Origin of the sequence: Leisingera sp. JC11, assembly GCF_040704725.1 — a bacterium.
GTDB lineage: Bacteria > Pseudomonadota > Alphaproteobacteria > Rhodobacterales > Rhodobacteraceae > Leisingera.
Genome location: NZ_JBFCVS010000007.1, coordinates 109,217 through 162,926, shown reverse-complemented (window position 1 = coordinate 162,926; position 53,710 = coordinate 109,217). Strand labels below are relative to the sequence as shown.

59 protein-coding genes and 1 pseudogene (2 of these 60 cut by a window edge) are annotated in these 53,710 nt (G+C 66.4%); 27 read left to right on the top strand and 33 right to left on the bottom strand.

Translation table 11 applies throughout. The features are described 5' to 3' along the window. The 3 genes from lpdA to AB1A62_RS10145 all read left to right on the top strand — a co-directional run. Positions 1 to 358: the 3' end of a dihydrolipoyl dehydrogenase gene (lpdA, locus tag AB1A62_RS10155; RefSeq protein WP_366661374.1), read on the top strand. The gene continues 1,034 nt to the left of window position 1, outside the view; 358 of the gene's 1,392 nt are visible here — the last part of the coding sequence; its start codon lies beyond the left edge, outside the window; the stop codon is at positions 356 to 358. A 232-nt stretch (positions 359 to 590) separates the two neighbouring features. Further along, the gene (locus AB1A62_RS10150; protein ID WP_366661373.1) at positions 591 to 1,049 is read left to right on the top strand and encodes a hypothetical protein; all 459 of its coding nucleotides are present in this window, start codon (positions 591 to 593) and stop codon (positions 1,047 to 1,049) included. A gap of 341 nt (positions 1,050 to 1,390) precedes the next feature. After that, positions 1,391 to 1,699, top strand: coding sequence for an EthD family reductase (locus AB1A62_RS10145; protein WP_366661372.1), 309 nt, complete (start codon positions 1,391 to 1,393; stop codon positions 1,697 to 1,699). A gap of 176 nt (positions 1,700 to 1,875) precedes the next feature. Here AB1A62_RS10145 and AB1A62_RS10140 read toward each other — a convergent pair whose 3' ends face one another. Genes AB1A62_RS10140 through AB1A62_RS10130 form a run of 3 tightly spaced genes read right to left on the bottom strand, consistent with a single transcriptional unit; the run spans position 1,876 to position 4,195 of the window. Further along, complete coding sequence (locus AB1A62_RS10140) at positions 1,876 to 2,625, bottom strand: lysophospholipid acyltransferase family protein (protein WP_366661371.1); 750 nt, start codon at positions 2,623 to 2,625, stop codon at positions 1,876 to 1,878. Next, complete coding sequence (locus tag AB1A62_RS10135; protein ID WP_366661370.1) at positions 2,622 to 3,521, bottom strand: cell division protein FtsX; 900 nt, start codon at positions 3,519 to 3,521, stop codon at positions 2,622 to 2,624. Before AB1A62_RS10135 ends, AB1A62_RS10140 begins: the two co-directional genes overlap by 4 nt. Next, positions 3,518 to 4,195: an ATP-binding cassette domain-containing protein gene (locus AB1A62_RS10130; RefSeq protein WP_174146131.1), complete on the bottom strand. Its 678-nt coding sequence runs from the start codon at positions 4,193 to 4,195 to the stop codon at positions 3,518 to 3,520. The genes AB1A62_RS10135 and AB1A62_RS10130 overlap by 4 nt, the downstream gene beginning before the upstream one ends. A 204-nt stretch (positions 4,196 to 4,399) precedes the next feature. Between AB1A62_RS10130 and AB1A62_RS10125 the strand changes: the two genes are divergently transcribed. Then, a complete protein-coding gene (locus tag AB1A62_RS10125; protein ID WP_366661369.1) occupies positions 4,400 to 5,383 on the top strand; it encodes a zinc-ribbon domain-containing protein in 984 nt (327 codons plus the stop codon). 61 nt (positions 5,384 to 5,444) lie between these two features. Here AB1A62_RS10125 and AB1A62_RS10120 read toward each other — a convergent pair whose 3' ends face one another. The 5 genes from AB1A62_RS10120 to argH form a co-directional block, all read right to left on the bottom strand. Further along, complete coding sequence (locus tag AB1A62_RS10120) at positions 5,445 to 8,072, bottom strand: TIGR02302 family protein (RefSeq protein ID WP_366661368.1); 2,628 nt, start codon at positions 8,070 to 8,072, stop codon at positions 5,445 to 5,447. 48 nt (positions 8,073 to 8,120) lie between these two features. Continuing rightward, positions 8,121 to 9,386, bottom strand: a complete 1,266-nt coding sequence (gene lysA, locus AB1A62_RS10115; RefSeq protein WP_366661367.1) for a diaminopimelate decarboxylase — start codon at positions 9,384 to 9,386, stop codon at positions 8,121 to 8,123. Between the two features lie 542 nt (positions 9,387 to 9,928). Then, positions 9,929 to 10,081, bottom strand: coding sequence for a hypothetical protein (locus AB1A62_RS10110; protein WP_366661366.1), 153 nt, complete (start codon positions 10,079 to 10,081; stop codon positions 9,929 to 9,931). A gap of 92 nt (positions 10,082 to 10,173) precedes the next feature. After that, positions 10,174 to 10,350: a hypothetical protein gene (locus AB1A62_RS10105; RefSeq protein ID WP_366661365.1), complete on the bottom strand. Its 177-nt coding sequence runs from the start codon at positions 10,348 to 10,350 to the stop codon at positions 10,174 to 10,176. A gap of 63 nt (positions 10,351 to 10,413) precedes the next feature. After that, positions 10,414 to 11,808 (bottom strand): argininosuccinate lyase, encoded by a 1,395-nt coding sequence (gene argH / locus AB1A62_RS10100; protein ID WP_366661364.1) that lies wholly within the window; start codon positions 11,806 to 11,808, stop codon positions 10,414 to 10,416. A 20-nt stretch (positions 11,809 to 11,828) separates the two neighbouring features. Here argH and AB1A62_RS10095 point away from each other — a divergent pair, with 20 nt between their 5' ends. The 8 genes from AB1A62_RS10095 to phbB all read left to right on the top strand — a co-directional run bounded on the left by AB1A62_RS10095 (position 11,829) and on the right by phbB (position 18,243). Further along, a complete protein-coding gene (locus AB1A62_RS10095) occupies positions 11,829 to 12,416 on the top strand; it encodes a TlpA disulfide reductase family protein (RefSeq protein ID WP_366661363.1) in 588 nt (195 codons plus the stop codon). Between the two features lie 64 nt (positions 12,417 to 12,480). Further along, entirely contained in the window at positions 12,481 to 12,837 is a 357-nt protein-coding gene (locus AB1A62_RS10090) for a hypothetical protein (RefSeq protein ID WP_366661362.1), read from the top strand. A 94-nt stretch (positions 12,838 to 12,931) separates the two neighbouring features. Further along, positions 12,932 to 13,276 (top strand): hypothetical protein, encoded by a 345-nt coding sequence (locus tag AB1A62_RS10085; protein WP_366661361.1) that lies wholly within the window; start codon positions 12,932 to 12,934, stop codon positions 13,274 to 13,276. Positions 13,277 to 13,364: 88 nt separating this feature from the next. After that, entirely contained in the window at positions 13,365 to 13,763 is a 399-nt protein-coding gene (locus AB1A62_RS10080) for a hypothetical protein (protein WP_366661360.1), read from the top strand. After that, the gene (locus AB1A62_RS10075; protein ID WP_366661359.1) at positions 13,760 to 14,692 is read left to right on the top strand and encodes a sterol desaturase family protein; all 933 of its coding nucleotides are present in this window, start codon (positions 13,760 to 13,762) and stop codon (positions 14,690 to 14,692) included. Before AB1A62_RS10080 ends, AB1A62_RS10075 begins: the two co-directional genes overlap by 4 nt. A 126-nt stretch (positions 14,693 to 14,818) precedes the next feature. Beyond that, positions 14,819 to 15,655: an EAL domain-containing protein gene (locus tag AB1A62_RS10070; RefSeq protein ID WP_366661358.1), complete on the top strand. Its 837-nt coding sequence runs from the start codon at positions 14,819 to 14,821 to the stop codon at positions 15,653 to 15,655. Positions 15,656 to 16,134: 479 nt separating this feature from the next. Further along, positions 16,135 to 17,310 carry an acetyl-CoA C-acetyltransferase gene (locus tag AB1A62_RS10065; RefSeq protein WP_366661357.1) on the top strand — a complete coding sequence of 392 codons (1,176 nt, stop codon included), beginning with the start codon at positions 16,135 to 16,137 and terminating at the stop codon, positions 17,308 to 17,310. 210 nt (positions 17,311 to 17,520) lie between these two features. Next, the gene (phbB, locus tag AB1A62_RS10060) at positions 17,521 to 18,243 is read left to right on the top strand and encodes an acetoacetyl-CoA reductase (RefSeq protein WP_366661356.1); all 723 of its coding nucleotides are present in this window, start codon (positions 17,521 to 17,523) and stop codon (positions 18,241 to 18,243) included. A 93-nt stretch (positions 18,244 to 18,336) separates the two neighbouring features. On the opposite strand, the gene AB1A62_RS10055 is transcribed toward phbB, so the two are convergent. Next, a complete protein-coding gene (locus AB1A62_RS10055) occupies positions 18,337 to 18,486 on the bottom strand; it encodes a hypothetical protein (RefSeq protein ID WP_366661355.1) in 150 nt (49 codons plus the stop codon). A 112-nt stretch (positions 18,487 to 18,598) separates the two neighbouring features. On the opposite strand from AB1A62_RS10055, the gene AB1A62_RS10050 reads away from it, so the two are divergent. Both AB1A62_RS10050 and AB1A62_RS10045 read left to right on the top strand, forming a co-directional pair. Next, entirely contained in the window at positions 18,599 to 19,546 is a 948-nt protein-coding gene (locus AB1A62_RS10050) for a transcriptional regulator GcvA (RefSeq protein ID WP_366661354.1), read from the top strand. Then, complete coding sequence (locus AB1A62_RS10045; RefSeq protein ID WP_366661353.1) at positions 19,543 to 20,406, top strand: EamA family transporter; 864 nt, start codon at positions 19,543 to 19,545, stop codon at positions 20,404 to 20,406. The genes AB1A62_RS10050 and AB1A62_RS10045 overlap by 4 nt, the downstream gene beginning before the upstream one ends. Before the next feature lie 92 nt (positions 20,407 to 20,498). Here the strand turns inward: AB1A62_RS10045 and AB1A62_RS10040 are convergent, their stop codons facing one another. The 3 genes from AB1A62_RS10040 to AB1A62_RS10030 all read right to left on the bottom strand — a co-directional run bounded on the left by AB1A62_RS10040 (position 20,499) and on the right by AB1A62_RS10030 (position 21,886). Further along, positions 20,499 to 20,672, bottom strand: coding sequence for a DUF465 domain-containing protein (locus tag AB1A62_RS10040; RefSeq protein ID WP_366661352.1), 174 nt, complete (start codon positions 20,670 to 20,672; stop codon positions 20,499 to 20,501). Positions 20,673 to 20,906: 234 nt separating this feature from the next. After that, complete coding sequence (locus tag AB1A62_RS10035) at positions 20,907 to 21,674, bottom strand: methyltransferase (protein WP_366661351.1); 768 nt, start codon at positions 21,672 to 21,674, stop codon at positions 20,907 to 20,909. Next, positions 21,671 to 21,886, bottom strand: coding sequence for a DUF2007 domain-containing protein (locus AB1A62_RS10030; protein WP_366661350.1), 216 nt, complete (start codon positions 21,884 to 21,886; stop codon positions 21,671 to 21,673). The genes AB1A62_RS10035 and AB1A62_RS10030 overlap by 4 nt, the downstream gene beginning before the upstream one ends. A 57-nt stretch (positions 21,887 to 21,943) precedes the next feature. Between AB1A62_RS10030 and AB1A62_RS10025 the strand changes: the two genes are divergently transcribed. Further along, entirely contained in the window at positions 21,944 to 22,942 is a 999-nt protein-coding gene (locus AB1A62_RS10025; protein WP_366661349.1) for a polyprenyl synthetase family protein, read from the top strand. A 179-nt stretch (positions 22,943 to 23,121) separates the two neighbouring features. Here AB1A62_RS10025 and AB1A62_RS10020 read toward each other — a convergent pair whose 3' ends face one another. From AB1A62_RS10020 to soxR, 4 genes are all read right to left on the bottom strand, one after another. Continuing rightward, positions 23,122 to 23,943: a 4-(cytidine 5'-diphospho)-2-C-methyl-D-erythritol kinase gene (locus AB1A62_RS10020; protein WP_366661348.1), complete on the bottom strand. Its 822-nt coding sequence runs from the start codon at positions 23,941 to 23,943 to the stop codon at positions 23,122 to 23,124. Next, positions 23,933 to 25,648, bottom strand: coding sequence for a tetratricopeptide repeat protein (locus tag AB1A62_RS10015; RefSeq protein ID WP_366661347.1), 1,716 nt, complete (start codon positions 25,646 to 25,648; stop codon positions 23,933 to 23,935). The genes AB1A62_RS10020 and AB1A62_RS10015 overlap by 11 nt, the downstream gene beginning before the upstream one ends. Positions 25,649 to 25,784: 136 nt before the next feature. Further along, a complete protein-coding gene (locus AB1A62_RS10010; protein WP_366661346.1) occupies positions 25,785 to 27,434 on the bottom strand; it encodes an electron transfer flavoprotein-ubiquinone oxidoreductase in 1,650 nt (549 codons plus the stop codon). Between the two features lie 160 nt (positions 27,435 to 27,594). After that, entirely contained in the window at positions 27,595 to 28,062 is a 468-nt protein-coding gene (gene soxR, locus AB1A62_RS10005) for a redox-sensitive transcriptional activator SoxR (RefSeq protein ID WP_366661345.1), read from the bottom strand. Between the two features lie 98 nt (positions 28,063 to 28,160). On the opposite strand from soxR, the gene AB1A62_RS10000 reads away from it, so the two are divergent. The 3 genes from AB1A62_RS10000 (at position 28,161) to AB1A62_RS09990 (ending at position 30,312) form a co-directional block, all read left to right on the top strand. Next, on the top strand, positions 28,161 to 28,541 hold the full coding sequence (locus AB1A62_RS10000) for a VOC family protein (RefSeq protein ID WP_174146156.1): 381 nt from the start codon (positions 28,161 to 28,163) through the stop codon (positions 28,539 to 28,541). Positions 28,542 to 28,783: 242 nt separating this feature from the next. Next, positions 28,784 to 29,254 carry a transcription elongation factor GreA gene (greA, locus tag AB1A62_RS09995; protein ID WP_174146157.1) on the top strand — a complete coding sequence of 157 codons (471 nt, stop codon included), beginning with the start codon at positions 28,784 to 28,786 and terminating at the stop codon, positions 29,252 to 29,254. A gap of 20 nt (positions 29,255 to 29,274) precedes the next feature. After that, positions 29,275 to 30,312, top strand: a complete 1,038-nt coding sequence (locus AB1A62_RS09990; RefSeq protein WP_366661344.1) for a hypothetical protein — start codon at positions 29,275 to 29,277, stop codon at positions 30,310 to 30,312. Between the two features lie 183 nt (positions 30,313 to 30,495). Here the strand turns inward: AB1A62_RS09990 and glp are convergent, their stop codons facing one another. The 5 genes from glp to AB1A62_RS09965 all read right to left on the bottom strand — a co-directional run bounded on the left by glp (position 30,496) and on the right by AB1A62_RS09965 (position 35,076). After that, positions 30,496 to 32,628, bottom strand: a complete 2,133-nt coding sequence (glp, locus tag AB1A62_RS09985) for a gephyrin-like molybdotransferase Glp (protein ID WP_366661343.1) — start codon at positions 32,626 to 32,628, stop codon at positions 30,496 to 30,498. Continuing rightward, the gene (mobB, locus tag AB1A62_RS09980; protein ID WP_366661342.1) at positions 32,625 to 33,116 is read right to left on the bottom strand and encodes a molybdopterin-guanine dinucleotide biosynthesis protein B; all 492 of its coding nucleotides are present in this window, start codon (positions 33,114 to 33,116) and stop codon (positions 32,625 to 32,627) included. Before mobB ends, glp begins: the two co-directional genes overlap by 4 nt. Further along, positions 33,113 to 33,751, bottom strand: a complete 639-nt coding sequence (gene mobA / locus AB1A62_RS09975; protein ID WP_366661341.1) for a molybdenum cofactor guanylyltransferase MobA — start codon at positions 33,749 to 33,751, stop codon at positions 33,113 to 33,115. Before mobA ends, mobB begins: the two co-directional genes overlap by 4 nt. After that, complete coding sequence (locus AB1A62_RS09970; RefSeq protein ID WP_366661340.1) at positions 33,748 to 34,113, bottom strand: hypothetical protein; 366 nt, start codon at positions 34,111 to 34,113, stop codon at positions 33,748 to 33,750. The genes mobA and AB1A62_RS09970 overlap by 4 nt, the downstream gene beginning before the upstream one ends. Before the next feature lie 87 nt (positions 34,114 to 34,200). Continuing rightward, the gene (locus AB1A62_RS09965) at positions 34,201 to 35,076 is read right to left on the bottom strand and encodes a formate dehydrogenase accessory sulfurtransferase FdhD (RefSeq protein ID WP_366661448.1); all 876 of its coding nucleotides are present in this window, start codon (positions 35,074 to 35,076) and stop codon (positions 34,201 to 34,203) included. 64 nt (positions 35,077 to 35,140) lie between these two features. On the opposite strand from AB1A62_RS09965, the gene AB1A62_RS09960 reads away from it, so the two are divergent. Continuing rightward, the gene (locus tag AB1A62_RS09960; RefSeq protein ID WP_366661339.1) at positions 35,141 to 35,869 is read left to right on the top strand and encodes an AzlC family ABC transporter permease; all 729 of its coding nucleotides are present in this window, start codon (positions 35,141 to 35,143) and stop codon (positions 35,867 to 35,869) included. Continuing rightward, positions 35,866 to 36,195 (top strand): AzlD domain-containing protein, encoded by a 330-nt coding sequence (locus AB1A62_RS09955; RefSeq protein WP_366661338.1) that lies wholly within the window; start codon positions 35,866 to 35,868, stop codon positions 36,193 to 36,195. The genes AB1A62_RS09960 and AB1A62_RS09955 overlap by 4 nt, the downstream gene beginning before the upstream one ends. 61 nt (positions 36,196 to 36,256) lie before the next feature. Here AB1A62_RS09955 and AB1A62_RS09950 read toward each other — a convergent pair whose 3' ends face one another. The 5 genes from AB1A62_RS09950 to AB1A62_RS09930 form a co-directional block, all read right to left on the bottom strand. After that, a complete protein-coding gene (locus tag AB1A62_RS09950; protein ID WP_366661447.1) occupies positions 36,257 to 36,874 on the bottom strand; it encodes a hypothetical protein in 618 nt (205 codons plus the stop codon). A gap of 16 nt (positions 36,875 to 36,890) precedes the next feature. Beyond that, positions 36,891 to 37,025: an aa3-type cytochrome c oxidase subunit IV gene (locus AB1A62_RS09945; RefSeq protein ID WP_366661337.1), complete on the bottom strand. Its 135-nt coding sequence runs from the start codon at positions 37,023 to 37,025 to the stop codon at positions 36,891 to 36,893. 162 nt (positions 37,026 to 37,187) lie between these two features. Further along, positions 37,188 to 37,640: a DUF6173 family protein gene (locus AB1A62_RS09940; RefSeq protein ID WP_366661336.1), complete on the bottom strand. Its 453-nt coding sequence runs from the start codon at positions 37,638 to 37,640 to the stop codon at positions 37,188 to 37,190. A gap of 25 nt (positions 37,641 to 37,665) precedes the next feature. Further along, complete coding sequence (locus AB1A62_RS09935) at positions 37,666 to 38,712, bottom strand: MBL fold metallo-hydrolase (RefSeq protein WP_366661335.1); 1,047 nt, start codon at positions 38,710 to 38,712, stop codon at positions 37,666 to 37,668. Between the two features lie 4 nt (positions 38,713 to 38,716). Beyond that, positions 38,717 to 40,420, bottom strand: coding sequence for an acyl-CoA dehydrogenase (locus AB1A62_RS09930; protein ID WP_366661334.1), 1,704 nt, complete (start codon positions 40,418 to 40,420; stop codon positions 38,717 to 38,719). Positions 40,421 to 40,561: 141 nt separating this feature from the next. On the opposite strand from AB1A62_RS09930, the gene AB1A62_RS09925 reads away from it, so the two are divergent. Next, a complete protein-coding gene (locus tag AB1A62_RS09925; RefSeq protein WP_366661333.1) occupies positions 40,562 to 41,512 on the top strand; it encodes an L-threonylcarbamoyladenylate synthase in 951 nt (316 codons plus the stop codon). Between the two features lie 125 nt (positions 41,513 to 41,637). Here the strand turns inward: AB1A62_RS09925 and AB1A62_RS09920 are convergent. Next, positions 41,638 to 42,198 (bottom strand): annotated as a pseudogene (locus AB1A62_RS09920) (YqgE/AlgH family protein); the annotation flags it as partial. A 176-nt stretch (positions 42,199 to 42,374) separates the two neighbouring features. Here AB1A62_RS09920 and AB1A62_RS09915 point away from each other — a divergent pair. Together AB1A62_RS09915 and AB1A62_RS09910 are read left to right on the top strand one after the other, a co-directional pair. Continuing rightward, complete coding sequence (locus tag AB1A62_RS09915; protein WP_366661332.1) at positions 42,375 to 43,196, top strand: protein-disulfide reductase DsbD domain-containing protein; 822 nt, start codon at positions 42,375 to 42,377, stop codon at positions 43,194 to 43,196. After that, a complete protein-coding gene (locus tag AB1A62_RS09910) occupies positions 43,193 to 43,654 on the top strand; it encodes an NUDIX hydrolase (protein ID WP_366661331.1) in 462 nt (153 codons plus the stop codon). Before AB1A62_RS09915 ends, AB1A62_RS09910 begins: the two co-directional genes overlap by 4 nt. Here the strand turns inward: AB1A62_RS09910 and AB1A62_RS09905 are convergent. The 6 genes from AB1A62_RS09905 to AB1A62_RS09880 form a co-directional block, all read right to left on the bottom strand. Further along, entirely contained in the window at positions 43,624 to 47,019 is a 3,396-nt protein-coding gene (locus AB1A62_RS09905) for an efflux RND transporter permease subunit (protein ID WP_366661330.1), read from the bottom strand. The genes AB1A62_RS09910 and AB1A62_RS09905 overlap by 31 nt on opposite strands. A 5-nt stretch (positions 47,020 to 47,024) precedes the next feature. Next, positions 47,025 to 48,479: an efflux RND transporter periplasmic adaptor subunit gene (locus AB1A62_RS09900; protein ID WP_366661329.1), complete on the bottom strand. Its 1,455-nt coding sequence runs from the start codon at positions 48,477 to 48,479 to the stop codon at positions 47,025 to 47,027. Between the two features lie 126 nt (positions 48,480 to 48,605). Next, positions 48,606 to 49,148, bottom strand: a complete 543-nt coding sequence (gene moaB / locus AB1A62_RS09895) for a molybdenum cofactor biosynthesis protein B (protein WP_174146177.1) — start codon at positions 49,146 to 49,148, stop codon at positions 48,606 to 48,608. Further along, the gene (locus AB1A62_RS09890) at positions 49,149 to 49,769 is read right to left on the bottom strand and encodes a LysE family translocator (RefSeq protein WP_366661328.1); all 621 of its coding nucleotides are present in this window, start codon (positions 49,767 to 49,769) and stop codon (positions 49,149 to 49,151) included. After that, positions 49,766 to 50,365 (bottom strand): metallophosphoesterase family protein, encoded by a 600-nt coding sequence (locus AB1A62_RS09885; protein WP_366661327.1) that lies wholly within the window; start codon positions 50,363 to 50,365, stop codon positions 49,766 to 49,768. Before AB1A62_RS09885 ends, AB1A62_RS09890 begins: the two co-directional genes overlap by 4 nt. 8 nt (positions 50,366 to 50,373) lie before the next feature. Next, complete coding sequence (locus tag AB1A62_RS09880) at positions 50,374 to 51,138, bottom strand: uracil-DNA glycosylase (protein ID WP_366661326.1); 765 nt, start codon at positions 51,136 to 51,138, stop codon at positions 50,374 to 50,376. Positions 51,139 to 51,345: 207 nt separating this feature from the next. Here AB1A62_RS09880 and AB1A62_RS09875 point away from each other — a divergent pair, with 207 nt between their 5' ends. The 4 genes in view from AB1A62_RS09875 to pyrC are tightly spaced (at most 5 nt apart) and all read left to right on the top strand, a layout consistent with a single transcriptional unit that may run on beyond the window. Next, complete coding sequence (locus tag AB1A62_RS09875) at positions 51,346 to 52,296, top strand: aspartate carbamoyltransferase catalytic subunit (protein ID WP_366661325.1); 951 nt, start codon at positions 51,346 to 51,348, stop codon at positions 52,294 to 52,296. Between the two features lie 5 nt (positions 52,297 to 52,301). Then, positions 52,302 to 52,835 (top strand): hypothetical protein, encoded by a 534-nt coding sequence (locus AB1A62_RS09870; RefSeq protein ID WP_366661324.1) that lies wholly within the window; start codon positions 52,302 to 52,304, stop codon positions 52,833 to 52,835. Further along, positions 52,835 to 53,218 carry a hypothetical protein gene (locus AB1A62_RS09865; RefSeq protein WP_366661323.1) on the top strand — a complete coding sequence of 128 codons (384 nt, stop codon included), beginning with the start codon at positions 52,835 to 52,837 and terminating at the stop codon, positions 53,216 to 53,218. The genes AB1A62_RS09870 and AB1A62_RS09865 overlap by 1 nt, the downstream gene beginning before the upstream one ends. Continuing rightward, a protein-coding gene (gene pyrC / locus AB1A62_RS09860; RefSeq protein ID WP_366661322.1) for a dihydroorotase crosses the window boundary here: on the top strand, positions 53,215 to 53,710 show its 5' end (the start). Its footprint extends 815 nt past the window's final position; the window shows 496 of its 1,311 coding nt (coding positions 1-496); it begins with the start codon at positions 53,215 to 53,217; its stop codon lies off the right edge, out of view. Before AB1A62_RS09865 ends, pyrC begins: the two co-directional genes overlap by 4 nt.

The window sequence follows — 53,710 nt, the reverse complement described above, 5'->3', positions numbered from 1 at the left end:
CGTCGTCTACACCACGCCGGAGGTGGCCACCGTCGGCGCCACCGAGGACGCGCTGAAGGCCGAAGGCAAGAAGGTCAAGGTCGGCAAGTTCATGTTCATGGGCAACGCGCGCGCCAAGGCGGTGCACCAGGCCGAGGGCGGCTTCGTCAAGATCATCACCGATGCGGAAACCGACCGCATCCTCGGCGCCGCGATCATCGGCCCGGCGGCGGGCGACATGATCCACGAGCTGTGCGTGGCAATGGAATTCGGCGCCTCGGCCGAGGACGTTGCACTGACCTGCCACGCCCACCCGACCTACTCCGAAGCCGTGCGCGAAGCAGCGCTGGCCTGCGGCGACGGGCCGATCCACAGCTGAGCAGCCGCTGAGGCAAACCACCGTAAAAAGAGGCGCCGCTTCCGCAAGCGGCGCCTCTTCATTTTCGCAAGCACCTGACTTTAAACGCCTTTCCCCTCAGGTTTCAGACAACTTTGTTAAACAGCCGTGGCAAAGATTTACCAGATGTTAGAACTGCCGCCCCTAGCGTCGAGCGGCGCCAGTAACCATCTGGTGCAAAACATGTTTCACCCTTTGGTTGAGTAGGTATCCCATGATCAAGCTGACGCATTCCCTGACCGCCCTGGCACTGGCCGCCGCCGCCACTGCCGCCTTTGCCGCCGCACAATCCGGCACCGTCAAACTGGAGCTGACCCAGGAATTCGGGGTCGAGCAGAACGGCTCCTATTCCGCTGCAGGCACCAAGATGTGCCAGGAAAGCATGGGCGGCGTCGCCGGGTCGCCGCTGAAGGTCAGCTACTCGATCGACCCCAGCACCATGATCGAATCCGCCACTGCTGATTTTATGGGCGAAAGCGTGCCGCTCTACCCGCTCGGCATCTCCGGGACCTATTCCTTCATGTCCGACGGGGTGCCGCAAAGCTTGAAAGACAAGCATGTCAACAGGATCATCTTCAAGCTGGATGTGGATTTCAGCCATCCCGAGGGCGACGTGATGTTCACGCCGGGCGGCGAATACAACTGCGTGATTTCCAACATGACGCCGAACTGAGCCCGGCCCGGGGAGGCTGGTAAAGGCCGGCAGGTCGGCGTTCCGCCGGCCAATAGGGCGGCCCTCTCTCGAGCATGACAGCAAACGCACCCTCCACGTTTGCCGCATGTGGAACGGGCGCCCCTGTCCGGGGCCTCCCGGGCCTGCGGGTATTTTCCGCCCGGGTGCAACGGCACCGGTGGCCCGGGCGGCTCTCGCTGGCCGCACGGTGCTTTCCTGCTTCCCTCCGAAAAGGTGCCGCGGCCGGCCGCCGGCAGCCCCCGCGGCTGCCTTTTCCATTTGGCACGGCAGCAAACCGGCCTATTACTGGGGCAGCATTTCAACCCTCAGGAGGCCCGCAAATGCCCGTTTCATTGCAAGTCATCTACCCCGCCGGGGAAGGAAAAACCTTCGACCACGCCTATTACGCAGATGCCCATATGCAGATCGTGGACCAGCACATGGGACCGCATCTGCAGTCGGTCGTGGTGACCAAGGGGCTGGCCGGCGGGCCGCACGTGCCCGCGCCGTTCTTTGCCATTGCCACGATGGTCTTTGCCGATCAGTCCGCGCTGGACGCGGCGATGCAGGCGGCGGGGCCTGCGCTGGAAGACATCCCGAATTTCACCGACGTGCAGCCGCAGATCCTGATCGGCGAGGTGATCAAGTGAACGGTACCGGGCTGACAGCGCAATGCGCCGCCAGCCCGGCCCGGCCATAACGGCCGGCCACTGTGAGTGGTGTAACAAACGCAGGACGGACGCGTTTGCTGACTGCATAAACGCCTGCGGAAGCACTATCCGTCGCCGCATTTCACTTTTTTGTCTTCTGATCCGCCCCGGCCGGATCAGGCTTGGACGGCCGCCTGCCCGGGATCGAACCCGGCTTCGCGCATCAGCGCGTCGGAGCGGTCCTCGACCCGCCGCTCCAGCTGCTCCATGAAGTCATTGCGGCCGATCCCCGGCTCCATCGCCTCCAGGAACTCGACCACCGCCAGGCCGGGTTTCCGGTAGATGCCGGTGCGGGGCCAGAACACGCCCACATTGGTGGCGGCAGGCACGCAGGGCTGCTTCAGCCCCTCGTACAGCACAGCGGTGCCGATCTTGTAGGGCTTCCTGGCGCCGGGGGCGACGCGGGTGCCCTGCGAATAGATGATCAGCTGGCCCGGCTCCTTGGTCTCCTTGGCGACGTCCTTGACCATCTTGGCAATCGCCGCGCCGCGCTTGCCGCGGTTCACCGGCACGCAGCCCAGCCGTTTGGCATAGACGCCGATGACGGGCGTCCACATCAGCTCGCGCTTCATGATGAACCGGGCCGAGGGCACCGCGTTGAAAATGATCATGATGTCCAGAAAGCTCTGATGCTTGGCGGCGATGATCACCTCGCCGGTGGGCACCTGGCCGCGCACTTCGGTGCGGATGCCGACCATCCAGCGCGCGGTCCACAGCGCCCAGCGGGCAAAGCTCTTGCAGGCAATGCGCGCGCCCTTGGGGGAAGCCAGCGCCCAGGGCGCAAACACGATGCCCAGCACCAGCATCGCCAGATACATCTGCGTGATGAACACCAGCGAGCGCAGCCATTGGATGGGATTTTTCAAGACAGTTCCCCCAGACGTTTGGTGGCCGCACGGGTGGTGGCGGCAAAGGCCACCAGCGCCCCAAGCGGCGGGATCAGGAGCGGCACCAGCCAGCCGAACCCCTGGAAGCCGAGGCCGGTGAGGAAGCCGCCCTCATCAGAGGCCTCGGGCATCAGCCAGACCCCGATCATGCCCAGCACCACGCCCGCCGCGGCGCCGGACAGCGCCCGCAGGGTGAAGCGGCGGATGAAGGCCTGGGCGATATAGCTGTCCAGCGCGCCGACCAGCCGCAGCACCTCGATCACCTGGGCGTTGGCGGCCAGCGCCGCATTGGCGGCCAGGGTGATCATCGCGGCGGTGGCGCCTCCGATCAGCAGGATCGACACCCAGGCCAGGCGGCGCAGCGCCTGTGCGGCATCCACCAGCGGCGCCCGCCAGCGGGTGTGGTCGTCCAGCACCGCGCCCGGCACCTCGGCCTGCAGCCGCAGCCGCAGACCCTGGGCGTCATAGCCTGTATCGTCGCCCGTCACCTCGATGAGCTGCGGCAGCGGCAGGTCGCCCACCGGCACGCTGGCGCCGAACCAGGGCGCAAGCAGCGCCGCCTGCTCCTCGCCGGTCAGGGCGCGCGCGGTGGCGACGCCGGGGGTCTGGCGCAGGATCTCCAGCGCCGCCTCGGTCTGGGCGGCGCGCTGCGCTTCCGGGGCGTTGATGCGCAGGGTGGCCGCCCGCGCCAGCTCCGAGGCCCACTGGTCCGCCAGCCGCCCCGACGCCATCGACAGCGCCAGCGCAAAGACCGTCAGGAACGCCATCGCGCCGGACACAAACAGGGTCAGCTGGGCGGTGAAGCCGCTCGGCGGCACCACCCGGTCGGCCTGGGCATCGCCCAGGATCAGCTTGCGCAGCCTGCCCTCGCTCATAGGTCCGCCCCCGCCAGCTGCAATTGCCTGTTGGAAATCCGCAGCACCCGCGCCTGCACCTGGTTCTTGGCGGCGCGGATCAGCGACAGATCATGGGTGGCGACCAGGATGGTCTTGCCCATCCGGTTCAGCTCTACCAGGAGCTGCAGCAGCCGCTGCGACATCTCCCAGTCGACGTTGCCGGTTGGCTCATCAGCAATGATCACATCCGGCGACAGGATCACCGAACGTGCCAGCGCCGCCCGCTGGCGCTCGCCGCCCGACAGCTCCGGCGGCAGTGCATGGGCGCGCTCGCTGAGGCCCACCCAGTTCAGCAGTTCCTTCAGGTTGGCTTCCTCGTGGCTCAGCTCGCGCCCCGCGACCAGCAGCGGCAGCGCGATGTTCTCGATCACCGGCAGGTGGTCCAGGAACCGGCAGTCCTGATGCACGACGCCCACCCGGCGGCGCAGATAGGCCATCTGGTCGCGGTCCAGCCCGTGCACATCCATGTTGAAGGCGCGCACCCGGCCAGCGGTCGGGTTCAATGCGCCGTAGCAGAGTTTCAGCAGCGTGGTCTTGCCCGCCCCTGACGGGCCGGTCAGGAAATGGAATGAGCCCGGCGCCAGCTGCACCGACACCGCATTCAGCAGCTCGCCGCCGCCGTAGTTGTAGCCCACATTTTCCAGCTCGATCACTGCTGCCCCCTGAACGCGCCTGTTAATTGCGCCCGGCTGTTTTGCCCCAAGGGGCCGGCAGTTTCAATGGGGGCTCTGTTGCAGGGAAACACGGGCCTTTACCGTTGCCGCATTTGCCACTTTCGCCGCCTGAGGCGGATGCCTATAATCTCTTGAAAAACAACCTGCCGCCGGCCAGGGCGGCGGGATGGTGCCGAGGAGAGCATGATGCGCCTGACCTGCCCGAATTGCGCAGCCCAGTACGAAGTGCCGGAAGATGTGATCCCGCCGGAGGGGCGCGATGTGCAGTGCTCCAACTGCGGCCAGACCTGGTACCAGGCGGCAGCAGGCGCGGCGGCGGCGGATGCAGCGGATGCGGCCGCGGACCCGGCACTGGAAGACATCGGCATCGAGGAAGCCTTCGCCCGGGCGGCTGCAGCCGAAGCAGAAGAAAAAGCAAAGGCAGAGCCGGAACAAGAACCTGAGCCTGAGCCTGAGCCTGAAGACAGCGCAGCGCTGCCCCCCCGGCAAGACGCCGATCCCGCACCCCAGGAGGCGCCTGACGTCCCCGCAGCCGCGCCGCAGGAGCGCGCCGCAGAGGATGCGGACGCGCAACCCGCCGCTGATGAAGCGACTGCGGAGGAGGCCCCCGAACAAGCCCCGCAGCCACAGCGCGGGCGTTCGCTGGACCCGGCAATGTCGGACATCCTGCGCGAGGAAGCCGCGCGGGAGTCGGAACTGCGGGCGGCGGAAAGCCAGAGCCTGGAAACCCAGCCCGAGCTGGGGCTGGATGAGGCCGCAGCGGCCGAGGACGAGGCCGCCCGGCGCAGCCGTCAGGCCCGCGACCGGATGGCCCGCATGCGCGGCGAGGACCCGCGCCAGCTGGCCGCCGCCGAGAGCGGCTCGCGCAAGGAGCTGCTGCCGGACATCGAGGAAATCAACTCCACCCTGCGCTCTTCCGGCAGCGCGGCGCCCGCGCCGCAGGCGGACCCGGAGGCGCTGCCGGTGCGGCGCAAGAGCGGCTTTGCCCGCGGCTTTTCGCTGTCGGTGATTGCGGCGCTGATCCTGCTGATGGTCTATGACAATGCGCCCCTGATCGCCGAGAAGCTGCCGCAGGCGGATCCGGCGCTCAGCAGCTATGTGGAATGGGTCGATCAGGCGCGGCTGTGGCTTGATGGCCAGGTCAAATCCGTGACCGCCACCCAGTAACTATCTCTTTTCGGAAGCGTCTGCACGGCAGCCCCGCCGGCATCGCCCGGTGCTGCCGGTGTCAGAACCGGTCCAGCAGCCGCTGCAGGTAGCTGCGCTCCCGCTCGCTGCGCTCGCGCTCGCCGGCCCGGCGGCGGATGTCCTCCAGCAGGTCCCAGGCACGGCGGTAGGCATTGCCCTCGCCCACCTTGCCGCCGCCGTCCACATTGCCGTTGCTGCGGCCCAGCGGGTCAAGCCGGTCGCCCTGCGCGGTGGCAGAGGGCTGCTGCCCGTTCTGCTGCCCCGGCTGCTGCTGCTGCGCCAGCGCCTCGCCCAGGCTGCGCATGCCTTCGCGCAGCGCTTCCATGGCATCCGACTGGCGGTCGATGGCTTCGGCATTGTCGCCGCCGCGCAGCGCGTCCTCGGCGCCTTCCATAGCGCGGCCCGCCCGGTCCAGCGCCTCGCGCGCCGCCTCGCCGGCCTCACCGCCCAGATAGGGCAGCCCGTCGCGCTGCTGCTGCAACTGCTGGCGCAGCGCCTGCTGGCGGTCCGCCAGCGATCCGCCCTGCCCCGGCTGCTCGCGCCCGTTGCCGCCCTGGCCATCGGGGTTGCGGCTTTCTGCACCCTCGCCGCCCTGGCCGTCGCCGCGGTCGCCGCCCTGGCCGCCCTGGTGGCTCTGGCCGCGGCCCAGCCCGCCGTCACGGCCCTCGTTGCCCTGGCTCTCGCCGCTGCGGGCGCCGGGGTTGAACTGCTCCTGCAAATCGCGGAAGGCCTGATCCGACAGCCCCTGCTGCTCGCGCAGGGTCTCTGCCAGCCCCTCCATCGCCTCGCGGCCCTCATTGCCCTGGCCCTGCCCCTGCTGCGAGCGGGTCATCCGCATGTTTTCCATCATCTGCTGGAATTCGCGCAGCGCCTGCTCGGCCTCGGCCATGCGGCCCTGCTCCATCAGCTCCTGGATGCGGTCCATCATCGCCTGCAGGTCGTCCTGGCTGAGGGTCATCATGTCCTCGGGCATATCGCCCGGCTCCATCATCTCGCCATTGGCCTCCGCCTGGCGGCTCAGCTGGCGCAGATAGTCCTGGGTCGCCTCCCGCAGCTCCTGCATCAGCCGGGCGATCTCCTGATCGCTGGCGCCGTCGCGCATCGCTTGGCTCAGCCGCTCCTGCGCCCGCTGCATCCGCTCCAGCGCGTCGCCGACATCGCCCTCTTCCAGCTGCATCGCCAGATCCCACAGCGCGGCGGCAATCTCCTCCTGCTGCGGCTCCGCGACCGAGCCCTGCACGGTATAGCTTTCCAGCCGCCGCAGGATGGTGCGCAGCCGCAGGTAGTCACCGTAGTCGCGGAACACCCCCACCGGCCGGTGCGACAGCGCCCGGATCACCTGCGCCACCCGCGGCGCATTGGCGCGCGTCCACAACAGGTCGCGGCGCTGTTCGATCACCGCTGCCGCCAGCGGGTCAAAGAAGCGGCGGGTCAGCAGTTCACTGCCAAAACTTGCAGCGGCCGAAGACTGGCCCGCCTCATCAATGGCCGAGAAGGTGAAAACCACCGGCAGGTTGGCCCAGGGATGCTGGGCAAAATCCTCGATCAGCTTTTCGGTGAACTCCTTGCGCGAGCCGGACAGGGGCAGCGGCAGGTCCAGCACCAGCGCCTCGCGCGGGTCAGGATCCGCAGCCAGCCCATGGTCGCGATCCACCGCCGCCAGGTCCAGCGTGATCCGCACTTGGCCGGCCGCCACGCCGTAGTCATCGCGCGCCGCAAACCCCAGGCTGGTGAAGCCGTCGTTCTCCAGCGCCGGCTGGCCCGACACCGCCACCTTGGGCGGGTTGTCCGGGATCACCTCCACCTGCCAGCTGCGCCCGCCGCTGCCCTCGATGGCAAAGGTGCCGCTGCGGGCGACGTCGAATTCCATGGCGGTCTGCGGGGCGTCTTCCGCCGCCGCAGCGCCGCCGCGGCGCTGGCCCGAAACCGTCTCGCTCAGCTCCAGCGCGCCGACCTCGCCGTAGAACCGCAGGGTCACGCGGCTGCCTTCGGGCAGCTTCAGAACATTTGCGTCCTGGTCGTTCAGATACAGCACCGGCAGCCGGGTATAGGCGGGCGGCTCCGCCCAGCCCTCCCACGCGGGTCCGTTGAGCGCGGCCCTGCCGCCCGAGCCCAGATCCCTGACGGAGGCCACATGCCAGACCGAGCCGAACAGCACCGCCACCGCCAGCAGCAGCCCCGCCATGTAGCGCAGAGCGTAAGGGTCGGAGGAGGCAATATTCAGATCGGGGGGCGGCGCCTTGGCCTTGGCGGCAGCCGCCGCCATCCGGCGCTGGTGCGCCCGCCACAGCGCGGCAGAGGCGGCATCTTCCGCGCCAATGGCCTGGGTATCCAAGAGCGCAGCGACCGGGCGGCCCGGCAGGGTCTGATCCAAGCGCTCCAGCGCCGCGGCCTTGCTGGGCCAGCGGAAGCGCCAGAGCCCCCAGCCCAGTGCAGCAGCGGCGGCAATCAGAACCGCCATCGCGCCGGTCCAGACCAGCCGTTCCGGCAGCATCTGGTGCAGCCCCAGCATCAGCGCCGCCAGCGCCGCCATCAGCACCGAGGCCAGCGGCCAGAAGCTGCGCAGGGCCCTCTCCGCCACCAGCCCGGCCCGCGTCAAGGCCAGCGGCCAGCGCAGGCGTTTCAGGACCGGATCGGCCTGCCGGTCAGTGCGGCGGTCAAAGGGCATACGGGCCTCATCCTCTGGTGGCCCGCGCCGGATCGCATCCGGATCGCTTCAGAGCCACACCGGGATGGTATCGCGGTTTATCATCTCTTCATAGTCCGGCCGCCGGCGAATAACCGCGAATTGATCCCCATGCACAAGCACTTCGGGGATCAAGGGGCGGGAATTGTACTCGCTGGCCATCACCGCGCCGTAGGCGCCCGCACTGCGGAAGGAGACCAGATCGCCCGCCGCCAGCGGCGGCAGGTCGCGCTGCTTGGCAAAGGTATCTCCGGTCTCGCAAACCGGGCCGACGATGTCATAGGGCTGGGGCTCCACGCCTGCGTCAGCTTCCTCAACCGGGATGATGTCGTGGTGCGCCTCATACATCGCCGGGCGGATCAGGTCGTTCATCGCCGCATCCAGGATCAGGAAATCGCGCCCCTCGCCCGACTTCACATAGATCACCTTGCTGACCAGCTGGCCCGCATTTCCCGCAATCAGGCGGCCGGGTTCAATCTCGATCTCGCAGCCGAGGTGGCCGAGGGTCTCCTTGACCATCTGACCGTATTCCACCGGCAGCGGCGGCGCGGTGTTGGAGCGCTCATAAGGAATGCCCAGGCCGCCGCCGAGGTCCAGGCGGCGGATGTTGTGGCCTTCGGCGCGCAGGGTTTCGGTCAGCTCCGCCACCTTCTGGTAGGCCAGCCGGAACGGCTCCAGATCGGTCAGCTGCGAGCCGATATGGACGTCGATCCCCACCACTTCCAGCCCCGGCAGCGCGGCGGCGCGGGCATAAACCTCCTTGGCGCGGGCAATCGGGATGCCGAACTTGTTCTCGGATTTTCCGGTGGCGATCTTGGCGTGGGTCTTGGCGTCCACATCCGGATTGACCCGGATGGTGATCGGAGCCACTGTGCCCAGCTCCTGCGCCACGGCGCTGATCACTTCCATCTCCGGCTCGGATTCCACGTTGAACTGGCGGATGCCGCCACTGAGGGCCACGCGGATTTCCTCTGCCGTCTTTCCGACGCCGGAAAACACGATCCTGTCGCCCGGCACGCCCGCCGCCTTGGCGCGCAGGTATTCGCCCTGGCTGACCACATCCATGCCCGCACCGGCCTGCGCCAGGGTCTTGAGGATCGCCTGGTTGGAGGCCGCCTTCATCGCAAAGCAGACCAGGTGGTCGGTGCCCTCCAGCGCCTCGTCGAACAGGCGGAAATGGCGCAGCAGGGTGGCGGTGGAATAAACATAGAACGGGGTGCCCACCGCCGCGGCGATCTCGGAGATGGGAACGTCTTCGGCGCAGAGCGCGCCGTCACGGTAGAGAAAATGATCCATGCCCCCGCGTTTAGGGCAAAAGGGGCAGATGGATCAAATGATTCCGGCTTAGGCCGCGCAGCTGCAACAAAGCAGCGCTCCCGCCCGCCGCAGACGCATCAAAGATGCGCCCGCGCCCGTTGGGCCAAGCGCCGCGCTGCCGCGCGGCGGGGTTCGGGTATTCGGGCACAAAAGAAGCGCAACATGTCTCTTCTTCTTTGCAAAAATACTCACTGCGCGGCGGCCGCGGCAAACGCGGCGCACATGGTGTTGCGCAACCGGCGTACGCCCCTGTCACCGCATCTTAAGCCCGGACTGGCATAGTAAGCCCTGATCGCGGTCACTGCCGGGCCTGACACCCCCGGCACCCAGGAACAGGGCCCTTTGGCAAGGGCGCGCAGAGATAACGTTCAGCGTGCGGGAGAAACCTCCCGTCCCGCCTCCGCCCCTTGGCGGCGCCGCCACTCCTAACTGCTGATGGTCAGCATGTCAGATACGGAACGCACCGAAGCAGGCAGCAACCGGACGGGATACAAGCCCGGGCCGGCCATTGCCCGTGTCTGCTAGAAAGTGGTGGACACCCCAACCCGGCCATGGCCGGAGATCTTCACCCCGGTTGCGGCGGGTTCGTGCTTTTGCGGCGGGTTGGCCGCCGGGGCGCCGGTTTCGCAGGCGGCCAGGCCCAAAACCGCCAGAACAACAAGAGCTGCTTTCATTACAATATCCTCAACGCAAAACCGCCCCGGCGTTGCGGCGGGACGGTTTGGAAGTGGTGGTTCGGCAGCGCCGCATCAAGGGCGCGGGGCTGCTAGAAGCCCAGAAAGACGCTGACCGGCCCCTTGTGCAGGCCCACGGCACCGCCGACATGGACACCGCCGCCGCCAGCACTGACACCGGCGTTCAGGGTCGGCTGCACCGGCTCGCCATCAGCGCCGCAGGCTGCCAGAACCGCCAGCCCCAGCAAAGCAAAGATCATGTTGCGCATTGTCTGCCTCCTTGCCGCACAGCGGCCTTCAACGGGCGGCTCCCGCCGGTCGCCCTGGCGGGATCAGCCCGCCAGGATCTCCTGCCAGCGGGCGATCTGCGCGCGCACCTGGGCGGGCGCGGTGCCGCCGTAAGACATGCGCGAGTTTACCGAGTTTTCGACGCCGAGCACAGAGAAGATGTCCTCTGTGATGCCTTCGTGAACGCCCTGCATGTCGGCCAGCGACAGGTCCGGCAGGTCGCAGCCGCGGCTTTCGGCCAAGGCCACCAGGGTGCCGGTCACGTGGTGGGCATCGCGGAACGGCACCTTCAGCACCCGCACAAGCCAGTCGGCCAGGTCGGTGGCAGTGGAGAAGCCGGAGCCCGCAGCCGCCGCCAGCGACTCGCGGTTGCCGGTCATGTCCTTGACCATGCCCTCCATCGCCGCCAGCGCCAGCATCCAGTTGTCCGCAGCGTCAAACACCTGTTCCTTGTCTTCCTGCATGTCCTTGGAATAGGCCAGCGGCAGCCCCTTCATCACCATCATCAGCGCGGTATTGGCGCCGAAGATCCGGCCCACCTTGGCGCGGATCAGCTCTGCGGCGTCCGGGTTTTTCTTCTGCGGCATGATCGACGAGCCGGTGGAGAAGCGGTCGCTGAGCGTTACGAAGCGGAACTGGGCCGAGGACCAGATCACCAGCTCCTCGGCGAAGCGGCTGAGATGCACGGCGCTGATCGAGGCGCAGGACAGGAACTCCAGCGCGAAGTCGCGATCAGACACCGCATCCAGCGAGTTGGCGGCGGGACGGTCAAAGCCCAGCGCCTTTGCCGTCATCTCCCGATCGATCGGAAAGGAGGTGCCCGCCAGCGCCGCCGCGCCCAGCGGCGATTCGTTCATCCGCGCACGGGCGTCGCGCACGCGGCTGAGGTCGCGGCCGAACATCTCGACGTAAGCCATCATGTGGTGACCCCAGGTCACCGGCTGCGCGGTCTGCAGGTGGGTGAAGCCCGGCATCACCCAGTCGGCGCCGGCTTCGGCCTGCGACAGAAGCGCGCGGATCAGCGCCAGCAGGCCCGATTCCGCCGCGTCCAGCTGGTCGCGCACCCAGAGTTTGAAGTCGGTCGCCACCTGGTCATTACGCGAGCGGCCAGTGTGCAGACGGCCCGCAGGCTCGCCGATGATCTCTTTCAGGCGGGCCTCCACATTCATGTGGATGTCTTCCAGCGCGGTGGAAAACTGGAAGGTTCCGCCCTCGATCTCTGACAAAACGGTGAGCAGCCCTTCCCGAATGGCCTCGGCATCATTATCCGTAATGACGCCTGTGGCGGCGAGCATCGCCGCATGGGCCCTTGAGCCGGCAATGTCTTGCGCCGCCATCCGCTTGTCGAACCCGATCGAGGCATTGATCGCCTCCATGATCGCGTCCGGGCCAGCGGCAAAGCGGCCGCCCCACATCTGGTTCGAGGATTGATCTGTCATGGTGGAACCCCGGAGATAATATGCGTCTGTTTCGTCAGCTTTCCCTTTATATGGCCCTGACCTTGGGTGCAAATGCCGCGGCAGCGGCGGATCAGGCGCAGCTGGAAGCGCTGCGCGACGGCTCGATGAAGAAGCTGGTTGTGCATGCCGAGCCGAAACCGGTGTCCGCTGCCGCGTTTGATCTCGCCGATGGCGAGGGCACCGCGACCCTGGCGGATTACCAGGGCAAGATTGTTCTGCTGAATTTCTGGGCCACCTGGTGCGCCCCCTGCCGCAAGGAAATGCCGCAGCTGGAAGAACTGCAGCAGGAGTTCGGCGGCGAGGACTTTCAGGTGCTGACCATCGCCACCGGGCGCAACTCCCCGGCGGGCATCCAGAAATTCTTTGACGAGAACGGTATCAACAGCCTGCCCCGCCACCAGGACCCGAAACAGGCGCTGGCGCGGGAGATGGCGGTGATCGGCCTGCCGATCACGGTGCTCTTGGACCGCGACGGCAACGAGGTGGCGCGGCTGCTGGGCGATGCCGAGTGGAACTCGGACAGCGCCAAGGAGATTGTACAGGCGATGATTGGCGAGCAAACAGACAGCGCTACAGCTTCCAATTGAAAAACAGGCCTGATCTCACACACTCTCCCGGTGCTCTGTTAACAAGTATACCGGGAGGGACCCCATGAAATTTCTGCATCTGACAGCATGTGCCGCCGCGCTCAGCATCGCAGCCGCTGCACCGGCCAGCGCTGGTCCCATCAAGAGCGAAAAGGATTTCCTGGCCATGATCGCCGGCAAGAAGCTGGTAGCCAGCGATCACTGGGTTCTTGCTACCGCAGACGGCAAATTGCAGGGCGTCTCGCCGAAGGGCGAAAAGATTGTCGGCGCTTGGACCTGGCACAAGCGCTTTTACTGCCGCAATGTCTATATCGGGAAAAAGCAGCTGCCCCAGAACTGCCTCACGGTCACAACCAACGGCAACACCGTCACCTTCACCCGCGACCAGGGCAAAGGCAGGTCCATCACCTATTCCTTCTGACCCGGCAGCCGCCACCTGACCCGGCGGAGATTCGCACTATTTCACTCTTGAGGGACGTCCAGATAAGGCGCCCAGGTATAGGGTGGAGAGTGCAATGAAACCTGTTGTGTTACTGATCGGGAAGCTGCCGCATGTGATCGGCAATGTGGCCGAGCAGCTGGATCATCTGCCGATCCAATGGCTTGGCGCGCACGACCATTCCGAGGTGGTGCGCCAGCTGGAGACCGAACCGCGCATCGCCTGCGTGATCATGGGGGCCGGGCTGGACGACCAGATCCGCGGCGATCTGATCGGCATCATCGCGTCGCTGCGTCCGGACGTCTGCATCCACCTCAAGGACCGCGCCTCGGGGCCGGAAGGGCTGGTGCCCTTCGTCGAACGGGTGGTGCAGATGGAAGTGCTGCCGCAGTACCACAGCACGGTCATGGCGCCGGACTAGGCGGCGGTCTCCTTCGCCTATCCGATTGACCCCACGCCACCTTTGACAGCTTTCCGGCGGGCCGCCAGTCTGCCCGCAGGAGGACATGATGCCGCTGGAACTGCTGCTGGCCCTGGTCGCGGGCGGGATATCCGGAATTGCCATACTGCTGCACCTGACCGGGCGCTCCCGTCAGGCCGTTCTGACCGCTGCCAGCGCCCGGTCCGCCTGGCAGCGCCACTTTCCCAATGACAGCGTTGTCGACGTGCTGCCCGCCGCCAGCGGCCAGGCGGCGCTGGTGCTGACAGAGGGCGGCCCCGGATTGCTCTGGGCCTTCGGCGCCGACACCGTTGGCCGCCACCTGGCCGCCGGCCAGGTTCGCGAGACCGGCACCGGACTGCGCTTTGAGTTCAACGACTTCGCCGCCTCCGGCCTCTCCCTCGCCTTGCCGGAAAGCGAGCGGCAGCAGTGGATGGCGCTGATCAAAACCCCAGCGGAGACCGCATGACCGGAGAGATTTCCTACCCTGACGCGACCCAGCTGGCGGTGCCGTTCTTCATCGCCGCGATCCTCGCCGAATTCCTGTGGATCGCCCTGAAGAAACGCGGCGGCCGGTATGAGACCCGCGATGCGGTCACCTCCCTCATCATGGGCGCGGGCAGCGTCGCCGAAGGGCTGCTGCTGGGTTTCATCGCCTGGGGCTTCCTGATGGCCCTGTGGCAGCTGACACCGCTGGACATGGGCACCTCGCTCTGGGCGGTGCTGGCCTGTTTTGTGCTGGACGACCTGCGCTATTACTGGGTGCACCGCTTGGGCCACCGGGTGCGCTGGGTCTGGGCGTCGCACGTGAATCATCACTCCAGCCAGCACTACAACCTGACCACCGCGCTGCGGCAGACCTGGACCGGCACCTTCACCTTCATGATGGTGGTGAAGGCACCGATGGTGCTCTTGGGGTTCCACCCGGCGCTGGTGCTGTTCTGCGGCGGGCTGAACCTGATCTACCAGTTCTGGATCCACACCGAGGCGGTCAGCCGCCTGCCCCGCTGGTTCGAAGCGGTGATGAACACCCCCAGCCACCACCGCGCCCACCATGGCCGCAATCCGCGCTATCTGGACTGCAATTATGCCGGCGTGTTCATCATCTGGGACAGGAGGTTCGGCACCTTCGTGCCGGAACAGGACCACGACCGCCCCGACTACGGGCTGGTCCACAACATCGCCACCTTCAACCCGCTGCGGGTGGCCTTCCATGAATGGGTCGGCATTTTCAGGGACATGGCCCAGCCCGGCCTGACCCTGAAGCAGCGGCTGCTCTATGCCTTTGCTCCGCCCGGCTACAGCCATGACGGCAGCCGCGACACCTCTGCCGGGATCAAGGCCGCGCATCTGGCCCGCCACCCGGAGGACGCGGGCACCCCTGGCTTCGGCGGCTGACCAGCGGCCCTGCGGCGGCCGGATCGTTCAAATTTGATCTTTAATCCCCTCTCAACCCTTTTGCGGCAACCTGCGGGGAGCATCATACTGTCCCCAACTTTGCGGCAAACAGGGCTCCAGCAGCACATGAACAAACGAAACGCCAAGGCAGATCTTCCCGAAGGGGCCGATAGCCCGCTGAATGCGGCGGTGGCCGGACGCGACCGCTCGACGCTGGACATGGTGGAAGACGCCGTGCGGCACAATCAGACTGTGCTGGCCTACCAGCCCGTCATGCAGGCAATGGCGCCGCATGGTGTCGCCTTCTACGAGGGCTACATCCGGGTGCTGGACCCCACCGGCCGGGTGATCCCGGCCCGCGAATTCATGCATGTGGTCGAGGACAAGGAGATCGGCCGCGAGATGGACTGCCTGGCGCTGCAGCACGGGCTGAAGGCGCTGGAGAATTACCCGCAGGTGCGCCTGTCGGTGAACATGTCCGCCCGCTCCATCGGCTACCGGCGCTGGCAAAAGGTGCTGGACCGCTTCCTGAACCGTGATGCCAGCCTGGCCGAACGGCTGGTGCTGGAAATCACCGAAGCCTCCGCAATGGCGGCGCCGGAACTGGTGATCGACTTCATGGACCGGATGCAGAAGCACGGGATTGCCTTTGCGCTCGACAATTTCGGCGCCAGCACCACCGCGATCGGCCATTTCCGCCAGTTCTTCTTTGACGCGGTCAAGATCGACGGCCAGTTCGTGCGCGGCATTCACGCCAGCCACGACAACCAGGCAGTGGTCCGCGCGCTGATCGGCATTGCCAAGCAGTTCGACATGTTCGTCGTGGCGGAATCGGTCGAAAGCCAGGCGGACGCGGAGTTCCTGGTGGAAAACGGCGTCGACTGCCTGCAGGGCTACCTGTTCGGCGCCCCCTCTGTCACCCCGCCCTGGATCGAAGAGATGAAGCGGCAGGAAGCCGGCTGACCCCCAAGCGCACTGCCGCCTACAAGACACGGCAGCCCCGCCGCCGCCCCCGTGCGGAGGGGGCCGCCTGGGGCATCCGGTGCTGCGGCGGCCTTCCGCCTGCCGGTTCCAGCCCCTGACAGCAAGGCGGCTGCGATTGGCGCCCGCACAGCAAAAGCCTCAGCATCCGGCCTGCCTGCCGGCATTTGCGCCAGTCTTTTCAACGGCTTTGCCGGCGCCGCCGGGGCTGACCCGCAGCGGGCAGCATTGCTGCTTTGCAGCATCACCGCCCCCGGCTGACGGAAATCCTGCCGTTCTGGACGTATCTCGCGGTTGACTCTGCCGCACCCCCTGAGACACGCTGTCAATTGCTGCACGTGCAGCAATAGATTATGTCGGGACCCGGAGTGACCGGGAAAGATTCTTGCGCGGACGCCTGTCCAGGCGTGTGCCCAGGCTTTCCCGGAAGACCTGAATTGATGGCAGAGGACCAGAAATCAATGACCAATGTTGTAATCGCATCCGCCGCGCGCACCGCCGTCGGCTCCTTTGGCGGCTCGTTCGCCAACACCCCCGCCCATGACCTGGGCGCCGCGGTGCTGGAAGCCGTGGTGGAACGCGCCGGCGTGGACAAATCCGAAGTGTCCGAAACCATCCTGGGCCAGGTGCTGACCGCGGCGCAGGGCCAGAACCCGGCCCGCCAGGCCCACATCAACGCGGGCCTGCCCAAGGAAAGCGCTGCCTGGGGCATCAACCAGGTGTGCGGCTCCGGCCTGCGCGCCGTGGCTCTGGGCGCACAGCACATCCAGCTGGGCGATGCCTCCATCGTGGCGGCCGGCGGCCAGGAAAACATGACCCTGAGCCCCCATGCCGCGCACCTGCGCGCCGGCCACAAGATGGGCGACATGAAGTACATCGACACCATGATCCGCGATGGCCTGTGGGACGCCTTCAACGGCTACCACATGGGCCAGACCGCCGAGAACGTGGCCGAGCAGTGGCAGATCTCCCGCGATATGCAGGACGAATTCGCCGTTGCCTCGCAGAACAAGGCGGAAGCGGCGCAGAAGGCGGGCAAATTCGCCGATGAGATCGCGGCCTTCACCGTCAAGCACCGCAAGGGTGAGACCGTGGTGGACCAGGACGAGTACATCCGCCACGGCGCCACCATCGAAGCGATGCAGAAACTGCGCCCGGCCTTCACCAAAGACGGCTCGGTCACCGCAGCCAACGCCTCCGGCCTCAATGACGGCGCCGCCGCCACCCTGCTGATGAGCGCTGACGAAGCCGAGCGCCGCGGCATCGAGCCGCTGGCCCGCATCGCCTCCTACGCCACTGCCGGCCTGGATCCGTCGATCATGGGCGTCGGCCCGGTCTATGCCTCGCGCAAGGCGCTGGAGAAAGCCGGCTGGTCGGTCAACGACCTGGATCTGGTCGAAGCCAACGAAGCCTTTGCCGCCCAGGCCTGCGCGGTGAACAAGGACATGGGCTGGGATCCGTCGATCGTGAACGTGAACGGCGGCGCGATTGCCATCGGCCACCCGATCGGCGCCTCCGGCTGCCGGGTGCTGAACACCCTGCTGTTCGAAATGAAACGCCGCGGCGCCAAAAAGGGCCTCGCCACTCTTTGCATCGGCGGCGGCATGGGCGTTGCGATGTGCGTTGAGCGCCCGTAACCGGCGCAAAACCGCAAAAAGTGAAGGACGCCCTCGCGGCGTCCTTTTTCTTTTACAATCAAAGGCTATACTGCAACTGCAGCAAGACCTGCGCGGCGGGTGCGACAATTTTCACGCGGCACCGCAGAAATTCCCTGCGCAATATTGTTGCTCCCTCGCAGTGAAAACTGTAGCAAGATTACCAAGTGACCAATACTGGAGGATTCTCGAATGGCACGTACTGCACTCGTCACCGGCGGTTCCCGCGGCATCGGCGCAGCAATTTCCCAGGCGCTGAAGGCGCAGGGCTGCAATGTGGCTGCGACCTATGCCGGCAATGACGAAGCCGCGGCAAAATTCACCGAGGAAACCGGCATCAAGACCTACAAGTGGAACGTCGGCAGCTATGAGGACAGCGCTGCAGGCATCGCCAAGGTCGAAGAGGAAATGGGCCCGATCGACATCGTGGTGGCCAACGCCGGCATCACCCGCGACGCGCCGTTCCACAAGATGACGCCGCAGCAGTGGCAGGAAGTGATCGACACCAACCTGACCGGCGTGTTCAACACCGTGCACCCGATCTGGCCCGGCATGCGCGAGCGCAAGTTCGGCCGCGTCATCGTGATCTCCTCGATCAACGGCCAGAAGGGCCAGTTCGCGCAGGTGAACTATGCCGCCACCAAGGCCGGCGATCTGGGCATCGTGAAGTCGCTGGCCCAGGAAGGCGCCCGCGCCGGCATCACCGCCAACGCGGTCTGCCCCGGCTATATCGCCACCGAAATGGTGATGGCGGTGCCGGAGAAGGTGCGTGAATCGATCATCGGCCAGATCCCGGCCGGCCGTCTGGGCGAGCCGGAAGAGATCGCCCGCTGCGTGGCCTTCCTGGCTTCCGACGACTCGGGCTTCATCAACGGCTCGACCATCTCCGCCAACGGCGCGCAGTTCTTCGTCTAAACTGTTCCAGCAGTTGAAACGGCAAGGGCCGGTCCATCTGGACCGGCCCTTTTCCTATCCCGTAAGTGCCTCTTTCTCGAAATCAGAGCGCGCTCAGGCCCAGCGGGAAACCTTGGGGCGGAGGGCCGGCACCGGCTTCTTGCCGAACAGCCAGGTCCAGGCCCGTTTCAGCACCTGGCCGCGTTCGGCGTGGGCGCGGGCCATGGCGGACTTCACGGCGGCATCAGCAGAATATTCCAGCATTTCAGGCCTCCTTTCGGATCAGTATCCTTTACCTGCACCCAATATGAGGACGTTCCGTCAATCGCACAAACGAGACTTTGCAGAGCTTCAGTTAAGGTATACTTATGTGACTATGACTGATCGCCTGCCACCCCTCACCGCTCTGCGCGCCTTTGATGCCGCTGCCCGCCACATGTCCTTTGCCAAGGCGGCGGAGGAGCTGAACGTGACCCCTGCGGCGCTGTCCTTTCAGATCAAGTCGCTGGAGGAGCATTTGGGCCAGCCGCTGTTCCGCCGCCTGAACCGGGCGGTGGAGCTGACCGAGGCGGGCAAGACGCTGGCGCCCGGCGCCGCCGAAGGGTTCGAGGCGCTGACCGCCGCCTGGCGCTCTGTGCGGCGGCTGCAGGACAACACCACGCTGACGGTGACGGCCGGGCCGGGGCTGACGGCGAAATGGCTGGCGCCGCGGCTGTATGAATTTGCCCGCGCCCATCCGGAGATCGACCTGCGGTTCTCCGCCACCCTGCGGATGCTGGATTTTGTCCGCGATGACGTCGATGTGGCGATCCGCTTCGGCTATGGCCCGGATGAGGGGCTGTATGTGCTGCCGGTGCCGCCGGAATGGGTGACGCCGGTGATGTCGCCGGAGCTGGCCGAGCGCTACACCACGCCGGAAAGCCTGATGGAGGCGCCGCTGATCTTTGACGAATCCATCGACTTTCTCGACCCGCCCTGCGACTGGCCGGCCTGGTTCCGCACCCAGGGCATCAATTTCACCCCCACCCACGGCTCGCATTTCTCGCAAGCCGACCACGCGATTGATGCCGCGGTTGCGGGCGCCGGCGTGGCGCTGGGGCGGCGCGGCATGGCGATCACCGACCTGCACGCCGGGCGGCTGGTGGCGCCGTTCAAGACCGCGATCGAAACCAAGGCGCATTTCCGGTTCCTCTGCTCGCCGGGCACCGAAAACCGGCCGCAGATCGCAGCGTTCCGCGACTGGTTTGTTGCCGAGATCGAAAAAACCGCCTACGTCTCGGAGGCTTTCGAGATCATTCCAGTTGAGGACATCCCGCCGCCATGACCAAGACCCGCGCGACCGCCATCGGCTTTATCGCTGTTCTGTTGTGGTCGCTGCTGGCGCTGCTGACGGTGGGGTCGGAGCCTGCCCCGCCGCTGTTGCTGAATGCGCTGTGTTTCACCGTCGGCGGCACCTTGGGGATCATCTGGACCGCGGCAGCGGGCAAGCTGAAGCAGCTGCGCCATGTGCCGGTGCGGGTCTACATCTTCGGCACGCTGGGGCTGTTCGGCTATCACGCGCTGTATTTCTCGGCGCTGCGGCTGGCACCGGCGGCGGAGGCCGGGCTGATCGCCTATCTGTGGCCGCTGCTGATCGTGCTGTTCTCCGGCCTGCTGCCCGGCGAAAAGCTGAAAGCGGGGCATCTGATCGGGGCCGGCCTGGGCTTTGCCGGGGCCGCCACCATCATTTCCGGCGGCGGCGAGGGGTTTCAGGCGCAGTATCTGCCGGGCTACGGGCTGGCGCTGCTGTGCGCGCTGACCTGGTCCGGCTATTCGGTGCTGTCGCGGCTGGTGGGCGGGGCGCCGACCAGTTCGGTTGCTGTGTTCTGCCTGGCCACTGCGGCAGCCTCCTGGGGGCTGCATTTCGCGCTGGAGGAAACGGTCTGGCCCGCGGGCACGCTGGGCTGGGTCTCGACCCTGCTGCTGGGCCTCGGGCCTGTCGGGCTGGCGTTCTACGTCTGGGACATCGGCGTCAAGCAGGGCGACATCCAGATGCTGGGAACCAGCTCCTACGCCGCGCCCTTGCTGTCGACGCTGATCCTGGTGCTGGCAGGGATTGCCGCGGCCTCCTGGGGGCTGGCGCTGGCCGCAGCGCTGATCACCGGCGGGGCGCTGATTGCGGCGCGGGCCAGCGCCGGCAAGTAGCCACGGAATGCCCCTTGAAATGAAAGGAGGGCCGCCGCGCTGGCAGGCCCTCCGTACTACTGTGCCGGGTTATCCGTCCCGGCGGGAACTCTTCAGACTGCTTCAGCAGTCAGGCGCTCAATCTCTTCCTTAAGCTTGAGCTTTTGCTTTTTCATTGCTGCGATTTCCAGGTCGTCGCTACTGGGGTGTCGTTGGGCCTGTTCCACTTCCATGCTCAGATGCTCGTGCTTCTTCTTAAGTTCGGTCAGATGCGAGCTGAGGCTCATGGCAACCCTCCTTTATTGAGCTAGATGTGTTTGACTTAAAGAGTGGAGCACATGTTCACGCATCTGTCACGCTGCAGCCGCACGATTTTTGTCATGAAATTTTCATATCGGCTATGCGCCGCGCATTTTGCCGCAGGGCAGAGCGCGTTTATGCAGAAACCTGCACATTTGGATTCTCCAAAGGTTGAATCCGGCGCGCGCCACCCCTAAATTTGCGCCGCCGGGAAACCCGCCCTAACCCGGCCAGGGCAAGGCGGCGCCGTCGCGCAGAACGGCGCGGATTTCGGGGCGGTAGCTCTCTCCGTCACGCTCATGCCGGGCGCCTTCATGCAGAATCAGCGGCGCGTGCAGCCGGAAATCCGCCCGCCCGCCCTTGCGCGCGCGCAGGATCACCAGCTCAGCAGCGCGGCCCGTGCGCGGCGCCAGCGGCAGCACCTCCACCGAGCCCAGGACCCCGCTGCAGCCCGCCAGCATGTCCGGCAGCCGGTCGGCGCGCTGGATCATGTGCAGGTACCCCTTGGGCGCAAGGCGGCGGGCGGCGGCAGCGATCCAGTCCGCCAGCGGCGTGCCCTCCCCCAGGGCCACCTTGCGGCCGTCGTCGCGGGCCGGACTGTGGGCGCCGGCCTTGTAATAGGGCGGATTGGCGATGACGTGGTGGAACTGGCGCTGCTTCAAGGCCTCCGGCAGGGCCGCAAGGTCGGCCTCGAAAACCTCCGCATCCTGACTGTTGGCCGCGGCGTTGCGGCGGGCGAGATCGGCATAGGGCGCCTGCAGCTCCACCCCGGCCAGCGCCAGCCCCGGCACCCGCGCGCCGAGGCACAGAAGCGCCTGCCCCGCGCCGCAGCCGAGCTCCAGCACGGCCTCCCCCACCCGCGCGGGAACGGCGGCCGCAAGCAGCACCGGGTCGACGCCGGCGCGGTAGCCGCGCGCGGGCTGCCACAGCTGCACCCTGCCGCCAAGGAAACCGTTGCAGCTCAGCTGGTCTTCGGGGAACCCGCTCATCGTCCCAGCGGGATTTCGTTGTCGCGCATCACCACCAGGGCGGCGTCGTAGTCATCCTCGTGAACCATCAGACGGCGCGGGAAAATTCCGATCCCGCCTTCCAGGATGCTCATATTTACGTCCATTTGAAAGCAGTCTATATCCTCTCCCTCAAGGAGGGCGGAGGCAAAGGCCATGATCGTCGGATCGGTGCTGCGCAGAAGCTCTTTCATGGGGATGGATCTAAGGGCAAGCCGTCCCCCTTGTCGAGACTTGCGAGCGGGAAAGTGATGGACCAAGTGATGACCAAGAAGCCGCACGAAATGCTGGCCGCCACGCTGAGCCAGGAACTGGATGCGGTGAATGCGCTGATCCGGACCCGGATGGCCTCCAAACATGCGCCGCGCATCCCCGAGGTGACCGCGCATCTGGTCGAGGCGGGCGGCAAGCGGCTGCGGCCGATGCTGACGCTGGCGGCGGCGCGGCTGTGCGGCTACGAGGGCGACCATCACCTGAAACTGGCGGCGACGGTGGAGTTCATCCACACCGCCACCCTGCTGCATGACGATGTCGTGGACGAAAGCGCCCAGCGGCGCGGCCGCCCGACCGCAAACCTGCTGTGGGACAACAAGAGCTCGGTGCTGGTGGGCGACTACCTGTTTGCCCGCAGCTTCCAGCTGATGGTGGAGACCGAGAGCCTGCGGGTGCTGGATATCCTGGCCAATGCCTCCGCGACCATTGCCGAGGGCGAGGTGCTGCAGATGACCGCGGCCTCGAACCTGAAGACGGATGAGGACGTCTATCTGCAGGTGGTGCGCGGCAAGACCGCAGCGCTGTTCTCGGCCGCGACCGAGGTGGGCGGGGTGATTGCCGGGGCGCCGGAGGAACAGGTGAAGGCGCTGTTCGAGTACGGCGATGCGCTGGGGATTGCCTTCCAGATCGCCGATGACCTGCTGGACTACCAGGGCGACAGCAAGGCCACCGGCAAGAACGTCGGCGACGACTTCCGCGAGCGCAAGCTGACCCTGCCGGTGATCAAGGCGGTGGCGCAGGCGACGGACGAGGAGCGCGCCTTCTGGACCCGCACCATCGAGAAGGGCAAGCAGGAAGACGGCGACCTGGAGCAGGCGCTGGCGCTGATGGCGAAATACAAGACGCTGGAAGCCACCCGCGAGGATGCCCATGGCTGGGCCGCCAAGGCGCGGGCGGCGCTGGAGGTGCTGCCCGATCACGAGATCCGCACCATGCTAAGCGATCTGGCGGATTACGTGGTGTCGCGGCTGAACTGATACCCGGCAAGGGGCTTTGCCCCTCGCGCCTGCAGCGCTCACCCCAGAGTATTTTTGCAAAGAAGAAGCGGGCGGGCGGTGCGGCGCCGGGCGTCAACGCGGCGCCTGGCCCAGCGGCAGGTAAGCATCTTTGATGCGAAGTCCCGCAGGCGGGAGATCCCTGTGCTCTGCGCAGCGCGTCAGGTCAGGGTGACCGCGCTGCACCACCATTCGGGATGTTCCGCCCCGATCTCATAGGCCGCCATATGGGCGGCCTTTTTCGTGGGATAGAGCGCATAGCAGGTGGCACCGGAGCCGGACATGCGGGCCAGCAAAGACTGGCGGGAGTTGCGCAGATCGGAAAGCACCCGCGCGATTCCAGGTGCAACGGTGATGGCCGGGGCCTCCAGGTCGTTGCGCTGCTCTGCCAGCCAGGCGGCGCAGTCTTCACCTGAGGTGAAGGACAGGATGTCCTGGGGCATTGGCGGGTTGTCGCGGGAGGCCAGCGCGGAAAACACCGGGCCAGTGGGCACATGCACGCCCGGATTGACCAGCAGCGCATGCAGTTCCGGCAGCTCGACCGGAGTGACCCGCTCACCGATGCCCTGCATCCGGGCGGCGCGGGCGGCCATGCAGACCGGCACATCGGCGCCCAGCGACAGGGGCAGGCCTTCGGCGATAACGGCGCCTTGCCCGGCCAGCGCGCGCAGAACCGCGGCGGCATCCGATGACCCGCCGCCGATGCCCGCGCCATGGGGCAGCTGTTTGTTCAGGCTGATCCGCCCGGTCCAGCCTGCGCCTTCGGCGGCCTGCCACACCAGGTTGCGCGCGTCCGCGGGCACCCCCTCCGCGAACAGGCCGGAGACCTCCAGCGACAGCCCCGCCCCCGGTTCGAGCGCCAGCCGGTCGCCGGCATCTGCAAAGGCCACCAGCGAATCCAGCAGGTGATAGCCGTCCTCGCGGCGGCCGGTCACATGCAGGGTCAGGTTGATCTTGGCGGGTGCAAAGACCTCAGCCGCCATTGGCGACCTTCAGGGGCTGGGCGCCCTCTTCGGCCAGAACCGCGTCAAGGCCGATTTCCAGCTTGCGGCGGATGCGTTCGGGGTCGGCTTCGCCGTCGGTATCTTCCGGGTCGATGAAGGAGAGCGCGCGCTTCCACTGGAATTCCGCCTCGCGCTCGCGGCCCACGGCCCAGTAGACATCGCCCAGGTGGTCATTGACCACCGGGTCCACCGGCATCAGCTCCACCGCGCGCTCCATATGGTCGACGGCCTCGTCGAAGCGGCCCATGCGGTAGAGCACCCAGCCCAGGCTGTCGACGATGAAGCCGGAGTCGGGGCGCGCCGCGACGGCGCGTTCGATCATGTCCAGCGCCTCGTCCAGCTTGCTGCTTTTCTCGACCAGCGAATAGCCGAGGTAGTTCAGCACCTGCGGCCGGTTCGGATCCAGCTCCAGCGAGGCCCGGAAGTCGGCCTCGGCCTGCGGCCACTGGTCCAGCCGCTCGTGGCAGATGCCGCGGGCGTAATACAGGAACCAGCGGCTGCCGGAATCCGCGGGCGTCTTGTCCAGCGCCTTGTCATAGGCGCGGGCGGCGGCGGCGTAATCCTCCTGCTGGCGCAGCAGGTCGCCGAGGCTGATGTAGACGCTCGGCTGATCGGGGTAATCGCGGGCCAGCTTCTCCAGCACCTCGATTGCGGCGTCCGGTTTGGCGGCGCGGCGCAGCGCTTCGGCCCGGCCCATTTCGGCGGCGTGGTAATCCGGGTGGCCGGCAGGCACCTGCTTGTAGGTGGCAACCGACAGCTCATAGCGGCCCAGCTGGTCCAGCAGCCCCGCGCTGAGCAGGATGGCGTCCACATGGTCCGGGCGCAGCGAGGCCGCCATGCGGGCATACATCAGCACGTAATCATTGGCGGTATCGCCGTTCAGCGCCGCACCGAGGGTGAAGAACACCTCGGCGATGCCGTCCTGCGGGCTGGGGGCGATGGTGTAGGCCAGGGTTTCACCGGCGGCGAGCTGCGCGTCGAGCGCCTCCAGCCCCGGGTCGAGGCTGCTGCCGAAGGCATCGGCCAGCGCCTCGCGGGCATCATCGTTGCGGCCCAGCTGCGACAGGATCTGCACCCGCGCCACCGCGGCGCGGCGGCTGAGGGTGGCAAGGCGCCCGTCCTCGGCGGCAAACAGGTCCTCTGCCCCGCCGTAATCCCCGGCAGAGGCCAGCGCCAGGGCGCGGTGATAGAGCACGAAGGGTTTCAGGCTGCCGTCCTTGGCAAGCCGGTCAAACGCCGTAAGCGCGCTGGAAACGGACCCCGCGCCGACATGCGCCCAGCCCTCCAGCAGGCCGTCCACCAGCGGGTGGATCGCGTCCCGCTCCAGATCCCGGTCCAGAATTGCCTGGAAGTCGCCGTCGGAAGCAAGACCGCCGGCCAGGACGATATTGGCCACCTGGCTGCGGGCGCCGGCCTGGCGCAGCCGTTCCGCCACCGGCACGGCCAGATCGGCCTTGCCCATGGCGAGCTGGGCGAACACCACGTTCTCCATCAGCAGCGGGTTCTGCGGGTCGCGCGCCAGCGCCTGGGTGTAATAGATCGCAGCGGCGGCGAAGTCGCTGTCATAGGTCGCGGCCCGTCCGGCCAGGTAGGATCCCGCCAGTCCTTCGGCCTGCACGGCGGGTGCGGCGGCGGCGGCCATCAGGGCCGCACAGGACAGGGTGCGAAGAATGGATACGGGCACTGGGGACCCCCTTACGGTTTACTGCTCTTTGCTCTTGTAAGAAAGCGTAGTGCGGCGCCCGTCAACACGCAATGGGGCGGTCCGAGGACCGCCCCATAAAATCCGGCAAAAGCCCGCCGGAAACCTAACGTTCCCGTTACATGTTCGGGTAGTTCGGGCCGTCGCCGCCCTGCGGCGTGGTCCAGGTGATGTTCTGGGACGGGTCCTTGATGTCGCAGGTCTTGCAGTGGACGCAGTTCTGGAAGTTCACCACGAACTCCGGCTTGCCGTCCTTTTCCACCACCTCGTAGACCCCGGCCGGGCAGTAGCGCTGCGCCGGTTCCGCGTATTTCGGCAGGTTGACCGCAATCGGCGTGTCGGCATTGCCCAAGCGCAGGTGGCAGGGCTGGCTTTCCTCGTGGTTGGTCATCGAGAAGCTGACGTTGGTCAGACGGTCGAAGGACAGCACGCCATCGGGTTTGGGATAGTCGATCGGCTTGTGCTTGGAGGCTTCCTCGGTCGACTGGGCGTCGTTCTTGCCGTGGCCCAGGGTGCCGAAGAAGGAGAAGCCGAACAGGTTGTTGGTCCACATGTCCAGGCCGCCCAGCGCCAGCGAGGCGGTGAGGCCCCACTTGGACCACATCGGCTTGACGTTGCGGACCATCTTCAGGTCCTTGCCGATGGCGCCTTCGCGCACGTCGGTTTCGTAAGCTGTCAGCTCGTCGCCCGAACGCTCTGCCTTGATCGCGTCATAGGCGGCTTCAGCCGCGGCCTTGCCCGACAGCATCGCGTTGTGGTTGCCCTTGATGCGCGGCACGTTGACCATGCCCGCGGAGCAGCCCAGCAGCGCCACGCCCGGCGCCACCAGTTTCGGCATCGACTGCCAGCCGCCCTCGGTGATGGCACGGGCGCCATAGGCCACGCGCTTGCCGCCCTTCAGCAGGTCGGCAACCACCGGGTGGTGCTTGAAGCGCTGGAATTCCATGTAGGGGAACAGGTGCGGGTTCTTGTAGTTCAGGTGCACCACGAAGCCCACGTAAACCTGGTTGTTGTCCAGGTGGTAGATGAACGAGCCGCCGCCCGCGTTGGAGCCCAGCGGCCAGCCCATGGTGTGGGTGACGGTGCCTTCCTTGTGCTTGGCCGGGTCGATCTCCCAGATCTCTTTCATGCCGACGCCGTATTTCTGCGGCTCCTTGCCGTCGGAGAGGCCGAATTTGGCAATCACTTCCTTGGACAGCGAGCCGCGCACGCCTTCGCCCAGGAAGACATATTTGCCGTGCAGCTCCATGCCGGGCTCATAGGCCGGGCCAGGGGTGCCGTCGGGGTTCTTGCCGAATTCGCCGGCAACCACGCCCTTCACTTCGCCGTTGTCGCCATAGACCAGTTCCGAGCAGGCCATGCCCGGGAAGATCTCGACGCCCATTTCCTCGGCCTGCTCTGCCATCCAGCGGCAGACGTTGCCCATGGAGACGATGTAGTTGCCGTGGTTGTTCATCAGCGGCGGCATCGGGAAGTTGGGGATGCGGACCTTGCCGGCCTCGCCCAGCATCAGGAAATTGTCTTCCTTGACTTCCACGTTCAGCGGCGCGCCCTTTTCCTTCCAGTCGGGGATCAGCGCGTTCAGGCCGCAGGGGTCCAGCACTGCGCCGGACAGGATGTGCGCGCCCACCTCGGAGCCTTTTTCCAGGACCACGACCTGCAGGTCGGCGTCCAGCTGTTTCAGGCGGATGGCCGCAGACAGACCGGCAGGGCCGGCCCCGACGATCACCACGTCGTATTCCATCGCTTCGCGTTCAATCTCGGCCATTTGCGGCGCTCCTTGGCTTTCTGTTCGCTACCGGCCCCACCGGGCGCAATTTTCTGTCGCGGCTGCTTAGCGTTTGGCAGGCCGTGCGGTCAATCCAAACTCCGCGTCAAACACCTGTAAAACAGGCAACTGAGACAAAAAGTGCGTCCATTTTCGTCACTCAAGGATCATTTTCCGCCTCAGGCCGGTCTCCCATCAGGTATCGGGGTCCCTGCCCCTTCTGTGCCGCCCGGTCCTCGGGGTTGTAAAGTTTGCAATTCGGAAGCGAAAGACAGCCGCAGCCTATGCAGCCGTCCAGATTGTCGCGCAGTCTGACCAGGGTTTCGATTCGCTGGTCCAGATGGCTGCGGAAGTTTGCCGAGATGCAGGCCCAATCCTCCTTGGTCGGGGTGCGGCCGCCCGGCAGGCTTTTGAGGAAGCCGCGGATTTCCGGCAGCGAGAAACCGAACTGCTGGGCAATCATGATGAAGCTGAGCCGCCGGATGTCGGCCCGGTGGAAGCGGCGCTGGCCGCCTGCGTTGCGCCAGGGCTCCACCAAACCTTGCGCCTCGTAATAGCGGATGGCGGACACGGCGAGGCCGGTGCGGTCGGCCAGGTAACCGATGGAAATCCCGGCGGACTGGTGCATGACACACTCCCTGAAGAAATCTCTTGAGCTAAAGTTAGGTTTAGGAATTACGGTGAGTCGCATCAACAGGTTTGCTCAACCCGAAAAGGAGATTTCCGATGAGCGCAGTTTTGGAGCACGCAAACATCACCGTCGCCGACCCCAACGGCACCGCCGCCTGGATGGAGAAAGTATTCGGCTGGCATGTGCGCTGGGAGGGCGAGGCAAAGAACGGCGGCTACACCGTGCATGTGGGCGAGGAGAACAGCTATCTGGCGCTCTACACCCCGCGCACCGCGGCCGCAAAAGCGCCGGAAAGCTATGGCATTATCGGCGGGCTGAATCACGTCGCGGTCATCGTCGAGGACCTGGACGCGACCGAGGCGGCGGTGAAGGCCGCCGGTTTCACGCCGATGAACCACGGCGATTACGAGCCGGGCCGCCGGTTCTACTTCCACGACGAGAACGGCATCGAATACGAGGCGGTGCAATATGACTGATCTGCCCGAGGCGGCGCCGATGGCCGCCGCCCTTCACGGCATTTTTCCGCGCAAACCTGCGGAAAACCCGCATAATCTGCCCGGTTAGGCGGAATTGCAGGCGGCCGGCCCCTGCGGCCACTTGAAATCGGGCGCAGGATTGGGTCAGGTATTTGTCAACCGGACCGGAGGCCCCGCGGCACAAGCTGCGGGGCTGCGGTTTTCATAGAGACAAGAACAAAAGAGCGACCTGGACCAATCACATGGAAAAGATCCCGATGACCCCGGCGGGTTTCGCCGCCCTGGAAAGCGAACTGAAGAACCTGAAATCCGTCGAGCGCCCGGCCATCATCCAGGCGATTGCCGAAGCGCGCGAGCTGGGCGATCTGTCGGAAAACGCCGAATACCACTCGGCCCGCGAAAAGCAGTCTTTTATCGAGGGCCGCATCAAGGAGCTGGAAGGCATCCTGTCGCTGGCCGATGTGATCAACCCGGCCAAACTGTCCGGCGCCATCAAGTTCGGCGCCAAGGTGACGGTGGTGGACGAGGACACCGACGAGGAGAAGACCTGGCAGATCGTCGGCGAGCATGAGGCCAACATCGAAGCGGGCCTGCTGAACATCAAGTCCCCGATCGCCCGCGCCTTGATCGGCAAGGACGAAGGCGACAGTGTGGAAGTGCGCACGCCCGGCGGCGAGCGCGCCTACGAGATTCTCAAGATCGTCTATTCCTGATCCGCAAGGGCAGAGTGGTCATGACAGGCTCCAGCAGCAGTCCGGGTTCCAGCCCGAAACCAGGCGGCACCCAGCCGCTGCGGCGCCTTGACGGCCCCGCGGCCGCCAATGGCCTGGGCGGTGCGGAGCTGGTGGCCATCGGGCTGGGGGCGCTTTGGCTGCTGGCGGCGGCTGGCTTCTATCTGTTTGCGCCGGAAGATGCGGGTCTGTCGCAGTGGGCGGATCTGATCACCGGCGTGCTGGCGCTGGTGCTGCCGCTGGCGATGCTGTGGGTTGCGGCCTCTGCCGCGCGTTCGGCCCGGGTGATGCGCGAGGAGAGCGAGCAGCTGCAGGCCGCCATCGACGGTTTGCGGCAGAGCTACCTGGCTCAATCCCAGCAGCATGCAGCGGTGGCGGAGACCTCGGTCGCCAAGCGGCTGGAGGAAATCGCCGAGGCCACCCGCAAGACCGAGACCGCATTGGCCACCTTCCACACCAGCCGCCGCGCCAACCCGCTGCGCCCGGCGATCCCGGCAGCGGCGGCAGAGATGACCGCGGCAGACCAGGGCTCGCTGGCGCTTGGCACCCAGGCGGCGGACACCGCGCCGCCGCTGCCCGCCGAGCAGTTCATCCGGGCGCTGAACTTCCCGGAAACCGCCGAGGACGAGGAAGGATTTGCCGCCCTGCGCGCGGCGCTGCGCGACCGCAAGGCGGCGCAGGTGATCCAGGCGGCGCAGGATGTGCTGACGCTGCTCAGCCAGGACGGCATCTACATGGACGACCTGCGCCCCGACATGGCCCGGCCCGAGATCTGGCGCCAGTTCGGCCAGGGCGCGCGCGGCCGCGCGGTGGCCGCGCTTGGCGGTGTGCGCGACCGCACCTCATTGGCGCTGACCGCGGCGCGGATGAAGCAGGACCCGATCTTCCGCGATGCCGCGCATCACTTCCTGCGCCGCTTCGACCAGATGTTTGCGGACTTCGAGGCTGAGGCCACCGACGGCGAAATCTCCGCGCTCGGCAACACCCGCACCGCCCGCGCCTTCATGCTGCTGGGCCGGGTGGCCGGGACCTTCGACTGATCAGGGCGGCCCTGGCGGGCCGCTGCCTCCCCTCTTGGCGGCAAGACCGCCTGCCGGGCAGCGGGACACGAGTATTTCTGGAAAGATGAAAAGACGGATGCTTCGCCGCGCGCCAGCGCGGCGCCGGGCCCAACGGCGGGCAAGCATCTGTGATGCGCCGGATCGCGGGCGGGAGCGCTCCGCCTACATGGCGAAGCTGCCGTAGGGGATGAAGCGGACCGGGTCGCCGGGCTTGATCTCCGCGGCGCCGTCGCCGAGTTCCACCAGGCCCTCGGCCCAGCTGAGGCCGCTGATGCGGCCGGAGCCTTCGGATTTGAACACCTCCGCGCGGCCGTCCCGCACCCGCGCCCGCAAGTACTCCCGGCGGCCCGGTTTCTTGCGCTTTTCAAAACCGGCCGGGACATCAAACGCCTGCGGTTCCTGCCAGCCTGCCCCCGCCATCAGCCCCATTGCGGGCCGGGCAAAGATCAGCGTGCACACGAGGGCGGCCACCGGGTTGCCCGGCAGCCCGAAAACCGGCGTGCCCTGCCACATGCCCAGCGCCAGCGGGCGGCCCGGTTTCAGCGCGATGCGCCATTCCTGCATCGCCCCCGCCTCACGCAGGAGCGCCGACATGTGATCCTCATCCCCGGCAGAGGCGCCGCCGGAGGTCAGGATCACATCGGTCTGCGCCGCAGCGCCATCCAGGTGCGCGCGCAGCGCCTCGCGGTCATCCGCCGCCTTGCCCAGGTCCACCGGCACAAAGCCCAGCTGGCGGATCAGCGCCAGCAGCATCGGGCGGTTGGCATCGAAAATCTGCCCTTTGCCGGCGGGTTCCCCGGCCTCGACCAGTTCGTCGCCGGTGGAAAGCACTCCGACCCGCAGCGGCAGCCGCACCGTGAGTTCTGCCAGCCCGGTGGCGGAGGCAAGGGCGAGATCGGCAGGGGTGATGACCCGGCCCGCAGGCAGGATGACCTCATCTGCGCAGACATCCTCACCCGCCTTGCGGGTGTTTGCCCCCTGTTTCAGCGGGCCGTTGAAGGCGATCCGGTTGCCGTCGGTGTTGACGTCTTCCTCCAGGATCACCGTGTCGACGCCTTCGGGCAGCGCGGCGCCTGTCAGGACCCGGATGGCGCTGCCTGCAGGCACGGTTCCGTCAAACGGCACCCCGGCTGCGGCCCGGCCCTGCACCAGCGGCAGCACATGCGGCCCCTCTGCCCTGCCGCCCGCAAAACCATAGCCGTCCACCGCCGTATTGGGCAGCGGCGGGTTGGAGCGTTTGGCCGCCGCCTCCTCTGCCAGCACCCGGCCGAGCGCATTTGCCAGCGGCACGGTTTCGGCACCGGTGACCGGCCCCAGCCTGTCCCTGAGCAGCGCCAGCGCGTCATCCACCGGGGTCCAGTCGACGCCCGCAGGCAGGGCAAAGCAGTCATTACTGAGGGGCGGCGGTGTCAGCCCGCCCTGCTCATCCGAGGCAAGCGCGTTCAATCGGTCTTCGTATCCGGTGCCCAATATCCAGGCCTCCTCTCGTGCGCCCTCAGGTGCAGCAGCCAGCATTGCGGCAAGCTCCTCTGCCGGCAGACGGCTGAGCGCCTGCGACAACAGCCGCATCTGCACCCGGTCGCGGATTTCTTCAGGTCCAGCCGCAGCCATGGCGGACTTCACGGCAGGTTCGATCAATCCTGGCCAAATTTCTGCAAACACTATTTGCGCGTCCTCAACCTTCTCAAACGGCCAGACAGCGGCGTTGTGCCGGAGCCGCAACCGCTGCAGTACCGGCAGCCCCATCAGGGTCTGGCTGCCAACCGTTGGGTTGAAGAACAACTGGAAACAGGAGGAGGCTGCCTTGGCCGCAAGATCCGCGCTGCGCCGTTCGGCCACGTCCTCGTAAGCTATACCTGTCTTGCGGTAAGGAATGTCCGGCCAGGCCTTCTCCTCCGGCTTGCCCCAGAACGGACCGGCGTCGGCAAACTGGCGGTTCATCGCAGAGGCGACTTCAAACCGGTTGTTGCTGCCGTCCTCGGCGTCTTCGATACGCTCTTCCAGCCACTGCCAGAGGGCGAAGGGGTCATCCGAACCGGTGATCCGGCGGGCAAATCCGCGCGGGTAGCCGAAGGGGAAATCAAAAGCCGCCAGCACCCGGCGCCCCGCAGCCTCCTCCTGTTCAAGAAAGCTGCTGATCCGCGTCTCAGCCTCCTGCCGGCTGCGGCAGTAAATCTGCTGCTCAGAGGTCCCGCTGCGTGCCACGCCCAGCCAGATCGCGTCCTTGCTTGGCCGCTGAGACCTGCGCTTGGCTGCAGACCAGTCGACGGCCAGAATGGTCTCAAAGCGGCTCACAGGTCCAACTCGGCGCGGATAAAATCCGCAATCGCCGCCGTGTCGTTCAAATCGAATACCGGGCGGTCCAGATCAAGCGGGGTGTCGCTGGCAACAGCCCGGATGCTGGCATCCCGCGCGGCGATCAGTTCGGTGCCCGCCTCCTGCCGGTAGGCCTCGATTTTGGGATGCGGTTCGCGCTTGTAGCCCTCCACCAGCACCAGGTCGACGGGGTTCAGGCGGGCCAGCAGCTCTGCCAGCGGCGGTTCCCCGGCGCCGCGCAACTCCTGCATGATTGCCACGCGGCCGGCTGAGGCCAGTACCACCTCGGACGCGCCGGCCTGGCGGTGGCGGTAGCTGTCGGTGCCGGGCTGGTCCACATCAGTGGCGTGATGGGCGTGCTTGATGGTGGAAACGGAACATCCGCGGGCGCAAAAGTCCGCCACCAGCCGCTCCATCAGCCCGGTCTTGCCATTGTTCTTCCAGCCGGTGACGCCGTAGATCTTCATTTCAGCAGCGCCTCTGCCCTGGCCAGATCATCCGGCGTGTTGATGTTGAAGAACGGGTCGAAAGGGTCGGCCTCGAACAGCGCCTCGCGGCCGCCGTGCTGGTCGGTCCAGAGCACGACCTTGCGCAGGCCGTCATTCAATGCGGCCCGCAGGTCATCGCGCAGGGCGACGGGCCAGAGGCCGAAGGCCGGGTGCCGGTTGATGCGCTTGCCGCCGCCGGATTTCAGCGCCTCGTCGCCGGTGCGCGGGGTGGTGGCGAGCACCAGCGGCTGTTCCATGCCTTTTGCCGCTGCGGTCAGCCGGGCGACCAGATCCTGCGGGAAGAAAGGCGTGTCGGCGGCGGCGGTGACGATCGTGTCCGCGCCCTGCTCTGCCGCCCAGTCGAGACCGGCCAAGACACCCGCAAGCGGACCGGCGAAGCCTTCGATCGAGTCGGCAATGACCGGCAGGCCCAGATCGGCGAACCGCTCCGGGTCGCCATTGGCGTTGAGCGCGAGGCCTGCGACCTGCGGCGCCAGCCGATCCATCACGCGGGACAGCAGGCTTTGGCCGCCAACCTGCAGCCGCCCCTTGTCGCCACCGCCCATCCGGGTGGCGAGGCCGCCTGCGAGGATTACGCCGAGGGGCTGGGTCATTTGTGGACTCCTTCAAAGACATAGGGGCGGGAAAGAACAGCTGAAAGAGCGAAACACCCCAATAAGAACAGAAAGCCACCCATTCCGAGGAGAAACAAAATGCAGCCGAAAAAACCCGCATAGACTCCAGCGAACACCCATCTGCATTTCTGCACTTTTCTTTGCAGTGCATCGGGAGCGCCAGTCATCCCCCTCAAGATCACTCTCCGTGATACCGATCTGTCCACTACAGACACCCCAAGCTCCGCCGCGACCGGTCCCCAGAACCGGAACATGGCCCAAAACGCCAGAATACTCAGTATGAAAAACGGCCCAAGGACCAGAAGTGCCAGGCCCAACAGACTGGGTGCATGTTCGCTCATTCAATGCCCCTGCGCCCGTCCGCCCCCATGGGCGGGCGCTTCGCTTCCGCCCGCGGACCGGCTCTGCCCTTAGGTTCAATGATCCAGTCATGTTCCCGCACTCTTCCTACGGTGCTTCTTTTCCTCAACCGGCGCGTCTTTCGGATCCATGTCGCGCACCAGCCGCTCCTCTCCCGACAGGCAGATGAACCGCTGGCCGCGCATCCGGCCGATGAGCGTCAGGCCGACCTCGCGCGCAATCTCCACGCCCCAGGCGGTGAAGCCGGAGCGCGAGGCCAGCACCGGGATGCCCATCATCGCGGTCTTGATCACCATCTCCGAGGTCAGCCGCCCGGTGGTGTAGAGGATCTTGTCGGCGGCCTCTGCCTGTTCGGACAGCATCCAGCCGGCGATCTTGTCCACCGCGTTGTGGCGGCCGACATCCTCCATATAGACCAGCGGGCGGTCCCGCCGGCAGAGCACGGTGCCGTGGATGGCGCCGGCCTCCAGATAGAGCGAGGGCGTGCGGTTGATCTTATGCGCCAGCGCGTAGAGCCAGGAGGTGCGGACCTCCGCCTCGGGCAGGCGCACGTCCTCCAGCCCCTCCATCATGTCGCCGAAGACGGTGCCGACTGCGCAGCCGGAGGTGCGGGTCTTCTTCTTCAGCTTTTCCTCGTGGCTGGTTTCCACCGCGGTGCGGACCACCACGGTTTCCAGGTCCTCGTCATAGTCGACACGGGTGACCTCATCCTCGTCGCGCAGCATCCGCTGATTGCGCAGGAAGCCGAGCGCCAAGTATTCCGGGTAGTCGCCGATGGTCATCGCGGTGACAATTTCCTGCGAGTTCAGGAAGATGGTCAGCGGGCGTTCCTCGACCACGGCGATCTCGCTGGCTTCGCCGTGCTGGTCGACGCCGGTGACGGCGCGGGTCAGCCGCGGGTCGGCAACGCCGGGGGCGATCAGATATTCTGACGTGATATCCATACTCACCAATTGCATTCCTTCTGCGTCCGCCGTAGTGCGGTTCAACGCAATCTAGGACGCGCAGATGGCAATCACCACCACCAAATCGGCCTTCTGGAAAGGGTTTCGCGACAGCGCGCCCTTCATCTTCATGGCCTCGCCCTTCGGCTTCCTGTTCGGGGTGCTGGCGGCCGAGGCCGGGCTGATCGTTCCGGAGGCCTTTGCCTTCTCACTGGCGGTCTTTGCCGGCGCCGCCCAGTTCACCGCGCTGCAGCTGATGCAGGAGAACGCGCCGCTGATCATCATCCTGATCTCGGCCCTGGCGGTGAACCTGCGGATGGCGATGTATTCCGCGTCGCTCACACCCTACCTGGGCGATGCGCCGATGTGGCAGCGGGCGCTGGCCGCCTATTTCGTGGTGGACCAGTCCTATGCGCTGTCGATTGTCAAATTCGAAACCGAGCCGGAGATGCCGCTGCTGCAGCGGGTGGCCTATTTCTTTGGCACCAATGGCATCGTGGCGCCCGCCTGGGTGATCGCCACCGCGCTGGGGGCGCTGGTGGGCACCCGGATCCCGGAGAGCTGGGGTGTCGACTTCGTGCTGCCGCTGGCGTTTCTGGCGATGATCGGGCCGATGCTGCGCACGCCTGCGCATGTGGCGGCCTGTTTCGTGGCGGTGGCCACCTCGCTGCCGGCCGCGGCGCTGCCCTATAACCTGGGGCTGATCGTGGCGGGGATTGCCGGCATGGTGGCCGGCGCGCAGGCAGAACTGTGGCTGGAACGGCAGAAGGCCAAGGCGGAGGGCACGAAATGAGCAGCATTCCGGCACCGGTCCTGTGGACCGTGATCATCGGGCTGGCGCTTGGCAGCTACGGCCTGCGCTTTGCCTTCATCGGCTTCATGGGCGGCAAGCCGATTGCGCCCTGGCTGATGCGGCATCTGCGCTATACCGCCGTTGCGATCATCCCGGCGCTGGTGGCGCCGCTGGTGGTCTGGCCCGCCCCAACCGGCGGCGACCCCAGCCTGATGCATTTTGCCGCCGCGGCCGCGACGTTTGCCGCAGGCTATCTGTCCCGCAACGTGCTGATCGGCCTCGGCACGGGCGGGCTGTGCCTGCTGCTGCTGTATCTCGCCGCCTGAGCACTGCCTGCCGGGTCAGAGGACGCGCAGCCTCCGCGCCGGGCAGACAATAGTGGAAGCGCTACTCTGCCGCGTTCAGCGCAGCATCGCTCTTGGCGAGGCCCGCCTGCAGGTCGGCGCTGTCGTTTTCGTAGTAGCGCTCTGTCACCACGCCGGGCAGCTGGCCGAACTGGGCGGACAGCTTCTCGGGGTAGAAGGTGCGGTCGAGGCTCTCGAAACCCGGCACCTGCTGCAGGATGCCGATGGTGGCCTGGGCGCAGTAGGCACCGGGCACCCGGCCGTTGGTCACTGCCAGCTGATAGGCTTTCTGGGCCTGCTCCGGCGTCACCTCAACCCGCTGCACCACCACATGGAAGGTGCTGCGCGCATGGGCGCCGCGGTAGGCTTTCTCGACTGCGGGGGTTATGCCGTAAAGGACGTCGTTCCGCTCCGGCACCACCGAGGCGTAGAACGAGCCTGCCGGATCGAAGATCACCCGTTCGGAGGCGTTGATCATCAGCGACGCGTGGCCGCCCCGCCCGGTGCGGTTGTTGATCATCGTGTAAAGGGTGAGCGTGGCGGGACCAGGGTGGCGGTAGGCCACCTTGGCCAGCGTCCCGGCATCCGCGTTCGGCTGCTGCGGTGCTGCGCAACCCGCAAGCGCCAGCATCACCGCGCCGAGGCAGAGCAGATTGCGCATCATTTCGGTCCGGAAATCAGGAGGCGAAGACAGCCAGGAACAGCGCGAAGAAGACCATCGCAATGCAGAAACGGGTCACGAAGGTCAGGAAGCTGGAGTAGGTCTTTTCCTGAACGGTTGTGTCCATGGTGCCGTGCTGATGTTCAGCCATGTGAGTATTCCCTCAAATTCACGTGCATTTTCCCGGTGATTAGCGGATTTGCCGCGCCCTGTCACCACGTCATTCGGGCGCATCCGGCGCAAATGCCGCCCGAAAACCACAGAATTCCGCCGGGGGTCCCGGCCCTGCGGAACGCGCGCCGAATCGCGCGGCTTACTCCTGCTCGAGGTCCGAGGCGAGGCGGAAGCCGATGCGGTTGGCGGGCGCTTCTTCGCGCGCCTTGGGCACCGTGCGCAGCATCACGTTCAGCTGGCTGACATGCTGTACCAGCTGGGTCCGGGAGCCGTCCGGCTCGCTGCCGTAGAAAGTGATGATGTCGGGATCGAAATAGCCCATGCCTTCGATCCTGAGCACGCCGGTATTGCCGCCGGTGAAGCCCATCGCCACCTCGTGCTCGGAATCCAGCTGCTGCTCGAAGTTCTGGATGTAGAGGATCAGCCGCTCATAGGCCCAGCGGGCCGGGCTTTTGGCGGCGTCGGGCTTCTGCAGCTTCTCCGGCACCTTGGTCAGGCCGGCGCAAGCCTCGGGATCGGCGTGGACTTCATGCACGCAGGGCAGCACCGCCGCCTCTGCTGCCTCGGCGCTGGTGGAAATCTCGTCGCTCATGGTGCCTCCCCTCCTGCGGGGCGCGTCACCCCTTGCCTTGATAGAGCCAGGCGCCGTCCTCGCGTTTCCAGCGGTTCACCTGGCCGGTGTGGTACAGATGATTTACATGGGCCACCGCCTCGACCAGTGCAAGTCCGTACTCGCCCTCGCCGATTGTGCGCTTGAACAGGGGGGCAAAGCAATCGGCGGCGGTGCGGGGCACGGAAAGGTGATCCATCAGCCGCTCCAGCGCGCCGTGGTGGTTGCCGATCAGCTGCTGCATCCGGAGCGGCAGGCGCGAGAACGGCAGCTTGTGGCCGCCCAGCGCCAGGTGATCGGGGCGGGCCAGTTGCGCCAGCCGTTCGCAGGCCTCCAGCCATTCGCCCAGCGGGTCGGCCATCGGCTCGGTCGCGTAGACGCCGATGTTGGGGCTGATCGTCGAGAGGATCTGATCGCCGGTGATCACCAGATTGTCGTCGCGGCTCCAGAAGGTCGCGTGCTCAGGCGCGTGGCCGTTGCCGGTGTGCACATCCCAGTCGCGGCCGCCCATGCGGATCACGCCGCCCTGCTTGATGCGGGTGAAGCCCAGCGGCATCGGATGCACGGTGTCGGCAAAGTTGAAGGGCCGGTCGCTGACACGCTTCTCATAAATCTCCTGCGCCATGCCTGCGCTGCGGTAATAGGCCAGGGTTTCCTCCGGCCAGACCTCCTGCACGTCCAGCGTCAGCATGCGGGCAAACAGCCAGGCGGTGCGGGTGGTGACCAGTTCGGCGCCGTGGACGCTCTGAAACCACCCCGCCAGGCCGATGTGGTCGGGGTGGTGGTGGGTAGCAACAACGCGTGTCACCGGCTTGCCCTTCAGGGGGCCGGCCATAAGGCTCTCCCAGATCCCGCGGCTCTTGCGGGTATTGAAGCCGGTATCGATCACCGTCCAGCCGTCGCCTTCGTCCAGAGCGTAGATGTTGACGTGATCCAGTTTCATCGGCAGCGGCTGGCGCATCCACAGGACGCCCTCCGCCACCTCGATGGCTTCACCATGCGCGGGCGGTTCTTCCCAGGGGGTGCGGGGGGAAACGTCGGGGAGATCGGTCACGGTGTCAGCCTGCCAGTTCATCAAGGCTGAGCGCAAAGGTGCCGGCCGCGCCGGCCTGGGCGTGCGCCAGCAGAGCCGCATGCTCGGGCAGCATCCGGGTGATATAAAACCGTGCCAGCTTCTCGCGCGCTCCGCCCTGATCCGCCATCGCCGCGGCCAGGTGGTAATGGCCGCCCAGCACCCGGGCGAAGGCGCGCAGATACGGAACCGAGCCTGCAAAGCGGTCCTGCATGTCCTGTTGCGACACTAGCCATTCGGTTGCCTCGCGCAGGGATTCGCAAGCCTGCCAGACGGCTTCGGCCATGTTGGGATGGGTGGCGCGGGCGCGTTCGGCCTGCTCCTCGATCTCGTCGATCAGGGCAAAACCCATCTCGCCGCCGTCCATCATCTTGCGCGCCACTAGGTCCATCGACTGGATGCCGTTGGTGCCCTCGTAAATGGCCGTCACCCGCACGTCACGGTAATACTGCGCGGCGCCGCTCTCCTCGATGAAACCCATGCCGCCGTAGACCTGCACCCCGGTTTCCGAAACCCGCATGCCGGTGTCGGTGCCGAATGCCTTGGCAATCGGCGTCAGGAAGGCCGCGCGGGCTGCCCAATCGCTGCTGCCGGTGGCGGTATGCATGTCGATGGCGCGGGCACAAGCCATCAGGATCGCACGGGAGGCAAAAAGATCCGCCTTCATTTCCATCAGCATCCGGCGCACATCGGCGTGGTCGGCGATGAAGCCGCTAGCGGTCTTGCCCTGCTTGCGCTCCAGCGCATAGGCCAGCGCGTGCTGATAGGCACCCTCGCCCGCACCGACGCCCTGGCCGCCGACGCCGAGGCGGGCGTTGTTCATCATGGTGAACATGGCCGCCATGCCGCCGTGCTCCGGCCCGACCAGCCAGCCGGTGGCGCCGTCGAACTGCATCACGCAGGTGGGGGAGCCGTGCAGGCCCATCTTGTGCTCCAGGCTCACGACCTTCAGATCATTCGCCTCGCCCGGATTGCCGTCCGCATCCGGCAGGTATTTCGGCACCAGAAACAGCGAAATCCCCTTGGTTCCCGGCACCCCGTCGGGCAGCCGGGCGAGCACCAGGTGGCAAACGTTGCCGCAGAAATCGGTGTCGCCCCAGGAGATAAAGATCTTCTGGCCGGTCACCGCATAGGTGCCGTCACCGTTCGGCTCCGCCTTGGAGCTGAGTGCGCCGACATCGGAACCGGCCTGCGGTTCGGTCAGGTTCATGGTGCCGGACCATTCGCCGGAGATCAGCTTGGGCAGGTACAGCTCCTTGATGGCGACGGAGGCGTGGTGTTCCAGCGCTTCGATCTGGCCCTGGCTCAGCAGCGGCGCCAGCTGCAGCGACAGGCAGGCGCCTGCCATCATCTCGTAGACTGCGACGGCAAGTGTCTGCGGCAGCCCCATGCCGCCGAATTCCTCAGCCGCGCTGATGCCGACCCAACCGCCTTCGCGAATGGCCTGGTAGCCATCGGCAAACCCGGGCGAGGTTCGCAGCACGCCGTTTTCCAGACGTGCAGGATGCAAGTCGCCATTACGCTGCAGGGGCGCCATCACCTCGTCGCACAGCTTGCCTGCTTCTGTCAGGATCGCGCTCACTGTGTCGGTGGTGGCTTCAGCAAAACGGTCTGTGGCCGGGATGCTGTCATAGCCCACAACGTGGTTCAGCAGAAATTCATACTCGGAAACGGGGGCGCGGAAGGTCATGGGCGTCCTCTGGCGGGGGTTTCTGGGGCCTGCGGCGCGGGCAGTCTTGGCTTCCCGGCGCTGGCCCATTATGGTCTGTGGCTTGTCCGATTACCTAACCGGGCCCTTATTTCAATCAACCAAAACGCCGCGTCACCCGGAATGCCCCAGCAGAGCACTGAAATCCTTGCCGCAACGGCAAGCGGCATCGCCCGCGCCGCCCGGCTTTTGCAGGCCGGGCAACTGGTCTCCTTCCCGACTGAGACGGTTTATGGCCTTGGTGCTGATGCCCGGCAGGGCACCGCGGTTGCGGCCATATACCAGGCCAAGGGGCGGCCATCGTTCAATCCGCTGATCGCCCATGTGCATTCGGCGGAGGCTGCGCGGCGTTACGTTGCATGGAATGACGTTGCGGAACAGTTGGCCGCGGCTTTCTGGCCCGGACCGCTGACCCTGGTGCTCCCATTGCGCGAGGGGCACGGGATCTCGCCGCTGGTCACCGCCGGCCTGGAGACGCTCGGCGTGCGGGTGCCCGCGCATCCGGCGGCGCAGGCCCTGCTGCGGGAGCTGGACGGGCCGGTGGCGGCGCCCTCGGCGAACCCCTCCGGCAAAATCAGCCCGACCACGGCGACCCATGTGAAGGCCGGGCTGGACGGCCGGATTGCCGCGATCCTGGATGACGGGCCCTGCGGTGTCGGACTGGAATCCACTATCATCGGTCTGGCCGGGCCGGAACCGTTGCTGCTGCGCCCCGGCGGGCTTGCAGCGGAAAAAATCGAAGCCGTACTGGGCCGTAAGCTGGCAGAGCGCGATGTGCATGACCCGCTAACTGCACCCGGGCAGCTGCTGTCGCATTATGCCCCCGGTGCGCCGGTGCGGCTGAATGCTGACGCGCCCGGCGAGGGCGAACTGTTTCTCGGCTTCGGTCCCGGGACCTGCGATCTGAACCTGTCCGAAAGCGGCGACCTGGCAGAGGCCGCCGCGAACCTGTTCGGGCATCTCCACCAACTCGACGCGCTTGGGAAACCGATAGCTATCGCACCGGTACCGGAGCATGGGCTGGGCGAGGCCATCAATGACCGCCTGCGCCGCGCCGCCGCGCCGCGGGACTGAACGCGGCGAGCCGCAGCGCACCCGCGCCCATCGCAGATGGGCGCCCGGCCCAAGGGTTTTAAGATTTTCTCCGATAATCGGAAAACGCACGGGAGCCCTCCCGCAGTGCATCCAGATATGCGTATTCAGGCGTGGCCTGCGCTGGCCGAGAGCGTCAGCGGATCAACCCCTAGGGTCTTCAGCGCCGCGCCCCATTTGCTGTCATCGGCGAGGCCGAATACCAGTTCCGGACTGGCCTCGGCGGTCAGCCAGCCGTTCATGGTGATCTCCGATTCCAGCTGCCCCGGCCCCCAGCCGGCATAGCCCAGCAGAACCAGCAGGTCCTGCGGCCCCTGCCCCTGGGCGATATCCTCCAAAATATCCAGCGTCGCGGTCATCGAGAAGCCGCCCGGCACCTTCAGCGAACTCACATCCGATTCGTAGTCCGGCGTGTGCAGCACAAAGCCGCGCTGGGTCTCCACCGGGCCGCCGAACCGCACCGGCAGCGCGGCTGCGGCGCTGTTCTCGCCGCCCATGTCCAGCTGCTCCAGCAAATCCCCCAGCGCCACCCCGTCCGCAGGCTTGTTGACGATCAGGCCCATCGCGCCCTCCTCGCCGTGCGAGCACAGGAAGATCACCGAATGCTCAAACCTCGGGTCGCCGATACCAGGCATTGCAATCAAGAGCTTGCCAGTCAGATCCATGTATTTCCGTCTTTCCGCTGCCTCCCCCCACCATGACGCGCGCCCGCTTGCCGCGCAAGGGGCGCATCGGCGCAACCCCGCGCAGGCTCCGGTAAATTTGCCGCAAACACAGGCGGATGTAGGCGCCATGACCGGATCGTGACTTGGCAAACCGGGCTGGCAGGCGCATCTATTCACTTATGAGACAAATGCTGACCAAATCCGCTGCTGCCGCGGCGGCCCTGCTGGCCGCAGCAACCGGAACCCCAGCCCTTTCCGGTGCCGCGGAGGGCGATATTGTGCAGATCGAAGTGCTGGATGGCGGCATGACGCCGCGCGGCACCCATCTGGGCGCGCTGCGGATCACCCTGCAGCCCGGGTGGAAGACTTATTGGCGCGCGCCCGGCGATGCCGGCATCCCGCCCAGCTTTTCCTGGCGCGGCGCCCGCAATGTCGGCGGTCTGTCGATCACCTGGCCCTCGCCCGAGGTGTTCCTGACCTCCGGCTACCGCACCATCGGCTATCACGACCAGCTGGTGCTGCCGCTGGAGATCACGCCTGAAAGCCCGGGCCAGCCGGTGCGCCTGAAGGGGCGGATGCAGCTGGGGGTGTGCAAGGATGTCTGCGTGCCGGCCGAGCTGAAGTTCGACCGCCAGCTGGACAGCAGCGCGGGCCGCAACCCGGCGATTGCCGCCGCGATGGCCAGCCGTCCGTGGTCGGCCAAGGAAGCCGGCGTTCGCAAAGCCTCCTGCAGCCTGCGCCCGTCGCAGTACGGCATGACGGTTACCGCGCGGATCTCGATGCCCTCTGCCGGCGGCGAGGAAGTTGCGGTGATCGAGCCGGGCAACCCCAAGCTTTATGCCGGTGAAACCACCACCCGGCGCGAAGGCGGGCAACTGGTGGCAGAGACCGAATTCCTGCCGGCCGACGGCAGCGCCTATGCCATCGACCGCTCGCAGCTGCGGATCACGGTGCTGGGGAAAAATCACGCGGTTGATATTCAAGGCTGCAGCGCCGGATGAGTTCTGCGGACAGCCCTGCCCGCCCTGTTCTGGGCACCATTGCCGTGGTCTGCAGCCATTTCGGCGGGCAGGATCATGTGATCCTGGTGCAGCGCGGCAAAGAGCCGAATGCGGGCTGGTGGGGCTTTCCCGGCGGGCATGTGGAGCTGGGCGAGACCGCGCTGCAGGCCGCTGCGCGGGAGCTGATGGAAGAGACCGGCGTGACCGCCCGGCCGTTGGAGTATCTTACCAATGTCGATGTGATCTCCCGCGATGCCGCAGGTGCGGCGCAGCGCCAGTATCTGCTGACTGTGGTGCTGTGTGAGCATCTCAGCGGTGAGCCGGTGCCCGATGACGACGCTGAACAGGCCGAGTGGATACCAATCGCAGAGATCGAAGCCCGCGAGCTGCAGCTGCTGGACCAGGTCGGTGACGTGGCGCGGCTGGCTCAGGCCCGCTGGCGGGTGTTGAGCCGGTAGGCTATCCCGCCCGCCGCATAGGCCAGCAGCGCCAGAACAAATGCACCTGCGAGGAATGCCAGCAGTCCCGCGCGCACCGGCTCCATCGCTGCGAGAGCCGGAAGCATCCGCAAGGCCGGGTGCAAGGCACCGGTGGCCATCGCCCAGCCCAGCGTCAGCACCAGCCAGCCGAGCTGCGCCAGAGCCGTGCCCAGCACCAGCCAGCGCAGGCGCCCCGCCCCTTGCCGCAGCGCGCGGCGCAGGGAGGTGAGCGGCCGCGACAGGTCGCGCTGCATCGCAACCAGCGCAGGGACCACCAGCAGCACCAGGAACATGCCGAAACCCAGGCCGTAGACCAGCGTGATCACCGTGGGTTTCAGGAACTGCGCCTGCTGAGAGCGTTCAAACAAGAGCGGAGCAAGCCCAAGCACCGTGGTCATGGTGGTCAGCATCACCGGGCGCAGACGGTCCGCCGCCGCGTCGATGATCGAGGGGATCAGCCCACGGTCCCGCGCATACTGGTCGATGGTGGTCACCAGCACGATGGAATCGTTGATGATGATCCCGGTCATCCCTAAGAGGCCCACTACGGTGAACATGGAAAGCGGCACTTCCCAAACGTAATGCCCCCAGATGGTGCCGACCAGGCCGAAGGGGATGATCGCCATCACCACCAGCGGCCGGGTCCAGCTGGCAAAAATCCAGGCCAGCACCAGGTAAATGCCGGTGAGGCAGAGGATCAGCCCGGTGCCGGCCTCCTGCAGGAAGGTCTGCTCCTGCTCCGCCAGTCCTGACAGGCGCCATTCCACCTGCCGTTCGCTGGCGATCTTCGGCAGGATCTCATTCCGAAGCGCCTGGGTGACCGCCTCTGCGCGGGCGGGGTCGTCCTCGGAGATGTCGCCGGTCACGCTGATCACCCGGATGCCGTTCTCTCGGCGCACGGTGGAGAAGCCGGTGCGCTGGGTCACTGAGACGATATCGGCGAGCGGCACGTAGATGCCGCTGGGCGCCCGCATCAGGGTGCGTTCCAGGAAGTCGGCGGTCAGTTCGTTTTCCGGCAGCTCCACCCGGATCGTGGCACTGCGCGGGCCGTCGGGATAGGTCGCCGCCTCGATGCCGTTGAGCCGCGCCCGGAGCGCCTGGCCCAGGCTGCCGATGGTGAAGTTCAGCGCCTGGCCCTGCGGGGTGAGATCGAGGACCACCTCCTCCTTGTCATAGGCCAGATTGTCCTCGACCGCCGAGACCTCGGGGAAGCGCAGCAGTGCAGTCTTCAAGTCCTCTGAAGCATCTTTCAGCACCTGCACGCTGGGGCCCGAGAACTGCACGTCCAGCGCGTCGCCGCCCGGCCCGGACCGCCAGCTGCGGAAGGAGATCGTCTCGACCATCGGGTGGCGCACCACCCGCTCCTGCAGTTCCGCCACGAAAGCAAAGCTGGAATAGGGGCGCAGGTCGGCGTCGATCAGCTCAATCGAGATGCCGCCCAGCAGGTCGGTGTCCTTGGCCTCCACCCCGCTGAGGCCGCGGCCGGCGTTGCCGCCGACCTCTGCCATCACAAAGTCCAGCGGGTTGCGGCCATATCGTTCGGCGTATTCGGCGCCCAGCGCCTCTGTCGCGCGCTGCATTTCCTGCATCATTTGCAGGGTGTCAGCGCGGCTGGCGCCCTCCACCATGGCGAAGTTGCCGCTGACCGAGCCGCGCTCAGGCGCGTTGAAGAAACGCCATTGCACTTCGCCGGTGATGAACAGCGCGGCCTGGCTGGCCAGAATTGCCAGCGCGCCTGCCAGCACCGCGTAGCGGGCAGTGACGATGTAGCCCATCAGCGGCCGGAAGGCATGGTCGCGCAGCCAGCGAAAGCCGCGGTTCACCATCCGGTTCGGCCAGTCGTACCAATGGTGCGCCTGGGCGTGGGTCAGCGCATGGGCCAGATGGTTGGGCAGGATCAGGAAACACTCGACCAGCGACGCCGCCAAAACCGCAATCACGGTTAAAGGAATGTCCCGGATCAGCTCGCCGAAACGCCCGCCCACCAGGGTGAGACCAAAGAAGGCGATGATGGTGGTGAGGGTTGCGGCAAAAACCGGCATCGCCATGCGCCGGGCCGCATTCTCTGCGGCTTGCATCGGGCCTTCGCCCAGCCGCCGGACCCGGAAATCGGCATGTTCGCCCACCACGATGGCGTCATCCACCACGATGCCCAGGGTGATGATCAGGCCAAACAGACTGACCATGTTGATGGTGATTCCGGCGGCATACATCAGCGCGACGGCAGCAAACATCGAGGCCGGAATGCCCATTGCCACCCAAAAGGCAATGCGGGTGTTCAGAAACAGGAACAGGAGGCACAGCACCAGGCCCAGCCCCATCAGGCCATTGTCGACAAGCATATCCAGCCGGTCGGTGATGGACTGGGCCCGGGTGCGGATCAGCTCGGCCGTCACCCCTTGCGGCAGACTGGCCTGCATCTCATCCGCAACCTCCTGCACCTGAGCCTGCAGGCGGATCGCGTTGCCCTGGTCGGAGCGGTCCACCCGCACCGACATCGCCGGGTTGTCATCCACGAAATAAGAGCGGTTGCGGTCCACCCCTTCGACCCGGATCTGCGCCACATCGGCGATGGTCAGCACAGAGCCGTCGGCATTGGTGCGCAGCACAATGGCAGCGAGTTCATCCGGTGTGCGTTTCTCGCTGCCGGTGCGCACGCGGGCGTTGGCGCCGGTCACATCGCCTGCGGGGTCGGCATCGACCTCTGCCGCGATCGCCTCGGCGATCTCGCGCATGGTGATGTCGTGGGTGATCAGCTTGGCGGTCGGAACCTCGACAATGGTTTCCGGCGCCGCCACGCCGCGGATGGTGGTGCGGGTGACGCCGGCCTCAAAGAGGCGCACCACCAGTTCATCGGCAAAGAGGCCCAGCTGCCCTGCCCCGACCGGCCCGGAGATCACCACGTCTGTCACCCGGTCGCGCCAGGCGCCGCGGCGCACGTCCGGCTCCTCCGCCTCTTCCGGCAGCGTAGTGATGCCGTCGACCGCGGTCTGCACATCGTCGGTGGCCTGCCCCATGTCGGAACCTGGCTCAAACTCTAAGGTCAGCGAGGCCAGCCCTTCGCGGGAGATGGAGGATGTCTCCTCCACGCCGTCAACGGCCAGCAGCGCAGGCTCCAGCACTTGAACGATGGCGCTGTCCACGTCCTCCGGGCCTGCACCCTCCCATTCGACGGTGACGGTGACGCGCTCGACGATCACATCCGGAAAAAACTGTGTCCGCATGTTGGGCATCGCTGCCGCGCCCAGCACCAGCATGATCACCAGCAGGAGGTTGGCCGCCGTGCGGTGGCGGGTGAAGTAGCTGAACAGCCCGCGGGCCGGCCGGGGGAGCCTGCGCGCCATCGGGCTCAGCCTCCCATCCGGGATTCGATCCGGCTGACCAGCTGTGCCGGCACTTTGGCCTCCGCCAGCTGCTGCAGCATCTTCGCCTTCATCTCCGAAGGCATCCGGCTGTTGCCCTCAACCAGCGCCACCAGCCGGGCGCGGCGCTCGTCCGTCAGTTCGATCAGCTCCGGCAGCGCCTGCGCCTCTGCTCCCCGGCGCAGCGGGCGCACCTTGATGCCGGCGCCCAGCAAAGGCGTGCGGCCGGTGACAACTTCACGGCCTTCCAGCCCCGAGCCGCGGATCAGCACATCATCGCCCTGGCGGCGCACCAGTTCCACCGGCAGCGCCTCCAGCCGGTCCTCCGGCCCCAGCAGCAGCACAGAGCCGTCGGCTCCCAGCGCGGAGGCGGGCACCCGCGCGACCGCGCGGACCTCCGGCTCTGTCACATGGACGGTCACAAAATCCTCCGGCTTGAACCCGGGGGCCGCGTCGAGGCTGGCGTAGACCAGCCGCCCGGTCTGCCCGTCGCCCGCGGCGCCGCTGGCACGCGAAATCCGCCCTGCCGCGCTGAGACCGGCGCCGGCAGCGTCCAGCGTCACCCGCACCGGAGCCTTCAGCAGATGGCCGTCGCCGTCCAGAAGCCGGGCGTATTGCGCGGTGGAGACCCGGAACGCAACCTCCAGCAGGTCCGGGTCGACCAGATCCGCGAGTTTCTCGTTGGCGGATACCAGCCTGCCCTGCACCAGGCTCACCGATTGCAGGGTGCCGTCAAAACCTGCCTTGATGGTGGTGTCCTCCAGATCCCGGCGGGCCTCGTCCAGCGCGATCTGCGCCCGGGCCACGCGGGTGGCAGCCTGATCGGCGCGCGCCTCTGCCTGGCTGACCGCCTGGCGGCGCGAGATCACCGTCTGGCGCGCCTGCACCGCGGCCAGTTCCGCGGTTTCCACCGTGGCTGCGGTGCCGACGCCGCGCTCCTCCAAATCCACCTGCCGCTGGAAGGCGCGCTCGCGCAGCTGGGCCTGGTCCTGGGTCGCCTGCAGTTCGTCCTGCGCCAGGATCAGCGCCCGGCCAGCATCGCGTTCCTCGGCACGGGCGTCCATCATGTCGGCCTCAGCCCGGTCCAGCGCCGCCTGGGCATCCGCAGGGTCGATCTGCACCAGCACCTCGCCCGCCCGCACCGCTCCGCCTTCCTCGAAATCCTCAGAGAGCTGCACCACCCGGCCGCCGGCGGCGGTGCGCAATTCCAGGGTGCGGCGGCTTTCGATCCGGCCAAAGGCGGTCAGCTCCGGTGCCACCGTCTGCAGGTCCGCGGTCACAACATTGACTGCAAACACCCGCTCGCGCACCGGCGGCGGTTTGCGTTCGGCGTTGAGCTGCGCCTCGATGGCGCCGAAAATCAGCTGGCCGGCATAAAGCAGCAGGGCCGCCGTCAGCGACGCCAGGAAAAGCCCCATCAAACTCTGACGCAAAAAGCGCATGTCTCTCCCTTCCGGTGGCGGCTGCTGCCGGGGCCGCGTGCGGCCGGCCAAAGCGCAAATGCCTTGTGCCCGCTTGGAAATATATGATTTTCCGCGCAGGTTTGCGAGGTTACACGCGGGCCGGCGCTATTTCCGCCGCAGATGTTCCTCCAATCTGGGCATGATTTCCACGAAATTGCAGGGGCGGTGGCGGTAATCGAGCTGTTTTGACAGGATTTCATCCCAGCCGTCCTTGCAGGCGCCGGGGCTGCCGGGCAGCGCAAACAGGTAGGTGCCGCCCGCAACGCCGCCGGTGGCCCGGGACTGCACCGCGCTGGTGCCGATCTTCTGCATCGACACCCAGGTGAAAACAGTTCCGAAGGCCTCGATCTCCTTCTCATAGACGTCGCGGTGCGCCTCCACCGTCACGTCGCGGCCCGTCAGCCCGGTGCCGCCGGTGGAAATCACCACATCCACTTTGGGGTCGGCGATCCAGGCCCGCAGCTGCGCGGCGATGTCTGCCCGCTCATCCGGGATGATCTTGCGGTCGGCCAGGGTATGGCCGGCATCGCGCAGCCGGTCGACCAGCACCTGGCCGGAGCGGTCGTCCTCCATCTTGCGGCTGTCCGAGACAGTCAGCACCGCAATGCGGACCGGGATGAATTCCATGCTTTCGTCAATACGGGACATCTAAGCCTTCTCCATAATCGCCAGCCGCACGGCCAGCCCTGCAAAAATTCCGGCGGAGACGCGGCCCAGCCAGCGCGCAAACACCGGCGAGCCCGTCAGCCGCCGCCCGGCCTGGCCTGCGAAGATGCCCACCAGCCCGTTGATGACAAACCCGCCCGCGGCCAGGATCAGCCCGAAGATCAGGAATTGCCCCAGCACCGGCCCGGCCTCAGGCCGCACGAATTGCGGCACGAAGGCGAGCACAAACAGGATTACTTTGGGATTGGTGAGATTTACTAGGAAGCCGGAGCGGAACGCCCGCCTGGCAGGCACAGAGGGCGCATCGGCCTGCACTGCCCCGCTGCGTAGGGCGCCCCAGGCGAGGTACAGAAGATATCCCACGCCGATCCAGCGGATCACGTCGAACAGCCCTGGCATGGCAGCGATCACGGCGCCGAGTCCCAGGCCCGCCAGTGTCACATGCACCATGCTGCCCGCCGAGATGCCTGCGCTGGCCGCCACCGCTGCGGCGCGCCCGGACCGCAGCCCCTGGCCGAGGCAGAACATCATATCCGCGCCCGGCGTCAGGTTCAGCGCCAGCGCTGCCGGGATAAAGGCCAGCAGGGTCACGGGATCGATCACGGCTCCACCTCGAACCAGCTGACTCCGGGGCCGAGATTGGCCACCTGCGTCTTGCCCAGGTTGCCCCGGAAGCCCCAGCAGTCATGCACATGGCCGCAGAGCAGCAGCTGCGGCTGCACCCGTTCCGCCGCGGCCCTGACCGCGGTGGAGCCGACGGAAAGCCCGCTTGAGGTCACATCCCCCAGCCCCTTGGGCGGTGAATGGGAGATCAGGATATCCGCATGATCGCAGGCCGCCAGCATCGTCCCCGCCTGCACCTCGCTCAGGTCGCAGGACCAGCCGCCAAACGGTGTTTCCGGAACGCCGCAGCCCAATCCGAACAGGCGCAAGCCTTCGAAGTCCGTGCCGTCGCCATGCAGCACTGTGGTGTTGGCAAACCCTGCCGCGCGCAATTCATCTGCGCTTTCGCCGTTGCCCGGCACCGCCACCATCGGCGCCTTCAGCCCTGCCAGCATGGCGACGGCCCTGTCCATCCCCATCCGCATGTTGCAGAAATCGCCGGCGCCGATCACCAGATCCGCGCCCGCACTGGCAGCGACAATATCCGCGGCATGGGAGGCCGAGAGATGCAGATCGGAGAACGCCAGAATTTTCATGGGTTACCTCAGGACAAGCTCCCCAGACGCGCTTTCAGTTCCAGCAGGTCGGCCCAGGCCAGCCGCTTCTGCTGCGGCTGTCGCAGAAGATAAGCCGGGTGGAACATCGGGATGACCGGCTTCTTCCAGGCCTGATCCCACTGCCCGCGCAGCCGGGTGATGCCGCGTTTGCCCAGCACCGCTTGGCAGCTGATATTGCCCATCAGAACCAGAATATCCGGCTCCGCCAGCGCCACATGCCGCTCCAGGAAAGGCGTCAGCATGGAAATCTCAGCGGGCAGCGGGTCACGGTTTTGCGGCGGCCGCCAGGGCAGCACGTTGGTGATATAGACGTTCTCAGAACGGCTGAGGCCGATCGCTTCCAGCATCTTGTCCAGAAGCTGCCCGGCGCGGCCCACAAAGGGTTTGCCCTGCAGATCCTCGTCGCGGCCCGGCGCCTCGCCGATGATCATCACCCGGGCACCCGCCTGGCCGTCGGAGAACACCAGATTGCGGGCGCCGCGCTTCAGGTCGCAGTGGCTGAAGCCGTCCATCGCATCGCGCAGGGCAGGCAGGGAGGCAGCGCCCTTGGCGGCCTTCTGGGCCACCTCGACCGGGTTCACGTCCTTGGGCTTGGGCGGCGGCGCGGGGGCAGCGCCCGGTTTCGGCTTGGGCGCGGCCTGCTCCAGCGCATAGCGGTCGACCGGTTCGTCGCACAGCGCCTCGGTGGCGCCAAGCTCTGCCTGCCACTCCAACAGCGCCCGGGCGCTCCAGTAATCCAATGCCGATTCCATGCGCCCAAGCTACTCCGCCCGGGACCCAAGCGGAACACCCTGCCGCAAGTATTATCCGGGCCAACCCTTTCTTCTTTGCCGGAAATACTCCGGGGTGCGCGAGGGGCAGGCCCCTCGCCTGCGCAACGCCTGCCAGCCGCGGCAACGCCTTGCCGCAGTCCACCACGCCGCCTATAAGAACCGGCAAATCAAGCGGAGCTGCCCCATATGTCCTTCGAACACCGCCATTTGCTTGGCATCGAACCGCTGAAGCCGCATGAGATCACCGCGATCCTCGACCTGGCCGACGACTATGTGGCGCTGAACCGCCGCCCGGAGAAGCATTCCGACGTGCTGGCGGGGCTCACCCAAATCAACATGTTCTTTGAGAACTCCACCCGCACCCAGGCCTCGTTCGAGCTGGCGGGCAAACGGCTGGGCGCCGATGTGATGAACATGGCGATGCAGGCGTCCTCGATCAAAAAGGGCGAGACCCTGATCGACACCGCGATGACGCTGAATGCGATGCACCCGGACCTGCTGGTGGTGCGCCACCCGCACTCAGGCGCGGTGGACCTCTTGGCGCAGAAGGTGAACTGCGCCGTGCTGAACGCGGGCGACGGCAAGCATGAGCACCCGACCCAGGCGCTGCTGGATGCGCTGACCATCCGCCGCTCCAAGGGCCGCCTGCACCGGCTGAACATCGCGATCTGCGGCGACATCGCGCACAGCCGCGTGGCGCGTTCCAACCTGATCCTGCTGGGCAAGATGGAAAACCGCATCCGCCTGATCGGCCCGCCGACGCTGGTGCCCGGCCAATTCGCTGAGTTCGGCGCCGAGATCTATGACGACATGCGCGAAGGCCTGAAGGACGTCGACGTGGTGATGATGCTGCGCCTTCAGAAAGAGCGGATGGACGGCGGCTTCATCCCGTCGGAGCGCGAGTATTACCACCGCTATGGCCTTGACGCCGAGAAGCTGGCGCTGGCCAAGCCCGACGCCATCGTCATGCACCCCGGCCCGATGAACCGCGGGGTGGAGATCGACGGGACGCTCGCCGACGACATCAACCGCTCGGTCATTCAGGAGCAGGTGGAAATGGGCGTGGCAGTGAGGATGGCGGCGATGGACCTCCTGGCCCGCAACCTGCGCGCCGAACGCCAGGGCAAGGCAGGCTGAGCCGCTTGGAGGGCGTCATTCATATCCCGGCGGGCGAGCGCGGCGTGATCCGGCTTTTTGCGCTCGACATGCGGCCCGAGCAGGCGGCGTTCCTGAAGGAGCCCGGCGCGCTGGTGCAGGTTCTGGGCATCGAAGCCCTGGACATGGACCAGGTGGAGATCTTCCCGGTCTCCGACCTGGAAGACATCGGCCTGACCGGCTATCTCACCGAAGGCTGCGGAGTGCCGCGGGCACAGGTCGAGGAGGACCGCGAGATGCTGCAGGCACTGGAAGGCCATGTGCTGCTGATCCGCTCCCGCGCTTTCGGCGGAGAGGAGACCCGGCTCACCCCCGCGGATCAGATCGTGCTCAAGGGCACCTATGGCGAGCGGCGGACCAATTGGAGCGCCGCCCCTGCCACCGCCGAGAGCGCCAAGCCTTACTCCGCCCCCAAGCTGTCCCCGCGCGAGGCCCGCAGCCAGGCCCGCCGCATCGGCGCCACGCTGTTTACCATTGTCATGACCCTGATTGCCCTGCTGGTCTGGGCCCTGGTGTTCTGATGGTTGTGACCGAGTTCAAGCCCGACCGCAGCGCCTATGTCCGCGCGCATGCCTGGATGGCGGCAGTCGGCATGGGCGGCGCAATGGCCGTGCTGTGGTTCATGGACAGCCCCCACATCTGGACCGGCGCCGTGGGCGGGCTGGCCGCCATCGCCTTGCGCGGCTGGTATATGGCCAGCGAGGAGCTGGCGGTGGTCTGGACCCTGACCCGTGAAAACCTCTCAGGCCCCGCCGGGCGTTCGGTGCCGGTTTCCCAAATCGAAGCTGTCAAAACCATGGGCAGCTATGTGCAGGTGGTCACAAAGACCGGCGACAAGCATCTGATCAAATACCAGGCCGACCCGGCCGCGACCCTCAACGCAATTGAAAGAGCCAAGGCATGACCACTCTCTTCATCAACGCCCGCCTGATCGACCCCGAGGCAGGCACCGACACGCCGGGCGCGGTTCTCGTGCGGGACGGGCGGATCGCAGCGGTTGAAAAGGATGCCGCCGATCCTGCACGGATGCTGCGCGCGCAGGGCCTCACGCCGGAAGATGTGACCGAGGTGGACTGCGGCGGCAAATGCCTGGCGCCGGGGATCGTGGATATCGGCGTCAAGGTCTGCGAGCCCGGCGAGCGGCACAAGGAAAGCTATAAAACCGCCGGGCTTGCAGCAGCGGCGGGCGGTGTCACCACCATCGTCACCCGCCCCGATACCACCCCGGCAATCGACAGCCCGGAGACGCTGGAATTTGTCACCCGCCGCGCCCAGGCCGATGCGCCGGTCAACGTGCTGCCGATGGCCGCGCTGACCAAGGGGCGGGAAGGCCGCGAGATGACCGAGATCGGCTTCCTGATGGATGCCGGCGCGGTGGCGTTTTCCGACTGCGACC

Coding starts and splice junctions, on each gene's coding strand:
- AB1A62_RS09910 (WP_366661331.1), top strand. CDS start 43,193: ATGAGTTCTGCGGACAGCCCTGCCCGCCCTGTTCTGGGCACCATTGCC.
- AB1A62_RS09960 (WP_366661339.1), top strand. CDS start 35,141: ATGGCAATCACCACCACCAAATCGGCCTTCTGGAAAGGGTTTCGCGAC.
- AB1A62_RS10035 (WP_366661351.1), bottom strand. CDS start 21,674: ATGAGCGGGTTCCCCGAAGACCAGCTGAGCTGCAACGGTTTCCTTGGC.
- AB1A62_RS09940 (WP_366661336.1), bottom strand. CDS start 37,640: ATGAGCGACGAGATTTCCACCAGCGCCGAGGCAGCAGAGGCGGCGGTG.
- AB1A62_RS10065 (WP_366661357.1), top strand. CDS start 16,135: ATGACCAATGTTGTAATCGCATCCGCCGCGCGCACCGCCGTCGGCTCC.
- AB1A62_RS09865 (WP_366661323.1), top strand. CDS start 52,835: ATGGTTGTGACCGAGTTCAAGCCCGACCGCAGCGCCTATGTCCGCGCG.
- AB1A62_RS09900 (WP_366661329.1), bottom strand. CDS start 48,479: ATGCGCTTTTTGCGTCAGAGTTTGATGGGGCTTTTCCTGGCGTCGCTG.
- AB1A62_RS09970 (WP_366661340.1), bottom strand. CDS start 34,113: ATGAGCGAACATGCACCCAGTCTGTTGGGCCTGGCACTTCTGGTCCTT.
- AB1A62_RS10095 (WP_366661363.1), top strand. CDS start 11,829: ATGCGTCTGTTTCGTCAGCTTTCCCTTTATATGGCCCTGACCTTGGGT.
- AB1A62_RS09915 (WP_366661332.1), top strand. CDS start 42,375: ATGAGACAAATGCTGACCAAATCCGCTGCTGCCGCGGCGGCCCTGCTG.
- AB1A62_RS09965 (WP_366661448.1), bottom strand. CDS start 35,076: ATGGATATCACGTCAGAATATCTGATCGCCCCCGGCGTTGCCGACCCG.
- AB1A62_RS10135 (WP_366661370.1), bottom strand. CDS start 3,521: ATGAGCGAGGGCAGGCTGCGCAAGCTGATCCTGGGCGATGCCCAGGCC.
- soxR (WP_366661345.1), bottom strand. CDS start 28,062: ATGCACCAGTCCGCCGGGATTTCCATCGGTTACCTGGCCGACCGCACC.
- mobB (WP_366661342.1), bottom strand. CDS start 33,116: ATGAAGATCTACGGCGTCACCGGCTGGAAGAACAATGGCAAGACCGGG.
- AB1A62_RS10105 (WP_366661365.1), bottom strand. CDS start 10,350: ATGCGCAACATGATCTTTGCTTTGCTGGGGCTGGCGGTTCTGGCAGCC.
- AB1A62_RS09880 (WP_366661326.1), bottom strand. CDS start 51,138: ATGGAATCGGCATTGGATTACTGGAGCGCCCGGGCGCTGTTGGAGTGG.
- AB1A62_RS10045 (WP_366661353.1), top strand. CDS start 19,543: ATGACCAAGACCCGCGCGACCGCCATCGGCTTTATCGCTGTTCTGTTG.
- AB1A62_RS09905 (WP_366661330.1), bottom strand. CDS start 47,019: ATGGCGCGCAGGCTCCCCCGGCCGGCCCGCGGGCTGTTCAGCTACTTC.
- AB1A62_RS10110 (WP_366661366.1), bottom strand. CDS start 10,081: ATGAAAGCAGCTCTTGTTGTTCTGGCGGTTTTGGGCCTGGCCGCCTGC.
- AB1A62_RS10070 (WP_366661358.1), top strand. CDS start 14,819: ATGAACAAACGAAACGCCAAGGCAGATCTTCCCGAAGGGGCCGATAGC.
- AB1A62_RS09875 (WP_366661325.1), top strand. CDS start 51,346: ATGTCCTTCGAACACCGCCATTTGCTTGGCATCGAACCGCTGAAGCCG.
- AB1A62_RS09930 (WP_366661334.1), bottom strand. CDS start 40,420: ATGACCTTCCGCGCCCCCGTTTCCGAGTATGAATTTCTGCTGAACCAC.
- AB1A62_RS10085 (WP_366661361.1), top strand. CDS start 12,932: ATGAAACCTGTTGTGTTACTGATCGGGAAGCTGCCGCATGTGATCGGC.
- greA (WP_174146157.1), top strand. CDS start 28,784: ATGGAAAAGATCCCGATGACCCCGGCGGGTTTCGCCGCCCTGGAAAGC.
- moaB (WP_174146177.1), bottom strand. CDS start 49,148: ATGTCCCGTATTGACGAAAGCATGGAATTCATCCCGGTCCGCATTGCG.
- AB1A62_RS10090 (WP_366661362.1), top strand. CDS start 12,481: ATGAAATTTCTGCATCTGACAGCATGTGCCGCCGCGCTCAGCATCGCA.
- AB1A62_RS09950 (WP_366661447.1), bottom strand. CDS start 36,874: ATGCGCAATCTGCTCTGCCTCGGCGCGGTGATGCTGGCGCTTGCGGGT.
- AB1A62_RS09945 (WP_366661337.1), bottom strand. CDS start 37,025: ATGGCTGAACATCAGCACGGCACCATGGACACAACCGTTCAGGAAAAG.
- AB1A62_RS10010 (WP_366661346.1), bottom strand. CDS start 27,434: ATGGCCGAGATTGAACGCGAAGCGATGGAATACGACGTGGTGATCGTC.
- lysA (WP_366661367.1), bottom strand. CDS start 9,386: ATGGATCATTTTCTCTACCGTGACGGCGCGCTCTGCGCCGAAGACGTT.
- argH (WP_366661364.1), bottom strand. CDS start 11,808: ATGACAGATCAATCCTCGAACCAGATGTGGGGCGGCCGCTTTGCCGCT.
- AB1A62_RS09885 (WP_366661327.1), bottom strand. CDS start 50,365: ATGAAAATTCTGGCGTTCTCCGATCTGCATCTCTCGGCCTCCCATGCC.
- AB1A62_RS10150 (WP_366661373.1), top strand. CDS start 591: ATGATCAAGCTGACGCATTCCCTGACCGCCCTGGCACTGGCCGCCGCC.
- AB1A62_RS10000 (WP_174146156.1), top strand. CDS start 28,161: ATGAGCGCAGTTTTGGAGCACGCAAACATCACCGTCGCCGACCCCAAC.
- AB1A62_RS09990 (WP_366661344.1), top strand. CDS start 29,275: ATGACAGGCTCCAGCAGCAGTCCGGGTTCCAGCCCGAAACCAGGCGGC.
- AB1A62_RS10125 (WP_366661369.1), top strand. CDS start 4,400: ATGATGCGCCTGACCTGCCCGAATTGCGCAGCCCAGTACGAAGTGCCG.
- mobA (WP_366661341.1), bottom strand. CDS start 33,751: ATGACCCAGCCCCTCGGCGTAATCCTCGCAGGCGGCCTCGCCACCCGG.
- AB1A62_RS10025 (WP_366661349.1), top strand. CDS start 21,944: ATGGACCAAGTGATGACCAAGAAGCCGCACGAAATGCTGGCCGCCACG.
- AB1A62_RS10030 (WP_366661350.1), bottom strand. CDS start 21,886: ATGAAAGAGCTTCTGCGCAGCACCGATCCGACGATCATGGCCTTTGCC.
- AB1A62_RS09955 (WP_366661338.1), top strand. CDS start 35,866: ATGAGCAGCATTCCGGCACCGGTCCTGTGGACCGTGATCATCGGGCTG.
- AB1A62_RS10120 (WP_366661368.1), bottom strand. CDS start 8,072: ATGCCCTTTGACCGCCGCACTGACCGGCAGGCCGATCCGGTCCTGAAA.
- AB1A62_RS10020 (WP_366661348.1), bottom strand. CDS start 23,943: ATGGCGGCTGAGGTCTTTGCACCCGCCAAGATCAACCTGACCCTGCAT.
- AB1A62_RS10145 (WP_366661372.1), top strand. CDS start 1,391: ATGCCCGTTTCATTGCAAGTCATCTACCCCGCCGGGGAAGGAAAAACC.
- phbB (WP_366661356.1), top strand. CDS start 17,521: ATGGCACGTACTGCACTCGTCACCGGCGGTTCCCGCGGCATCGGCGCA.
- AB1A62_RS10040 (WP_366661352.1), bottom strand. CDS start 20,672: ATGAGCCTCAGCTCGCATCTGACCGAACTTAAGAAGAAGCACGAGCAT.
- AB1A62_RS09925 (WP_366661333.1), top strand. CDS start 40,562: ATGCCCCAGCAGAGCACTGAAATCCTTGCCGCAACGGCAAGCGGCATC.
- AB1A62_RS10080 (WP_366661360.1), top strand. CDS start 13,365: ATGCCGCTGGAACTGCTGCTGGCCCTGGTCGCGGGCGGGATATCCGGA.
- AB1A62_RS10075 (WP_366661359.1), top strand. CDS start 13,760: ATGACCGGAGAGATTTCCTACCCTGACGCGACCCAGCTGGCGGTGCCG.
- AB1A62_RS10055 (WP_366661355.1), bottom strand. CDS start 18,486: ATGCTGGAATATTCTGCTGATGCCGCCGTGAAGTCCGCCATGGCCCGC.
- AB1A62_RS10050 (WP_366661354.1), top strand. CDS start 18,599: ATGACTGATCGCCTGCCACCCCTCACCGCTCTGCGCGCCTTTGATGCC.